Origin of the sequence: Rhodococcus sp. 14C212 (genome assembly GCF_011058195.1) — a bacterium.
In the GTDB taxonomy this organism is placed as follows: Bacteria; Actinomycetota; Actinomycetes; order Mycobacteriales; family Mycobacteriaceae; genus Rhodococcus; species Rhodococcus aetherivorans.
Map to the genome: position 1 here is coordinate 1 of NZ_JAALEH010000035.1, position 55220 is coordinate 55220.

Here is a 55220-nt window from a genome sequence, read left to right on the forward strand (position 1 = left end):
CGCGGGTGGGGAACCTGGCCATCCGCCACGTCGACGGGCTCGAAGCGGCCGCCCGCGAACTCGGTGCCACGATCGGCGTCATCGCCACCCCGGACGACGCCGCCCAGGGTGTGTGCGACCTGCTGGTGCGCTCCGGTGTCCGGTCCGTGCTGAGCTTCGCCTCGGCACCCCTCGAGGTGCCCGACCATGTCGAGGTCCGGCGGGTCGACCTGTCCGTGGAAATGCAGGTCCTCTCGTTCCACAGCGCCCGCAACGACGCGCTCGCCCAGGTGGCGGGCGGCAGTCACGCGGGCCTGACCGACACCCGGCGCGCCGCGTCGGGTGAATCACGACGGGCCGCCTCCGGCGCGTCCCGGCTCACCGCGCCGAGCGCGAACGGGCACACCGCATCAGGAACGCCGAGCCCAGTGGCCTCGGCAGCGACAAGAAACGGATCGGTGATTGCGCCGTGAGTGTTCTCCTCGTCGGGCTCTCGCACAGGACCGCGCCCGTCCCGGTTCTCGAGAAGGTCGCCGTCACCGACACCGACCGACCCAAGCTGACCGACAAGATGATGGCCTCCGACCACATCTCGGAGGCGATGATCGTCTCCACCTGCAACCGGGTGGAGATCTACGCGGTGGTCGACGCGTTCCACGGTGCGCTGGCCGACGTCAGCGAGCTCATGGCCGAGCACTCGGGCCTGACCCTCGTCGATCTGCACAAGCACGCGTACGTGCGCTACAGCGAGGCGGCCGCCGAGCATCTGTTCGCCGTGGCCAGCGGCCTGGACTCCATGGTGGTCGGCGAGCAACAGATCCTCGGCCAGATCCGGACCGCCTACGCGAGCGCCGACGCCCAGCAGGCCGCCGGCCGGGCCCTGCACGAGCTGGCCCAGCAGGCGCTGCGCGTGGGCAAGCGGGTGCACACCGAAACCGGCATCGACGCGGCGGGTGCGTCCGTCGTGTCGGTGGCGCTGGACAAGGCCGCGACATCGCTCGACGGTCTCGCCGGCCGCACCGCCGCCGTGATCGGCGCGGGCGCGATGGGCGGGCTCGCCGTCGCGCACCTCACCCGCGCCGGAATCGGGCGCATCGTGGTGGTCAACCGGACCCGCGAGCGCGCCGAGCGGCTCGCCGAGACCGCACGCGGCAACGGGGTCGAGGCCGACGTCATGCCGTTCGAGCGGCTCGCCGCCGCGTTGTCGCAGGCCGATGTGGCCGTCACCTGCACGGGGGCCGTCGGTACGGTCGTCACCCTCGCCGACGCGCACCGGGCCCTCGCCCAGCCCGAGCGCAGCACCCGCCCGCTGGTGATCTGCGATCTCGGCCTGCCGCGCGACGTGGAGCCCGCCGTCTCGGGTCTGCCCGGCGTCACCGTCTTCGACATGGAGTCGCTGCAACGCGATCCCGCGGCCGGGGCCGCCGCCTCCGACACCGAGGCCGCTCGCTCGATCGTCGCCGCCGAACTCGCCGACTACCTCGCTTCCCAGCGCCTCGCCGAGGTCACCCCCACCGTCACCGCCCTGCGCCAGCGCGCCGCCGAGGTCGTCGAGGGCGAACTGCTGCGGCTCGAGTCCCGGTTGCCGGGGCTCGACGACGGCCAGCGCGGGGAGGTCGCCCGCACGGTGCGCCGCGTCGTGGACAAGCTGCTGCACGCGCCGACGGTGCGCGTCAAGCAACTGGCGTCCACCCCCGGCGGCGACCAGTACGCCGAGGCGCTGCGCGAGCTGTTCGAACTGCGTCCGGGTGCCGCCGAGGCCGTCGCCACCCCGGTGGCGAAGGAACTCGGCGCGCTGCCCGACGTGACCGGCGCGACCGATCTCTCGGCCGCGCTGGATCCGGCCGTCACCACGGAGCTGCAGTCTCCCCGGAAGCAGTTTCCCGGGCCGCTGGGGGCTCCCCGAGAGGAAAGGCAGGCATGAGCGCCGAGGTCGCATCGGACACCCGGATCGAAGCCGGGACCGGCAGCCGCACGCTGCGGATCGGAACGCGCGGCAGCCTGCTGGCGACCACGCAGGCGGGCACCGTCCGGGACGCGCTGATCGCCGCCGGCCATCCCGCCGAGCTGGTCGTCATCACCACCAAGGGCGACGTGACCGCCGGCCCGGTCGAGCGGATCGGCGTCGGCGTCTTCACCGCCGAGCTGCGCGAGGCGCTGCTCGCCGGCGACGTCGACCTGGCCGTGCACTCGTACAAGGACCTGCCGACCGCGCAGGATCCGCGTCTGGTGATCGCGGCCGTGCCGCCGCGTGAGGATCCGCGCGACGCGCTCGTCGCCCGCGACGGCCTGGTGCTCGGCGAACTGCCGCCCGGCTCTCGCGTGGGCACCTCCGCGCCGCGACGGCGTGCCCAGCTCGCGGCCATGGGCCTGGGCCTCGACATCCAGCCGCTGCGCGGGAACATCGACACCCGGCTCGGCAAGGTCGCATCCGGCGAACTGGACGCCATCGTCATCGCCCGGGCAGGGCTGTCACGCATCGGCCGCCTCGACCGGATCACCGAGTCGCTCGAGCCGGTGCAGATGCTGCCGGCGCCCTCCCAGGGGGCCCTCGCGGTCGAATGCCGCGCCGGGGACACCGCACTGATCGAGATCGTCGCCGGCCTCGACGACCGCGCCAGTCGCGTCGCGGTCGTCGCCGAACGGGCCCTGCTCGCCGAGCTCGAGGCCGGCTGTACCGCCCCGGTGGGGGCCGTTGCCGAGGTCGTCGAATCCCTCGACGACGACGGCCGCGTGATCGAGGAGCTGTCCGTGCGCGGCTGCGCCGCCGCCCTGGACGGCTCGGACGTGCTGCGCGCGAGCGCCGTCGGCGACCCCGACCGCGCGGAGGAGCTGGGCCGGGCGGTGGCCCGCGAGTTGCTCGACCGCGGTGCGCGCGAGCTGATGACCAGCCGTGCGGACGACGCGCCGGAACAGGGCACCGCAGATGTTTGACGCCCTCCGTCCGTACCCCAGGTTTCCCCTTACCGCAGATTTGACCGCACTGGAGAATGACCGATGAGCCGAGTCCGTAAGCACAATCCCGGACGGATCCTGTTCGTGGGAGCGGGGCCGGGCGACCCGGCTCTGCTGACCGTGCGAGCCCGCGACGTGCTCGCGGGCGCGACGATCGCCTTCACCGACCCCGACGTCGACAAGGGGGTGGTCGCGCTCGTCGGGACCACCGCCGCCCGGGACCCGGAGACCGGGGAGCCCGTCACCGAGGTGCGTCCCGCGCTGGGCGAGCCCACCGAGGTCGCCAAGACCCTCGTCGCGGAGGCGAAGAACGGCCACGACGTCGTGCGCCTCGTCGCCGGTGACCCGCTGACCACTGACTCGGTGATCGCCGAGGTCAACGCCGTCGCCCGCACGCAGGTGGCGTTCGAGGTCCTGCCGGGCCTGACCCCCGGCTCGGCCGTGCCGAGCTACGCGGGCATGGCCCTGGGCTCGTGTCACACCGAGGTCGACGTGCGCGGCGAGGTGGACTGGGCGGCGCTCGCCGCCGCGCCGGGCCCGCTGGTGCTGCACGCCACGTCCGGTCACCTCGCGGAGACCGCCAGCGCCCTCGTCGAGCACGGGCTGGCGCCGCAGACCCCCGCGGCGATCACCGTCCGTGGCACGACCCGTCAACAGCGCACCGTCGAGGCCACCCTCGCCACGCTCAACGATGCCGGCTCCGAGTTGGTGGGGCCGCTCATCGTCACCGTCGGCAAGATCGTCTCGCAGCGCGGCAAGCTCTCGTGGTGGGAGTCCCGCGCGCTGTACGGCTGGACGGTGCTGGTGCCGCGCACCAAGGAGCAGGCCGGGGAGATGAGCGAGCGGCTCGTCGCGCACGGCGCCATCCCGATCGAGGTGCCGACCATCGCCGTCGAGCCGCCCCGCAGCCCGGCCCAGATGGAGCGGGCCGTCAAGGGTCTCGTGGACGGCCGCTACCAGTGGGTGGTGTTCACCTCCACCAACGCGGTGCGCGCGGTGTGGGAGAAGTTCGAGGCGTTCGGTCTCGACGCACGCGCCTTCTCGGGCGTGAAGATCGCGTGTGTCGGGCAGGCGACGGCGGACAAGGTGCGCTCGTTCGGGATCACCCCCGAGCTGGTGCCCGCCGGGGAGCAGTCCAGCGAGGGCCTGTTGGCCGAGTTCGCCCCGTACGACGACGTTTTCGACCCGGTCAACCGGGTGCTGCTGCCGCGCGCCGACATCGCCACCGAGACCCTCGCGGAGGGGCTGCGCGAGCGGGGCTGGGAGATCGACGACGTGACGGCCTACCGCACGGTGCGGGCAGCGCCGCCGCCGGCCGAGACCCGCGAGATGATCAAGACCGGGGGGTTCGACGCGGTGTGCTTCACCTCGTCCTCGACGGTCCGCAACCTCGTGGGTATCGCCGGTAAGCCGCACGCGCGCACCATCGTCGCGTGCATCGGGCCGAAGACCGCGGAGACCGCGATCGAGTTCGGCCTGCGGGTGGACGTGCAGCCGGAGACCGCCCAGATCGGCCCCCTGGTGGAGGCGCTCGCCGAGCACGCCGCCCGGCTGCGGGCCGAGGGTGCGCTGCCGCCGCCCCGCAAGAAGTCCCGCGCCCGCCGCTGACCCACCGTGCGCGGTTCCGGTGGCTGCCGCTACCGGAACCGCGCACGGCTTGCCTGGAAGGTGAGTCCGCCGATGTATCCCGATGTCCGTCCCCGCAGGCTGCGCACCACCCCGGCCATGCGCCGGCTGGTCGCCGAAACCTCCCTCGAGCCACGGCATCTGGTGCTGCCGATGTTCGTCGCCGACGGGCTCGACGCGCCGCGTGAGATTCCCTCGATGCCCGGCGTGTACCAGCACACCCCCGATTCGCTGCCGGCCGCGGCGACCGCCGCGGTCGAGGCCGGTGTCGGCGGGCTGATGCTCTTCGGCGTGCCGCGGGCCGAGGACAAGGACGCCCGCGGGTCCGGCGGCACCGACCCGGAGGGCGTGCTCAACCGCGCGTTGCGCGACCTGCGCGCCGAACTCGGCGACGCGACGGTCCTGATGGCCGACACGTGCCTCGACGAGTTCACCGACCACGGTCACTGCGGCGTCCTGAGTGCTTCGGGTGAGGTGGACAACGACGCGACGCTCGAGCGGTATGCGGAGATGGCCGTCGCGCAGGCCGAGGCGGGCGCGCACCTGCTCGGTCCGAGCGGGATGATGGACGGCCAGGTGGCGTCGATCCGGGCGGCGCTCGACGCCGCGGGGCATCAGGACGTGGGGCAGATCGCGTATTCCGCGAAGTACGCGTCGGCGTTCTACGGGCCGTTCCGCGACGCGGTGGGTTCCTCGCTCGAGGGTGATCGCCGCACCTACCAGCAGGATCCGGCGAACCGCCGGGAGGCGCTGCGCGAAGTCGATCTCGATCTCGCCGAGGGCGCCGACCTGGTGATGGTCAAGCCGGCGATGTCGTACCTCGACGTGCTGCGCGAGGTCGCGGACCGCTCGGACGTGCCCGTCGCGGCGTATCAGATCTCCGGCGAGTACGCGATGATCACCGCCGCCGCGCAGAACGGCTGGATCGACCGGGACGCGGCAATACTGGAGTCGGTGACGAGCATCCGCCGCGCCGGCGCCGACATCGTGCTCACCTACTGGGCGGCCGAGGTCGCGGGCCGGCTCACGTGAGCACGCCCGAACCGTCGCAGTGGCCCGGGCCGCCGGTCACGCCGCCCGGGGCGGCTGCGGGGGAGCGGCGCCCCACCCCCGTGGACGTGGAGACCGCGTTCCAGCTGTGGTGTGCGGTCGCGGTCCTGGGCCTGGTGTACCTCGGTGCGAGCGTGGCGCTGATGTGGGAGCGCAGGGACGAGTTCGTCGATCAGATGACCGCCGAGCTGGCCCGGCAGACGCCCCCGGTGGAGATGCCCCGGGAGTCGGTGGAGTCGTTGCTGCCGTTGGGTTTCGGGATCACGGCCGTCCTGGGCCTGGCGTTCACCGGGCTGTTCCTGCTCGTGGTCCTCGCGATGCGCCGCGGCCGGAACTGGGCGCGCATGCTGCTCACGATGATCGGCGTCTTCCTGACCTTCACGGCGATCCCCACGGTGTTCGGCGTCGGGGCACTGGGTGGGGGGGCCGGCCTCGTGATCGGTCTCGTGAGCATCCTGCAGGGGGTGTGCTCGGTCGGGGCGATCGTGCTCATGCACCGTCGCGAGCCGAACCTGTACTTCCTTCGGTTGCCCCCGAGCTGACCCGACGGACACGCGGAGTACGGTGTCTGACGACCCACGGCCCGCGCGGTCGTTCCGACGAGCGAAGAGGACTTTCATGCAGGTGGAGCCCCGGCCCTATGGTCGTCGTCGTGAGCTGGTTCTGATCGGCCTCATCGCCGTCCTGGGTGTGGTGACACTGGTGCTGGTCGTCGTTCCGGGCATGCTCAGCGCCTGACCGCGACGTGAGCGAGCCGGCCGAGTCCCGATTCCACGAGCCCGGTGCGCGTTGGCGCACCGTGGCGCTCGGCCCGGTGCTCTGCGTCGTCGTGCTCGTCGTGGAGCTGATGACCGGGCCGGTGGTCCACTGGGTCTCCCTGCCGGTGATCGCTCTCGTCCTCAGCGGTTTCGCGTACGTGACGGTCGTCGCGGCCCGGCGGCACGTGAGCGTGGAGCTGACCGCGACGACGCTGCGCCTCGGCACCGAGGAACTGCCGCTCGAGGAGATCGACGCGGTGCTGCCCGCGGCCGATCCCCGGGCCCGTGATCCCGAGCGCTGGGAGACGGCCCGGACGCTCGGGGAGCTGTCGAACGTGCCGCGAGGTCGCACGGCCGTCGGCCTGCGGTTGCGCGGCGGCGCCCTGGTGCGGGCGTGGGCCAGGGATCACGAGCGGTTGCGATCCGAACTCGAAACGGTGCTGGCCGAGCGCGCCGATCCACCCTTGCTTTAATACCCCCTAGGGGTACGATGCGGTTATGGCCGGATACACCCCGCACCAGGAGGACCTGCTCAAGCGCCTGCGCCGCATCGAGGGACAGGTTGCGGGCATTGCCCGGATGGTCGAGGACGACCGCTACTGCATCGACGTCCTGACCCAGGTTTCCGCCGTCACCAAGGCCCTGCAGACGGTCTCGCTCAAGCTGCTGGACGCGCACCTGGCCGGCTGCGTCGTCGACGCCGCCCGGCAGGGCGGCCCGGAGGCCGACGCGAAGATCCAGGAGGCCTCGGACGCGATCGCCCGCCTCGTTCTCAAACCCTGATCGCCCGAGGAGCCCGATCGGCATGCGGATCGCCCACGGACTGTGCGCTGCCGGGCTGGCGTGCGTCCTGACGGCGTGTGCGCCGGAGGAGCCCGCGCGGACGGTGCTCTCGGGTACGCCGAGCGCGATCCCCGAGTCGGCGGCCGCGCCGCGGGTCACCGTCACCACCGTCGTCGACGGTCTCGACCATCCGTGGGATGTGGTGCAGGCCCCCGACGGGACGCTGCTGACCGGTGAACGGTCGGGCCGGTTCGTCGTCCGGCGGCCCGACGGGCGCGTCGAGGAACTGCGCGCCGACCTGCCGGACCTGTACGCGGTGGGGGAGACCGGACTCATGGGCGTCGCGCTCGCCCTCGACTTCGAGTCCAGCCGCACCGTCTACGCGTGCCAGGGGCACCGCGACCCCGACGACGTCCGCGTCTACGCCTGGACCGTCGATCCCGGCTGGACCACGATGACGCGGCAGCGCACCCTCGTCGACGGCCTGCCGGTCGCCCGCGGCGGGCGCCACGCCGGCTGCCGGATCCTCGCGCACCCCGACGGCACCCTGTACATCGGCACGGGCGACGCCACCCGCCCGGCGGCGCCGCAGGATCCGGCCGGCCTCGGCGGCAAGGTGCTGCACCTGAACCCCGACGGGTCGCCGGCGCCCGGCAACCCGGACCCGCGCAGCGTCGTGTTCACCCTCGGCCACCGCAACGTGCAGGGGCTGGCGCTGCAGCCCGGCACCGGACGGCTCTACTCGGTGGAGCAGGGCAGCAGCCGCGACGACGAGGTCAACCTGCTCGTGCCGGGCGGCAACTACGGCTGGCGCCCCGACCGCGAACCCGGCACGTACGACGAGTCGGTGCCCATGACCGATCCCGATCGCGTGCCCGGCGCGATCCCGGCGGTGTGGAGTTCCGGATCGCCCACCATCGCCACCCCCGGGCTGGCGTTCGCGGCCGGGCCGGCGTGGGGCCCGTGGTCCGGTGCGCTCGTCGTCAGCAGCCAGCAGGACGAGAAGCTGCTGCTGCTGCGCCTGTCCGAGGACGGCCGCAGCGTGACCGAATCGACCGAACTGCTCGAGGGGGAGTACGGCCGTCTGCGGTCGCTCACCCCGTTGCCCGACGGCTCGCTCCTCGTCACCACCGACAACGGCTCCGACGACAAGATTCTGCAGGTTGCTCCCGGCTAGCGCCCCTGGATCGACGCGCCGCGCGGTTCCGGCCCGCGCACCGGCTCCGGTCGGTCCCGGCGGACGCCTCCGCCGCGGAACCCGAACGAATCCGGCGCCGACGCGCGTGTCGTCGCCGTCCGGCGTATCGCCTTCCGTAACATCGCCGGGACCCGGCGAAGAGGAGACGCGCGTGCGAATCCCGAGGAGGTGCGCGGCGGCGATCGCGGCGGGCGTGCTCGCGGCAGGGGCGCCGAGCGCCCACGCGGCCCCACCCGAGGCGGGCGCGCTGCCGGTGCTGACCGTGACGCCGCTGATGGAGGGGCTGAGCAAGCCCTGGGACGTCGTCGCCGCGCCGGACGGGACGATCCTCACCGGAGAACGCAAGGGCCGCTTCGTGGTCCGCGACCCGGACGGTGACGTCCGCGACGTGCGCGCCGACCTGTCCGACCTGTACGCCGAGGGCGAGACCGGTCTGATGGGACTGGCGCTGGCACCGGATTTCGGGACGAGCCGGATCCTCTACAGCTGTCAGGGTCGTCGCGGCCCCGACGGCACCGACATCCGCGTGCAGTCCTGGACGGTCGATGCCGGATGGACGGAATTGACCCGTGGTGCCACCGTGCTCGCCGGCATCCCGGTCGGGCAGGGCGGCCGTCACGGCGGCTGCCGGCTGCTCGCCCACCCCGACGGATCGCTGTACGTCGGAACGGGCGACACCGCCCACCCCCAGGTTCCTCAGGACCGGAACAGCCTGGGCGGCAAGGTGCTCCACATCGATCCCGACGGCACTCCCGCGGCGGGCACCCCCGATCCGGACAGCCCGGTGTTCACTCTCGGCCACCGCAACGTGCAGGGTCTGGCGCTGCGTCCCGGCACCGGCGAGCTCTATGCGGTCGAGCAGGGCACCGGCCGTGACGACGAGGTGAATCTGCTGCTGCCGGGCGGCAACTACGGCTACCGGCCCGACCGCCTTCCGCTCGTCTACGACGAGTCGGTGCCCATGACCGACCCGGCCCGCGTGCCGGGTGCGATCGGGGCCGTGTGGGGTTCCGGCGCCCCCACCCTCGCGACTCCGGGCGGCACGTTCGTCGCCGGTGCCGGCTGGAACGGGTGGGACGGTGCGCTGGTGATCACGAGCCAACAGCAGGAGAAACTGCTGTTCCTCGAACTCACCGCCGACGGCCGCGCGGTGGACGAGACCGCGACCGCGCTCGAGGGCCGGTTCGGCCGGTTGCGGTCGGTGACCGCGCGGCCCGACGGGGCGCTGCTCGTCACGACGGACAACGGAAGCGGCGACCGCGTCCTGCTGGTGGAACCTGCCGCCGACTGAGAGGGCGAGACGATGTGCTCACCGACGGTGCTCGACCGGGTGTATCGCGAGATCCGGGACACCCGGGGGCGATTCGGTCGCCGCTCCTTCCTCGCCGCAGTGGGCGTGACCGCCGCGGGCCTCGCCGCGACGCCCGCCGCGCGCGCCGGCGGGCACACCACTCCCGTGCGGGCCGACGCGGTGATCGACCTGACCCACACGCTGACCCCGCAGTTCCCGGTGTGGCCCGGCAACGAGCAGTTCACGATGCGCCCCGTCGCAACGCTCGACCTCGGGCGTTTCGCCGTCAACGAGCTGTCGCTGTGGGAGCACACCGGCACCCATCTCGATGCCCCGGCCCACATCGTGCGCGGCGGCGCCACCGTCGAGGCGCTGCCGGTGCGCGATTTCGTGGCCCCGCTCGCCGTCGTCGACATCGCCGGCAAGGCCGCGCAGGACGACGACGCCGTGGTCACCGTCGCCGACGTGGCGGCCTGGGAGCAGCAACACGGCCCGATCCCGGCAGGCGCGTTCGTCGCGATGCACTCGGGCTGGGAGGCCCGCCTCGCCGACCCCGCCCGCTTCGTCAACGCCGACGCGCTGCGCATCCCGCACGCGCCGGGCTTCGACCGTGACGCCGTCCGGATGCTCGTGCACGAACGGAACGTCGTGGGGCTCGGCGTCGACACCCTGAGCATCGACCGGGCGAGCAGCAGCGACTTCGGCGCCCACGTGGAGCTGCTCGGCGCGGGCCGCTACGGCATCGAGGCGATGGCGAATCTCGCGGCGGTGCCGCCGCGCGGCGCGACCGTCGTCGTCGGCGCACCCAAGCACGTCGGCGGCACCGGCGGACCGTGCCGGGTGCTGGCACTGGCCTGATCCGCGCACCCGGCCCGGCAGTCAGCCGAGGCGACCGGCGTCCGTGCCCGGACCGTCGAGCATCGCCGACCCGAGCAGGTGCTCCGGCACGCCGAGACCCTCGACGAGCGTCGTCACGTGCGGGCGCAGGGTCCGGCAGCGTTCGTTGATGCCGCGTGACACGGCCTTCGCCCGCTCCACCGACAGCTGCCGGTGCTCCATGTACCAGGCCTTGTCCTCGTCGATGACGCTCAGCGCGTACAGGTCGCACAGGTCCGACAGCAGCTCGCGGGCCGCCTCGTCGGGACACGAGTCGATCCCCGCGACGAACGCCTCGAGCACGACCCGGTCGATGTGGGCGTGCGCGGCGTGCAGCACGTGGTCCTGCACGAAGTTGAACGCGTCGAACATGTTCTCCTCGCGGTTCGACGCGGCCTGCAGCCGCCGCGCCGCCGTCGAGAGCAGGTACTGCTCACGGGACTCGAACATCGCCATCTGCGTGCCCCGGTCGAAGAGGCTGCCGTCCTCCTCGTTGTCCTTCCGGGTGTCGACGAGGGTCTGGAGGATCTGCTGCGCGGCGGTGCGCTTCTTGACGATGTCCGACACCGTGACGGCGGCGAACTTCATCCACTCCACGGGGCTCATCCCGCGGACCTCGTCCGCGTAGGCGGTGAGCAGCTCCTTCGCGACGAGCTGGGTGAGCACGTGGTTGTCGCCCTCGAAGGTGGTGAACACGTCGGTGTCCGCCTTCAACGCCGTCAGCCGGTTCTCGGCCATGTATCCGGCGCCGCCGCAGGCCTCGCGGCACTCCTGGATGGCGCGCGTCGCGTGGGCGGTGTTGGCGACCTTCAGTCCGGCGGCCCGGCCCTCGAGCTCACGCTGCTCCTGGGGGTCGACGTCGTCGACGGGCGTGGTCTGGATCCGGTCCATGGTCGAGACCAGCTCGTTCTGCGCGAAGGTCAGCGCGTACGACCTCGCGATGAGCGGCAGCAGGCGGCGCTGATGCACCAGGTAGTCCATCAGCAGCACCTCGTTCTCGTCGCCCGGCGCGCTGAATTGGCGGCGCTGCAACGCGTACCGCGTCGCGATCGACAGCGCCACGCGGGCCGCGGCACCCGCCGAGCCGCCGACGGTGACCCGGCCCCGCACGAGCGTGCCCACCATGGTGAAGAAGCGGCGGTTCGGGTTCTCGATAGCCGAGACATAGGTGCCGTCGGGCTCGACGTCGGCGTACCGGTTGAGCAGGTTCTCCCGCGGGATCCGCACGTGGTCGAACATGAGCCGCCCGTTGTCCACGCCCGGCAGGCCGCCCTTGTGGCCGCAGTCGGAGGTGGTGACGCCGGGCAGGTCGTCGCCGTTCTCGTCGCGGATCGGCACGACGAAGCAGTGCACGCCCTGGGACTTGCCCCCGGTGATCAGCTGCGCGAACACCGCGGCGACCGTCGCGTGCTGCGCCGCGCCGCCGATGTAGTCCTTGCGTGAGGACGGGGTGGGGGAGTGGATCACGAACTCCTCGGTGCCCGGGTCGTACGACGCCGTCGTCTCGAGCGACTGGACGTCGGAGCCGTGGCCGGTCTCGGTCATCGCGAAACAGCCGAGCAGATCGAGGTCGATGAGCGGGCCGATGTAGCGCTCGTGGTGGCGGGCCGTGCCGAGATTCTCGATCGCGCCGCCGAACAGGCCCCACTGCACCCCGGCCTTGACCATCAGCGACAGGTCCGACATGGCGAGCATCTCGATCGACGCCACTGCGCCGCCGGCGTCGCCGCCCCCACCCACCGCCTTGGAGAAGCCCGCCCGGGCATAGCCGGATTCGGCGAGCATCCGCATCTGCTTCAACGTGACCGCCCGGGCCGCGTCCAGGTCCGGCGTGTAGTGCGGGGCGAACTCGGGCCGGTCCAGATCCGCGCGGGCCCGCTCGCGCGCCTGCCGCCACGCGCCGTCCAGGGTGATGCGGATGTGCTCAGCTGTGGTCGTCATGGACTTGACACTAGGACGATTCGGGCCCCTCGTGTGGGTATGTGAGAACGCCGGTATCGGCTGCAGGATGCGCCCGGTCCGTCGGGACGTCCGCGCCGCCTTCCGGACTGACCCGCGTCCCCACGCGGGCCAGCAGGGGGGTCGGGGCGATCGGTCCCGCGAAGAGGGCCTGGCCCAGCCCGAACGTCGTGGCGCGGTGCAGCATCGCCGGCGGGACGTGCGAGAACAGGTGTGCGAGCTCCTCGATGTCGGTGCTGCCGTTCATGCGCATCAGCAACAGGTTGTCGCACTGGGACACGACATTCGGATGCACCTTCCCGGGGCGCTGCGTGGCGACGAACAGGTGCAGCCCGAACTTGCGGCCCTCGCCGGCGATGACCACCCCCAGATCCGCGGTGCTCGACGACAACGGGTCCGCCGTGACCGACGGCAGGATGTTGTGCGCCTCGTCCACCACCAGGAGCATCGGCAGGCGGCGCCGCCGCAGCATCCACAGCCGGCTCAGCAGACCGAGCGACACCGCGGCCCGCTCGCCGGGGGAGTTCAGGCTGCCGAGATCGATCACGAAGCACCGGCCCGCCGTCATGTCGAGCTCGGCGGCCGAGCGTTCATCCCCTCGTCGCCACAGTTCCCACGACGCGATGCCCAGGTTGTCGATGCGGGTCGCGAGGCGCGCGGTCGCGGGGTCTGCCGCCGCCGCGGACCGCACGTCCGCGACCGAGTAGGGGACGGCGAGGGAGGCGGTGACGCGGCGCAGCGCCGAGTACTCGTCGAGGTCGTGCACCGGGTCCAGGCGCAGCAGCAGCGCCTGCGCGACGAGGGGAAGGTCGCTGAGATCCAGGCACAGCAGGTGGTCGGAGCCGGTGCCGCGGGCCCGCACCACCCGCACTCCGGTCGCGGCCTCGCAATGTGCGCACGCTGCGGACCTGCACGGCGAGGCGGCGCCCGTCGGCGAGTTCGATGACTGCGAACCCGCCGACCTCGACACCGACGTCCAACGGTCCGGTGAGAAGTACCTCACGGCCGTCGGCGGACAACGCAGCGGTGACCACCCGGAAACGGTCCGCGAGGGCGATCCGGACGTCGTCGAACGAGACCGTGGTCACATTCCTACCGGAACCACCGCCGTTGCAGGGTCCACGCCTTTTGGCAAATCCCGCGAAACTGGGACACTGGAGGTCGTGACTGCGACCCCCGATGCATCTCGCGCCCGCGACTCCGTATCCACCGCACTGTTCGACCGGGCGTCGAAGGTGATTCCCGGGGGTGTGAACTCTCCGGTCCGCGCATTCGGATCGGTCGGCGGTACCCCGCGCTTCGTCGCGTCCGCCTCGGGCTACACGCTGATCGACGTGGACGGCAATTCCTATGTCGACCTGGTGTGTTCGTGGGGGCCGATGATCCTCGGCCACGCGCACCCGGCGGTCGTCGACGCGGTGTGCAGCGCCGCCACGACGGGCCTGTCGTTCGGCGCGCCGACGGCCGGTGAGGTGGAACTCGCCGAGGAGATCGTGGCGCGCATCGAGCCCGTCGAGCAGGTCCGGCTCGTCAACTCGGGTACCGAGGCGACGATGAGTGCGGTGCGGCTGGCCCGCGGATTCACCGGCCGAACCAAGATCGTCAAGTTTGCGGGCTGTTATCACGGTCACGTCGACGCCCTGCTCGCCGATGCCGGCTCCGGCGTCGCCACCTTCGGGCTGCCGACGTCGCCGGGTGTGACCGGTGCGCAGGCCGAGGACACCATCGTCGTGCCGTACAACGACCTCGAGGCGGTGCGCGCGGCGTTCGCGGCCGACCCGGGGAACATCGCCGCGGTGATCACCGAGGCCGCGGCCGGCAACATGGGCACCGTCCCGCCGCTGCCGGGCTTCAACGCCGGCCTGCGCGAGCTGACCCGCGAGCACGGCGCGCTGCTGATCATGGACGAGGTGATGACGGGGTTCCGGGCGGGACCGGCCGGCTGGTACGGCATCGACGGTGTCGCCGGCGACCTCATGACGTTCGGCAAGGTGATGAGCGGCGGCCTGCCCGCGGCCGCGTTCGGCGGCCGCGCCGACGTCATGGCCCACCTCGCGCCGGCGGGGCCCGTCTACCAGGCCGGCACCCTGTCGGGTAATCCGGTCGCCGTCGCCGCCGGGCTGGCCAGCCTGCGCGCCGCCGACAGCGACGCCTACGCCGCGCTCGACCGCAACGCCACCACCCTCGGACGGATGATCGGCGAGGCCCTCACGGCCGAGGGCGTCGCGCACCGGGTCCAGTTCGCCGGCACCATGCTCAGCGTCTTCTTCACCGAGGACCCGGTCACCGACTACGCGCAGGCCAAGGCCGCGCAGACGTGGCGGTTCCCGGCGTTCTTCCACGCTCTGCTCGACCACGGCGTCTACGCCCCGCCGAGCGCGTTCGAGACGTGGTTCGTCTCCTCCGTGCTCGACGACGACGCGTTCTCCCGCATCGCCGACGCACTGCCGCACGCGGCGAAGGCCGCGGCGGCCGCCACCGTCTGAGCGGGCCCGCCCACGCCACCACACCCGACGCACACCCGAGGAATCCCCACGTGACCGAACCTGCCCCGTCCGAGACCCGCACCATCGTGCACGTGCTCCGGCACGGCGAGGTGCACAACCCCAGCGGCATCCTCTACGGCCGTCTGCCCGGCTTCCGGCTGTCCGTGACCGGAGAGGCGCAGGCGCGGTCGGTGGCCTCGGTCCTCGCCGACCACGACATCGCGCACATCGTCGCCTCCCCCCTCGAGCGGGCCCAGCAGACCGCCCAGCCGATCGCGGACAAGCACGGCCTGCCGGTCGCGACGGACGACAACCTCGTCGAGGCGGGCAACCAGTTCGAGGGCCTGCGGGTCGCCGTCGGCGACGGGGCGCTGAGCCGGCCGCGGCACTGGTGGAAACTGCGCGACCCCTTCACCCCGTCGTGGGGAGAGCCCTATCTGCAGATCGCGCACCGCATGCTCGCCGCGGTCAACGCCGCCCGCGTCGCCGCGGTGGGCCGGGAGGCGGTGTGCGTCAGCCACCAACTGCCCGTGTGGACGCTGCGCCGCTTCCTCGAGGGCGAGCGGCTGTGGCACAACCCGCAGCACCGCCAGTGCAGTCTCGCGTCGCTGACCTCGCTGGTGTATCAGGGCGACACCCTCGTCGACATCGTCTACTCCGAACCGGCCGGGGCCTCGGACCCGACCGTCCACGGCGCATGAGGCGCCGGGCCACGCGACGGGCGGCGCTGGCGGCGGCGGCGCTGGCCTGCGGCCTCACCCTCACGTCGTGCGCCACCGGTGACGACGCCGTCGCCACCGGCGGCACCTTCGACTTCGTCTCGCCCGGTGGGCAGACCCGGATCTTCTACGACCCGCCCCCGGACCGCGGCACCCTCGGTGCCCTGTCCGGCGAGGACCTGATGAACGAGGGGCAGACCCTGTCGCTCGACGACTACGCCGGCCAGGTGGTCGTGCTCAACGTGTGGGGCCAGTGGTGCGCCCCGTGCCGCAGCGAGGCCGACGACCTCGAGCAGGTCTACGAGGCCACCAAGGATCAGGGCGTGCAGTTCCTCGGCATCAACGTCCGCGACAACCAGCGCGACAAGGCCCAGGATTTCGTCGTCGACAACCGGGTGGGCTACCCGTCGATCTACGACCCGTCGATGCGCTCGCTGCTCGCCCTGGGGGCGAACTACCCGACCTCGGTCGTCCCCACCACGGTCGTCCTCGACCGTGACCACCGCGTCGCCGCCGTGTTCCTCACCGAACTGCTCGCGAGCGATCTGCAGCCGGTCGTCGAGCGCGTCGCCGCGGAAACTCCGTCCGAGCAGTGACATGGGTGGTGCAGTGACATGGGTGGTGCAGTGACATGGGTGGTGCAGTGACATCGGTGGTGCAGTGGTGACCAGTAATCCGCTCCTGAGCGAGGCCGTCCTCGCCGCGGGCATCGGGGACACCTTCCAGTCGGTCGCCTCGTCCGGCCCGCTGCTGCTGGCCCTCGGGGCGTGCCTGCTGGCCGGGCTCGTGTCCTTCGCGTCGCCCTGCGTGGTGCCGCTCGTGCCCGGTTACCTGTCCTATCTGGCCGGTGTCGTGGGTGCCGAGGCCCCCGCGGTGACCGCCACCGAGGCGCGCGGGCGCACCACCACCGTCCGCGACGACGGACGCCTGCGCGTCGCCGGCGCCGCCGCGCTGTTCGTCGCCGGATTCACGGTCGTGTTCGTCCTCGCCACCGCCTCGGTGTTCGGCGCGATCTCCGTGCTCTCCGTCAACCGCGAGGTGCTGATGCGGATCGGCGGGGTGGTCACCATCGTGATGGGCCTGGTGTTCGTCGGGCTGATCCCGGCGTTGCAGCGCGACACCCGTCCCGAACCCCGTCGCATCTCCGGACTGGCAGGTGCGCCGCTGCTCGGCGGCGTCTTCGCCCTCGGGTGGACGCCGTGCCTCGGTCCCACGCTTGCCGGGGTGATCTCCCTGGCCGCGGGGACCGAGGGCGCCACCGCCGCGCGGGGCGTCGCGTTGATCGTGGCCTACTGCCTCGGCCTCGGGTTGCCCTTCGTCGTTCTCGCGCTGGGCTCGGCCCGGGCCCTGCGCGGGGTGGGCTGGCTGCGCGCCCACGCCCGCACCGTCCAACTCGTCGGCGGCTTCATGCTCGTGGCCGTCGGAATCGCCCTCGTCACCGGCGCCTGGGACGTGTTCGTCTCCTGGATCCGGGACGCCTTTATTTCCGAGGTCACGCTCCCGATTTAACGCCTCTCCTGCCTGAAGGCGGGAGATTCCGGGCTCAGACCGCAACCGCACCACCGAGGAGGTGATCCGCTTGTCTGACGTTGTCGACACCGGTGTGGCCACGCTCCGCCACAGCCAGAACCTCTCCGTTCCGGTCCCGGCATCCGCTGTAGCCGCAGGCCGGGCACCGGAAGATGCGTTGCTCGAGTCCGAGGGGCTGCTTGGCTCTCACGAAACACCTCGAACACGTCATGCTCGTGTACGCGGGCCGCACAAGCGCCACCTTCCGGCCGGCCCGCCTGCCCCGCTCGACGAGTTCGCGCTTGGTCGCGGCGATCTCCGCATCCGCCCGCTTGCCCGCCATCGTGGACCTGGCCAGGAACCGCGGCCGGAAATCCTCCACCGCGATGAGCCCATGATGCTCGACCACCCGCCGCACCCACACCCGCGCCTCGTGCTTGGTCCGCGCCGCGGCCTTCCGCTGGATCCTCGCCGCCTTCTTATTGGCCTGCCGATACCCCTTCGACGGTGTGGTGCCTTTCCCGCGACGGCGCCGGGCCATCGTGCGTTGCGCCTTCGCCAGCTCCGCCGCGCAGCGGGTGCGGTGCTGCCGGTGCGGCAGATCGAACCGTTCGTCGGTGGTGGTCGCGGTCCGGCTCACCCCCCGGTCGACACCGATCGCCGAACCCTCCGGCGCGTCCGGCAAAGGGACGTTGTCGCGGGTGACGACGAACGAGGCGTACCAGTGCCCCAGCGCATCGCGGGTGATGCGCACACTCGACGGCTCGGACGGCAACTCCCTCGACCACACCACCGCGATGCTGACCCCCTTGGCCGGCACCAACCGGCCCTCGCGCAGGGTGAAGCCGCGGCGGGTGTACTCGAGCGAAGGCAACGCCTTCTTGCGGGCCTTGCACCGCGGCCGGCCCCGACCCTTGATGCGGAACGAGTCGTCCAGGGCCCGGGCGTAGGTCCGCAACGTCTGCTGCTGGGCCACCTGGGATTCGGCCCGCAACCACGACGAATCCTTGCGGGCTCGGGTGAGCAGTGCGCTCAGCTTCCCGAAGGTGGGTTTCGCCCCGGCGTTCTGTTGGTGGACCGCCTCGTTCCACAGGAACCGGCACCGATGCCACTCGTCGAGCAGGGCGCATTCGGCGAGGCGGCCCGGCCGCAGCCGGTAGTTGTAGCGCACCACCTCCACCCCCATGCCCGGCACCGTAGCCGCACCCACCGACACGTTTCCTCGACACCACCCCGATACCGGGAAGGAGGACGGCGTTTTCTCTCCCTCGGGAACGAGGGAGTACCCGCGCCGGACACCATATGACGGCCACCGACACCCCCACCGCGCCACCGTCGCCGACCCCGCCGCCGCGGCAGGGCCCGGCCGGTCGCGCCGCGGCGTTCGTCCGCAACACCTGGCGCGGCCTGACGTCGATGCGCACCGCGCTGGTGCTGCTGTTCCTGCTCGCGCTGGCCGCGATCCCCGGCGCGCTGCTGCCGCAGCGCAGCCTCAACGCCGGCAAGGTCGACGAGTACATCGCCGCTCGCCCGACCCTCGGGCCGCTCCTGGACCGGCTCGAGCTGTTCGACGTGTTCGGCAGCTTCTGGTTCACCGCGATCTACGTGCTGCTGTTCGTCTCGCTGATCGGCTGCATCCTGCCGCGCTGCTCGGAGTACTACCGGGCGCTGCGTACCCGACCCGTGCCGGCGCCGCGCAACCTGTCGCGGCTGCCGCACCACCTCGAGACCGCGGTCGACGCCTCGCCCGAGGAGGTGCTCGCCCGGGTGCGCGGTCAGTTGCGGGGCTGGCGCATCGCCGAGCGCGGCGTGGCGACGACCGCGGGCCGCGGCGCGCGCGACGGCGAGCTCACGCTCTCCGCGGAGAAGGGATATCTGCGCGAGGCCGGCAACCTGCTGTTCCACCTCGCGCTGGTGGGTCTGCTCGCGGCGGTCGCGGTGGGCAAGCTGTTCGGCTACGAGGGCCAGCGCATCCTGGTCGCCAACGGTGAGGAGTTCTGCACGAGCTCGCCGGCGGCGTTCGACTCGTTCCGCGCGGGCAACACCCTCGACGGCACCGGCCTGACTCCGATGTGCATCCGCGTGAAGGACTTCTCCGCGGACTACCTCGACAACGGACAGGCCGAGATGTTCACCTCGAACATCGACTACCAGGCGGGGGCCGACCTGGCGACGAACACCTGGCGCGACGCGCAGCTGCGGGTGAACCACCCGCTGCGGGTCGGTAGCGACCGCGTCTACCTGCAGGGCCACGGCTTCGCACCGTCCTTCACGGTGACGTGGCCGGACGGCGAGACCCGCACCGAGACGCTGCAGTGGCGGCCCGACGACGCGACCACCTTCCTCAGCAGCGGCGCGATGCGGTTCGACCCGCCGGGCGGGATGTACCCGGATCCGGACGAGCGGCGGCGCAACCAGATCGCGATAGAGGGCCTGTTCGCGCCCACCGCGGTGTTCCACGGCAACCTGTTGTCCTCCGGTTACCCGGCGCTGACCGATCCCGCCGTCGCGATCGACATCTACAAGGGCGACACGGGCCTCGACACCGGCACCCCGCAGTCGCTGTTCTCCCTCAACGGTGAGCTGATCAACCAGGGCCGGCTGGTCAAGCAGGACCGGGTGAACCTGTTCGCGGGGGAGAGCGTGACGCTCCCCGACGGGACACAGATCCGCTTCGACGGCGCGACCGATTTCGTGAACCTGCAGGTCTCGCACGACCCGGCGCAGACCTGGGTGCTGGTTTCGGCGATCACGATGATGGTGGGGCTACTGGTGTCGTTGCTGATCAAGCGCCGCCGGATCTGGGTGCGGGCCTACCCGGCCGGTACAGTGGCCGACGGGGAACGACGTACCGTAGTAGAACTCGGTGGTCTCGCCCGGACCGACCAGGCCGGATGGGGTGACGAGTTCGAGCGTCTGACCGGCCGACTGCTCGGCGACTACACGACCGCACGTGCGAAGGCAGCACAGGAGAAGAAGGCATGACCCTCAACGAGACCCTCGCGCAGTACAGCGACTGGGCATTCGAATCGGCGTTCGCGGTGCTGGTGCTCGCGCTGGTGCTGCTGATCGCCGAGTACGCCTCGCACCGGGCCGATCTCGTCGCCGAGCGCGAGCGCGCGCTCGTCGCCGTCGGCGCGGCCGGCGAGCCGCCCTCGGCGCCGGACGGTCCGGGCCGGGTGGAGGAGCCGCGGGGCCGGACGCTGTCCGAGCGTCTCGGCAACATGGGGCGCGCGCTCGTCGTCGTGGTGGCCGCCCTGCAGGTCACGTCGATCGTGCTGCGCGGCCTGTCCACCGAACGCTTCCCGCTCGGCAACATGTACGAGTTCGTGTCGATGGCCTGCGCCGCGGCGGTGCTGTTCGGCCTGGTGGTGCTGCGCCGGCCGGCCTACCGGATCATGTGGGTCTACCTGCTCGTGCCGGTGTTGATCCTGATGTTCCTCGCGGCGACCGTGCTGTACGCCGACGCCGCGCCCGTCGTGCCTGCCCTGCAGTCGTTCTGGCTGCCCATCCATGTGACCATCATCAGCGTCGGCAGCGGCATCTTCCTGGTCTCCGGGGTCGCCAGCCTGCTGTTCCTGCTGCGCATCCGGTTCCCGAAGGGCGAGGAGGGCCGCGGCGTGTTCGGCCGGATCGCCGAGCGCCTGCCCGACGCGCAGACCCTGGACCGTCTCGCCTACCGCACCACCATCATCGGGTTCCCGCTGTTCGGTGCCGGGATCATCCTCGGCGCGATCTGGGCCGAGGCCGCCTGGGGCCGGTTCTGGGGCTGGGATCCCAAGGAGACCGTCTCGTTCATCACCTGGGTGATGTACGCGGCGTACCTGCACGCTCGCGCGACGTCGGGCTGGCGCAACACGCGTGCGGCCTGGATCAACGTCGCCGGCTTCGTCGCCATGCTGTTCAACCTCTTCATCATCAACATGGTCGTCTCCGGTCTGCACTCGTACGCCGGCCTGACCTGATCTGTTATCGTCCGCGTCGGCCGGGCCGTGGGGGACCGGGGACGGGGGACGACGTGGTGCCGGAGGACGGCGAGTGGGCGGGGACGGCGCAGCCGTCGGCGCGGGATCTGGACGCATCGCTTCTCGTGAGCCGGGTGCAGCCGGCGCCCGCGCGGGGGTGGCGCCGGGCCGTGTACCGCGGCACCGGCGGGCGCATCGATCCCGGCGACAGCCGACGGGGCCGGCAGCGTCGCGAACTGGTCGAGCAGGTGCGCGGACCGCTGCACGGCTGCTACCGGATCGCGCTGCTGAGCCTGAAGGGCGGAGTCGGTAAGACCACCACCACGGTCACGCTCGGATCGACGTTCGCGTCGTTGCGGGGCGACCGGGTGGTTGCGGTGGACGCCAACCCCGACCGGGGGACACTCAGCCAGAAGGTCGCCGACCGAACGTCCGGCACGGTGCGCACGCTGCTGCGCGACGAGGCGCACATCCACCGCTACGGCGACGTCCGGGCCCACACCTCACAGAACCGGCATCGGCTCGAGGTGCTGGCCTCGGACAGCGACCCGGCCGTCTCGGAGGCGTTCAGCGCGCGAGACTACGAGCGGGCACTGGCAATCCTCGAACGGTTCCACAACCTCGTGCTCACCGACTGCGGCACGGGACTGATGCACTCGGCGATGCGCGCAATCCTCGAGAACGCGGACACGCTGGTGGTCGTCAGCTCCGGATCGGTGGACGGTGCGCGGAGCGCCTCGGCGACGCTGGACTGGCTCGACGCCCACGGCTACCGGGACCTCGTGGCCCGCTCGGTGGCGGTGGTCAACGCCGTGCGGCCCCGGTCCGGCAAGGTGGACGTGGACCGGCTGGTCGAGCACTTCGCGCGGCGCTGCCGCGCCGTCCATGTGCTGCCGTTCGATCCGCACCTCGAGGAGGGTGCGGAGGTGGACCTGGCCCGGCTGCAGCCACGCACCCGGCGAGCGCTGCTGGAACTCGCGGCGGGGGTCGCCGCCGACTTCCCGCGTCGCGGCCACCGGGGCGAGCGCAGCGACGGGGCAGGTGACCGGGGCGAGCGCAGCGACGGGACAGGTGACCGGGGCGAGCGCAGCGACGGGACAGGTGACCGGGGCGAGCGCAGCGACGGGACAGGTGACCGGGGCGAGCGCAGCGACGGGACAGGTGACCGGGGCGAGCGCAGCGACGGGGCAGGCCACTCGGCCGGAGTTCAGTCTCCGGGGTCCTGATCGGGTCCGGGGGTGCCGTCGGCGGACTTACGCCGGAATTCCCGGTCGACCTTCCACAGGAAGTCCGGGTCGTCGTCGGGTCCGATCACGCGGGTCGGCCGGGAGCGAAGGTCGGGACCGAACGCTTTCCACAGCAGCACCGCAATCGTGAGGGCACCGACTATGGCCAACAGGTAGAGCACCACGCACCTCCTCGCCGCGAGCAGTCTGCCGGCGTTTCCGCAGCCGGCCGGGCCTGCTCCTTCAGTCTATTCGTAGTGGCGAGAGCGCCGATGTGGCCTGGGTCCCCGACGATGCCTCCGGCTCCTCGGATCAGCGGGTGGCTTCGGTGGTGAGGGAGCGCAGCAGCGCGAGTACCTCGGATTCCCGGAAGCGGCGGTGACCGCCGGGGGTGCGCAGCGAGCCGAGCCGGCCGGCGTGGGCCCAGCGGGTGACCGTCTTCGGGTCCACGTGGAACAGTGCCGCGACCTGGCCGGGGGTCAGCAGAGATTCCTTCGCGCCGTTGAATGCGGGTGCGCTCATCGATGGTCCTTCCGGGTGTTTCGTCTCGTTCGGATCGACGTGGCCATGTTGACACCGAACACCCCGGTTGCTCGAACGGTCTACGGTTGGTAAAGCGGAAGTAATAGACAAAACGGACGGTCGACCAGGAGGGTGCCAACACGCGGCGGTTACCCTGGACGGGTGAGTGAAGCATCGCAGAACCGTCCTGACCAGTCCGGCAACGCCGGCACCGGCAAGGGCACCCTGGCCCGGGACGTCGCCCTCTACTCGCTGGCCCGGCTGGCCCTCGTCCTCGTGCTCGCGGTGGTGATCCTCTATGTGCCCCGCCTGTTCGGCGTGGAGATCCCCCTGCTGGTCGCGGCGCTCTTCGCGGTGCTGATCGCGCTGCCGCTCTCGCTCGTCGTGTTCGCGCCGCTGCGCCGCCGGGTGAACGAGAGTATCGCGTCTGTCGATGCGCGCCGGCGCGCCGACCGGGCCGACCTGCAGGCCCGCCTGCGCGGCGAGGATCGTAGGTGAGCGACGGTGTCGTCGATCGCAGCGCCTCGCGGGACTGGGTGGACCGTGCCGTCCAGCTGATCGAGGCCGACGCCCAGCGCAGCGCCGACACGCACCTGCTGCGCTATCCGCTGCCGCCCGCGTGGGGCGTCCAGCTGTATTTGAAGGACGAGTCCACGCACATCACCGGCAGCCTGAAGCACCGGCTCGCACGGTCGCTGTTCCTCTATGCCATCTGCAACGGCTGGGTACGCGAGGACACCCCGATCATCGAGGCGTCGTCCGGTTCGACCGCTGTCAGCGAGGCATACTTCGCGAAGCTGCTCGGTCTCGACTTCGTTGCGGTGATGCCGCGCAACACCAGCCCCGCCAAGGTTGCGCTCATCGAGGCGCAGGGCGGGCGGTGCCACTACATCGACCGGCCTCCGGAGATCTACGCCGAGGCGCGCCGGCTCGCCGTCGAGCTGGGTGGTCACTACATGGATCAGTTCACTCACGCTGAGCGGGCCACCGACTGGCGCGGCAACAACAACATCGCCGAATCGATCTTCACCCAGCTGCAGCTCGAGGAGCATCCGATCCCGGAGTGGATCGTCGTCGGCGCCGGCACCGGCGGCACCAGTGCGACCGTCGGCCGGTATATCCGGTTCCGCCGCCACCGCACCCGGCTGGCCGTCGTCGACCCCGAGAACTCCGCGTTCTACGGCGGGTACGAGACGGGCTCGGTGGACTACACCACCGGCCTGCCGTCGCGGATCGAGGGCATCGGCAGGCCTCGGGTGGAGCCGTCGTTCGTCGGCCAGGTGGTGGACCGGATGATCCGGGTGCCCGACGCCGCGTCGATCGCCGCCATGCGGCACGCGAGCGAGAGCCTGGGCCGCCGCGTCGGGGGCTCGACCGGGACCAACCTGTGGGGTGCGTTCGGCCTGGTCGCCGAGATGATCGCCGACGGCCGGCGCGGCAGCGTCGTCACCCTCCTGTGCGACGGCGGGGAACGCTACGCGGGTACCTACTTCGACGACGGCTGGGTGGCCGGTGAGGGCATGGATCTGGCCGCCCCGACCGCGACGCTCGAGAAGTTCGCGGCCACCGGAAGGTGGGCGGCCTGAGCCTCGCCGGACACTACGAGTCCGTAGCCTACGGTGTCGTAGGTTGAGTATCGTGTGGGCATGGAACGCCCCGTCGTGGCCCTGGACAACTACGAAGCCGTCTACGACTTCTACCTCGAGCACCGGCAGAACCGGCCCGTCGCCCGGGGGGCCTACGCCCTCCTCGCCGCCCGGTACCGCCCCCGGGTGCGCTGCGACGACGGGGTCCGCGATCGCCTCCGCGACCTCATCCGGGGTCGGACGCCGCTGCTGATCGTCGCCAACCACCTCACGCACAGCGATCAGTACGTCCTCGCGGCCACGGCATGGCGTTCCCCGCTGCGCCCGGTGATCGGCAGCACGCGGGTGCTGGCGAAGGACGAGCTGTTCGCCGACGAGTCGCAGCGCCGCAAGGTCGACATGATGGGCGGGATCCCGGTCTTCCGGGCCAAGAACCACGGACTGCGGGCGGTCGCCGACGCCGGGCGCCGGATGATGGACGTCTCGGCCGCGCGGCTGCATCACGGCGACAGCGTCGCGATCTTCCCGGAGGGCACCTGCAACGAGGGTGACCCGACCCGGTTGCAGCCCCTCGGGACCGGCATCGGCCACATCGTCCGCCGCTCGCGCGATCTGGGGGTGCGGCCCGCGCTGGTGTGCGTCGGTATCGGCTACGGACCCGGCAAGGACCCGTCGCGCCCGGCGAGCGTGTTCCTCACCGAGCCGGTCACCGGCCTCGACGGCAAGGTCCGCGACGTCACGCGCCTGGTGCAGGACGAACTGCAGCGTGCGGTGGACGGCGCCGTCGCGCGGTACTGAGCCGGCCGGGCACCGTCCCGACGTGTCAACCTGCCTTGACGTCCCCTTGCTTGTCAACGTAAATTGACGGTATGACCGAGGCCACCACACTCGCCGCCGCCGCCGGAAGCCCCGACCCCGCAGAGGGGCTGCGGGCCGTGCGGGCCCTCCGGCGGTTGCTCGAACGACTCGAGGCGATCCAGGTCGACAACGCCCGCCGGCAGGGCTGGTCGTGGCAGGCGATCGCCGATGCGCTCGAGGTGAGCAGGCAGGCCGTCCACCAGAAGTACAACCGGAAGCGTGGGTGATCCGCCGTGTTCGAACGATTCACTGCCGGCGCACGAGCCGCCGTCGTCACCGCGCAGGCGGAGGCCCGGGAGCTGAACGCTCCCCGCATCGAGCCGGCCCACCTGCTGCTCGGCGTCCTCGTCACCGCGGACGTGACGTTGCGGCACCTGCTCGCCGACGTCGGCCTCACGGCCGGGACCGTGCGCAGCGAACTCGCCCGGGACACCGGGGTGCTCGGCGACGAGGACGCCGCCGCGCTCGGTGCCATCGGCATCGACCTCGATTCCGTCCGGGCCCGGCTCGAGGAGAGCTTCGGCGAGGGCGTCCTCGACCGCGGACCCGGCCGGAACCCGCGGGGGCCCTTCGCCGGCCACCTTCCGTTCGATCCTGCCGCGAAGAAGTCCCTGCAACTCGCCCTGCGGGAAGCCCTCGCGCGCCGCGACCGCGTCATCGGCTGCGAGCACCTCCTGCTCGGGATACTGCGCTCCGACGACTACCGCGCCTGCACGCTCGTCGAGTCCCACGTGTCCCGCAGGGCGCTCCGCGACCGCCTGCGGGACTACCCGGGTCGTGCCGCCTGATCGACCGGATCCCGACCGCATGCCGGGGCCGGAATGTGCGACAGTGGCGGCATGATCAACTTCCTGGTCCGGCTGGTCCTCAACGCCGTCGCCATCTGGCTGGCGGCCCAGTGGGTCTCCGGCATCGACTTCACCGGCTCCGGCACCGGCGCCACCAACGAGATCATCTCCCTGCTGGTGATCGCGCTCGTCTTCACTGTCGTCAACGCCTTCGTCAAGCCGCTCGTGCAGCTGCTGTCGCTGCCGCTGCTCATCCTGACGCTGGGGCTGTTCACCCTCGTCGTGAACGCGCTGATGCTCCTGCTCACCGCGTGGCTGAGCGAGTTCACCGACTACGGCCTGACCGTCGAGGGGTTCTGGACCGCGTTCTGGGGCGCCCTGATCATCTCCCTCGTCAACTGGGCCCTCGGTCTGCTGGTGCCCGACCGGGACTGAGGTCCGGGCGCGGGACGAGTCAGGCCAGGAACAGGGCGGCTGCGGTCGCCACGGCCCACACCAGCATCGCCAGGCCCGAATCCCGCAGGGCGGGGATCAGGCTCAATCCCAGACCGCCGGACCGAACGGGTGCATGGGCGCGCACCGCGAACGGCAACGCCAGCAGACCCGCCAGCGCCCACGGCGTGCGCGCCACCAGTGCCAGCGACGCCGCGAACGGCACGGCCAGCAACATCAGGTGCAGCGTCCGGGTCCGCGGGTCGCCCAGGCGCACCGCGAGCGTGCGTTTGCCCGAGACGGTGTCGGTGGGGATGTCGCGCAGGTTGTTCGCCACCAGCACCGCGCTCGAGAACGAGCCCACCGCCACCGCACACGCCAGCCCGACCTGGTCGGCCCGGCCGGCCTGCACGAACTGCGTGCCCAGCACCGCGACGAGCCCGAAGAACACGAACACGGCGATTTCGCCGAACCCGCTGTAACCGTAGGGGTTGCGGCCGCCCGTGTAGTACCAGGCGCCGGCGATGCACACCGCACCCACCAGGAGCAGCCACCACGCGCTCGTGATCGCCAGGACGATCCCGGCCACCGCGCCCACCCCGAAACACGCGAACGCGGCCCGCTTGACCGCCGCCGGCGCCGCCGCCCCGGATCCCACCAGCCGCACCGGCCCGACACGGTCGTCGTCGGTCCCGCGGATGCCGTCGGAGTAGTCGTTGGCGAGGTTGACGCCGACGATCAGTGCCAGGGCGACCACCAACGCCAGGAGAGCCTTCCACCACACCGCGCCGTCGAGCGCGGCCGCCGCCCCCGTGCCGGCGACGACGGGCGCGATCGCGTTGGGAAGGGTGCGCGGACGGGCGCCTTCGAGCCATTGACCAGCGGTTGCCATGCGTCGATCCTGCCATCGAGCGAATGTGCCATCCCGTCGGGCTGAGGAGATGAGCGATACATTCGCTCGGCCGAAACCGGTCGACCTACGAGAACCGGGCGACCAGGGCCCGCCGGTCCACCTTGCCGGGGCCGCGTAACGGCAGGGCGGGGACGACGTAGAGCGCCCGCGGTGCCGCCGTGACGTCCAGTGACACGCTGGTCCAGGCTCGCAGGTCGTCGAGGGTGGGGGAGGCGCCGCCCTCCGGGACGACGACGGCCGCCACTCGTTGACCGAGACGGGGGTCGGGCAGCCCGATCACGGCGCATTCGCGTACCGCGGGGTGCTCGAGCAGGACGGCCTCGACGACCTGCGGCACGACGGTGAGGCCGCCCGTGGAGATGGCCTCGTCCAGGCGCCCCAGGATGCGGAGGACGCCGTCGGCGAGCGCGCCCGCGTCGTCGGTGCGGAACCAGCCGGGTTCGGCGAACGCCGGATGATCGGGCAGACCGCGATAGCCGCGCGCGAGTGTGGTCCCGCCGAGCCACACCCGCGACTGCGCGTCGACCCGGACCGTGGTCCCGGCCAGTGGGACCCCGTCGTACACGCACCCGCCGCACGTCTCGCTCATCCCGTAGGTGCGGACGACGGTGATCCCGGCGTCCTGCGCACGGCGCAGGAGCGGGGCGGGCGTGGCGGCACCGCCCAGCAGGACCGCGTCCAGTTCGGCGAGGGCCGCGACGGCGTCCGGGTGGTCCAGGGCCTTGATCAGCTGGGTCGGCACCAGCGACGTGTAGCGCCGCCCACCGGGCATGGCGGCGACCGCCGCCGGCAGCCGATCCGGATCGAAGCCCCCGGCGACGTCGATCACCACGGGCCCGGCTCCTGCGAGCAGGCCCCGCAGCAGCACCTGCATTCCGGCGATGTGGTGGGCCGGCAGCGCCAGCAGCCACGAGCCGGGTCCGCCGAGGCGCTCGTGGGTGGCGTCACCGCTGGCCCGCAGCGCTTCGGCGGTCAGCTGGGCGCCCTTCGGGGTGCCCGTGGTGCCCGAGGTGGCGACGACCAGACCGATGCCGTCGTCGACGGGTTCGTCCGGGCGCAGCGCGTCGGTCAGTCTCTGGATTTCCCGGTCGTCGGCGGCCGGCACCGGGAGCAGGGCCGGTCCGTCGCCGTCGAGCATGCGCCGCAGGGCGGGCAGCACCTCCCGCACGGCGTCGCCGGGCGGGACGGGCAGCACCTCGAGATTCATGTGGCGGGGCCGGTGAGCGGCCACCCTCCGGTCTCGAGGTGCCGGCGCACCCGGTCGATATCTTGTTCGAGCGGCATCTCGTTGGTGATCTTCGTGATCAGCACGGCGATGTCCGTCTTCGAGATGGGCAGGTCCCCGTCGTCGACGAGGGTGTGCGCCACCTGGTCGACCTCGTCCTCCGACAACCGCCGGCTGAGCAGCGCGAACAGCGGCACGTAGTCCTGTTCCGGCACGCCCTCCGGGTAGCCGGCACGCAGCCACTCGATGATCGAGGTGAGGAACGGCGGAAGCGTCACGGGGGCACCTCCTCAGTTCGTCCCGTCGTCGCCGGTCACCACGGTCCCGTCCTCGGCGACCACCGGCCAGCCTCCCGCGGCGAGGTGCCCGGCGACCCGTTCGAGGTCCTCCTCCGACGGTTCCTCGTGCAGCACGCCGGCGATGATCTGCTCGAGCGTGTCGTAGTCGACATGACGCTCGGGATGCTCGTGCGCCGTGGCGATCGACATCTCGCACACTTCAGCGATCTCCTCGTCCGTCAGGCGCCGCCGCAGCACGGCGAGCAGCGCGAAGTGATCCTTGGCCGGGATGCCTTCCGGATAGCCGGCGCGCAGCCAGTCGAGGACCGAACGGAGCGAGTACTTGGGCAAGGCGGTTCTTTCGTGGGACGGGCGGCGGGACGGTGGTGGCTCAGAAGACGTCGATGCCGAAGGTGCTCGACAGGAAGTCCGAAGCCAGCAACAGTATCCCCGCGACGATCGCGATCAGCACGACGGCGAAGCAGACGACGGCGCCGGCGATGCCGAGCGGGTTCGGCCGGGCCTGCTCACCGGCGCGTCCCGCGACGAGCGATCGCATGCCCAGCGCGAAGACGGCCGGCAGGCCCGCCCCGAAGAAGAGGCCGACGAGGACGACCTGCCACAGCGAGCTCAGGGTGTTCGTCAACAGGTTCACGGGCGTCCCTCCGTGGGAGTGGTCGGTGCGGCCGGCACGTCCTCGGGCGCCGGGGCCGGGGCCGGGGGCTGGGCCGGAGCCAGCTTGCCGTCCCATTCGGCGGTGACGTTGGAGGCGTCGATCGGCTGCCGACGCGACCGCAGGTACATCAGCATCGACAACGCGCACAGCACCGCGAACACCACGATCACGCCCGGCAGGCCGCCGATCAGATGGGCCAGACCCCAGCACAACGCGCCGACGAGCGCCGCGGACGGCAGCGTGATCAGCCAGGCGACGGCCATGCGGCCGGCGACGCCCCAGCGCACGTTCGCGGAGCGGGTGCCCAGGCCGGACCCCAGGATCGAACCGGTCGCCACGTGGGTGGTCGACAGGGGCAGACCGAAGTGGCTCGAGGTGAGGATGATCGCGGCGGACGACGACTCCGCCGCCATGCCCTGCGGCGGTGCGATCTCCACCAGCCCCTTGCCGAGGGTGCGGATGATGCGCCAGCCACCGAGGTAGGTGCCCAGGGCAATCGCGACGGCGCAGGAGAACTTCACCCAGAACGGCATCTCCGCGTCGGCGGTGAGGCTGCCGTGCGCCACGAGCGCCAGGAAGATCACGCCCATCGTCTTCTGCGCGTCGTTGGTGCCGTGCGCCAGCGACACCAGGGAGGCGGAACCGATCTGCCCGATGCGGAAGCCGTGACCGCGGGTCTCGTCGGGCACCGCGCGGGTGATGCGGTGCACCGACCAGGTGCCGACTGTGGCGACGAGTGCCGCGACCACCGGCGCCAGCAGCGCCGGGATGATCACCTTGCCGATCACTCCGTCCCACACCACGCCGCCGATCCCGAGCGAGGCGAGGGCGGCGCCGATGAGGCCGCCGAAGAGCGCGTGCGACGAGCTCGACGGCAGTCCGAACAGCCACGTCGCGAGATTCCAGAGGATGCCGCCGACGAGACCGGCGAACACGATGAGCAGCAGTGCCTCGCCCCCGGTGCTGTCCAGGTTCACGACGCCCTTGGCGACCGTCGCGGCGACCTCGACGGACAGGAACGCGCCGACGAGGTTGAGTGAGGCGGAGAGGCCGACCGCAACCTTCGGTTTCAGGGCGCCGGTGGCGATCGATGTCGCCATCGCGTTCCCGGTGTCGTGGAAGCCGTTGGTGAAGTCGAATGCGAGGGCAGTGACTACCACAACCAGGAGGACGACGAGCTCTGCGGTCACATCTGCCGATTGTGAGGTAGCCGGTGGGTAAAAGTACAGCGACGAGGAGGTGAACGCGGCCACCCCGGCTCTTCCGGCGGTGGCAGCACGCGTGCGCCGGTTCCCCGCTGTGTGGAGTTTCACTCGGCGATCGGCGTGTGACCGGATTCACGACAGGTCTCACTGAACGGGAATCTCCCGCCCCGCCCTTCCCGGCCCTGGCTAGCTTTCGCCGCAGTACACCGCCCCGGAGCTTCCGCCGGACGGAGCCCCGCGACGAAGGAGACACCGGACCTTGAACAAGCACACACTCGCCAGGACCGTGCTGGCGCTGACGGCGTCCGCGGCGCTGCTCTCGGCCTGTGCCGGCGAACGCGGCGCCGACCCGTCGGGCGGGGCCGGCGCGGCCGGGACCGGGGCCGCCGCGGCCGACACCGTCGCGGTGGACAAGTTCGGCACCCTGGACTCGCCGTGCGGGGAGGGGGACGCCGCGGGCGCCACCGACCAGGGCGTGACCGACACCGAGATCCGCATCGGCTACGGCGACGACCGCGGCTACGCCAAGAGCCCGGGCCTGAACAAGGAGATGTCGGACGCCGTCTCCGCGATGATCGACTGGTGCAACGCCCAGGGCGGCATCAACGGGCGCACGATCGTCGGCACCGACTACGACGCAGCGATGACCCAGGCCAACTCCGTCATGCAGGACGCGTGCCGCTCCGAGTTCATGATGGTCGGTCACGGCTTCGCGATGGACCAGACCGCCGAGCAGACCCGCGTGGCCTGCAACCTCGCGGCGGTGCCCGGCTTCACGGTGTCGCCGGAGGCGGCCAACGGCCCCATGACCTATCAGGGTGTGCCGTTCCCGGTGGACTACGCCAACGGCTCGGCATGGTTCCAGATGGCGCAGCTGCGACCGGACCTGAAGGACAAGTTCGACCTCGTCGGCAGCACGATGCCGACCATCATCACGTCGCTGACCAAGGTGCGCTCGATCGCCGAGGCCGCCGGGTTCGAGCTGAAGAACTGCGGCGTGACCATCAACTACGACGGCGAGGCCAGCTACGTCCCGTTCGCCGAGAAGTTCAAGGAGTGCGGCGTCGAGGGCCTGTGGACCTCCCGGTCGCCGGTGCCCAACGAGCTGAACTTCTTCAAGGCGCTCGACCAGGTGGGCATCGATCCCGTCCTGATGGGTGAGGCGACCTGGTACGGCCAGACCGTCGAGGAGGCGAACGCCGGCGGTCTGCTCGACAACCTGCACGCGGGCATGACCTTCCAGATGCTCGAGAACGCGGACAAGGTGCCGGCGGTGCAGCAGTACCTCGACCTCGTCGGGGAGCAGGGCGGCAAGACCGCGCTGCTCGGCATGCAGGCCACCTCGTCGTTCCTGCTGTGGGCGACCGCGGCGAAGGAGTGCGGCTCCGACCTGACCCGGCAGTGCATGATCGACGAACTGTCGCAGATCCACGAGTGGGACGGCGGCGGACTGCACGCCGTGACCGACCCGGGTGCCAACATGCCGGCCAGCTGCGGTCTGACGGTCACCCTGAAGGGTGAGACGTACACGCAGGCGTTCCCGCAGACGGCCGCCGAGTTCGAGTGCAACGACGCGTACCTCGTCAAGACCGCTCCGGAGACGTGGGGTACCGAACTCGGACCGGACCGGATCGCCACCAAGTTCATGAACCCGAACGTGATCAAGCCGCAGGACTGACCGGCCTGCACCGACCGGCGGGGCGGTGCCCGCGCGGCACTGCCCCGCCTCCCCACGACCGGTTCTCTACCGACAGGGCTTCACCATGGACACATTCGTGACGTTCACGATCCTGGGCCTCGTGCTCGGGTCCGTGTACGCGATCGCGGCCTCCGGGCTCGTTCTGACCTACAACACCTCCGGAATCTTCAACTTCGCGCACGGCGCCCAGGCCATGCTCGGTGCGTTCCTCTACTGGCAGCTCACGGCCGGCTGGGGGCTGCCCGTCCCGCTGGCGCTGCTCGTGGTGCTGTTCCTCGCGGGGCCGCTCATGGGCCTGGCGCTGTACGTCGTGATCATGCGGGGCCTGCGGGACACCGCCGAGGTCACCAAGATCGTCGTGACCGTCTCGGTCATGCTGGGGATGCTGTTCCTGTCCCAGTGGTTCTGGCATCCCGAGAAGCCACGCTCGCTCGGCATGTTCTTCGGCGACGACGCCGGGATCAGCGTGCTCGGCGCTTTCGTCCGCGTCCACGAGATCCTGTGCGTGGTCGCGGCGATCGGGATCGCGGTCGGGCTGCGCATGCTCTTCCAGCGCACCCGGATGGGCGCCACCATGCGCGGCGTCGTCGACGACCCCGACCTGCTGCGGCTCAACGGCCACAACCCCGAACGGATCGCCGCGTTCTCGTGGGCGCTCGGCTCCACCCTCGCCGTCCTCGCCGGGGTGCTGATCACCCCGATCAGTGGCGGCAGCCTCGAGGCGAACATGCTCACCCTGCTCGTCATCGACGCGTTCGCGGCCGCGATGTTCGGCCGGCTCAGCTCGATCCCGCGCACCTTCGTCGGCGCCCTCGTGCTCGGCCTCGCCGGCGCCTACCTGATCGGCTACGCACCCTCGTCCTGGGCCTGGACGTCGAACCTGCGGGTCTCGCTGCCGATGGTGGCGCTGTTCGTGGTGCTGATCGTCCTGCCGCAGGACCGGCTGCGCGGCGCGGCGATGCGCACCCGCGAGCGCTACCACGTACCGAGCGTGCGCAAGGCCGTCGTGTGGGCGGTTGCGCTCGTCGCCGTCGTCTACCTCGTCCGCCTGCTCATGGTGGAATCCGCGATCACCACGTTCACGCTGGGGATGACCTTCGCGATCGTCGCGCTGTCGCTGACCCTGCTCACCGGGTACGCGGGTGAGATGAACCTCGCACCCCTGTCGTTCGGGGCCATCGCCACGATCGTCGTGTTCCACTTCGGGATCACGGGCACCGGTCTCGACCAGCGTCTGACCGTGTGGGGGGTGCTGCTGGCCGTGGCCGTCACCGCACTCGTCGGCGGGCTCGTCGCGCTTCCGGCCCTGCGGCTGCGCGGTCTCTACCTCGCGCTCGCCACCATGGCATTCGGCGTCTTCGTGTCCAACATGGTGCTGCGGGACACCACCGAGCACGAACTGTTCGGTGTGAAGTTCTCGATCTTCACCGGGGGCTCGCTCGTGATCCCGCCGCTGCGGATCGGGCCGCTGGACCTGCAGGACGAGACCACGTTCCTCATGACGGCGACGGTCCTGTTCGCGCTGCTCGGTGTCGGTGTCGTCGCCCTGCGCAACGGCGGCTACGGACGTCGCCTGGCGGCGATGAAGGACAGCCCGGCCGCGTCGGCCATGCTCGGGCAGAACCTGGTGACCCTCAAGCTGAGCGTCTTCATGCTCTCGGCCGCCATCGCCGGTCTCGGCGGCGTCCTCATGTCCAGTGCCACCGGGGCGGTCGCGGGCGAGAACTTCAGCATCATCGTGGGACTCACCCTGCTCATGCTCACCGTGGTGGCCGGCATCGGCTACGTCAGCGGGGCCCTGTTCGGCGGCCTCATGGCCGGCGTCGGGTTCGCGGTCATCATGGTTTCGTTCAACAACCTCGCCAAGACGCAGCCCGAGCTCGAGGGCCTGTACCTGCTGCTCGGCAACATCGCCGCGGTCAGCCCCGCGCTCATCGGCATCGGCGTGGGCCACAACCCGTCGGGCAGCGTGCACCAGGTGGTGGAGGGCTACCGCCGTCTGCTGTCCGCCCGGCCGGTCCTCTACGGCGGCGGCGCCGTGATCGCGGTGCTCTACGTCCTGACCCTGACGGGCGTCCTGGGCAACTGGTGGTTCGCGGCGCTGACCATCACGATCGTGTTCCTGCTCCCGGTGATCGGCGAATGGCTGATGCCCGGTGCGGTCCTGGACCCCGAGGAGCAGGCCCGCCGGCGAACCACCCCGCCGGAACTCGTCGGTCTCGACGAGCCGTACACCGCGGAGGGGTGCTACCGCCTCGACCGCGAACTGGGACTGCCCGCGGCACGGCCCACCCGTCCGGCGGCCGAACCCCCCGCGACCGTCGTGAAGGAGCTGAGCGCGCATGTCTGACATCCTGCTCGAGACCCGGGGCGTCACCGTCCGGTTCGGCGGTCACACCGCCGTCGACGACGTGAGCATCGCCGTCACCGCGGGCACTGTGACCGGGCTGATCGGGCCCAACGGTGCCGGCAAGACCACCCTGTTCAACACCGTCACCGGGCTGCAGAAACCCACCTCCGGGCAGGTGATCCTCGACGGTGTCGACGTCACCCGGGCGGCACCCTACAAACGTGCCCGGCGCGGACTGGCCCGCACCTTCCAGCGGCTCGAGCTGTTCCTGTCGCTGTCGGTGCGCGACAACCTCCGGGTCGCGGGCGACATGCACCGCACCGCGACCCGCGCCCGCCATGACATCGACGCCGAGACCGACCGGCTGCTCGAGCTGACCGGGCTCACGGACGTCGCCGACCGGGACGTCTCCGACATCCCCACCGGCCGCGCCCGCGTCGTCGAGGTCGCGCGGGCGCTGATGACCCGGCCGCGCGTGCTGCTGCTCGACGAACCCGCGTCCGGGCAGACGGAGCGGGAGACCGACGATTTCGCGGACCTGCTGTGCCGGCTCGCGGGCGACGGTCTAGGGATCTGCCTCGTCGAGCACGACCTGCCGCTCGTGATGCGGGTGTGCTCGCGCATCCACGTCCTCGACTACGGCGCCCTCATCGCCTCGGGCAGCCCCGAACAGATCCGCAACGACCCAGCGGTGATCGCCGCGTACATCGGAACCGAGGAGGTCGCATGAACGCACCGGTCACCGATCTCGTCGACGTCCCCGGCGACGAACCGACCCCGCTGCTCGAGCTGGTCGACGTGCGGGCGAGCTACGGACCCATCGAGGTGCTCCACGGGGTGAACCTGGCGCTGCAGCCGGGCTCGGTGGTCGCCCTGCTCGGACCCAACGGCGGCGGCAAGACCACGACGCTACGGGTGTGCTCGGGCGTGCTGCCCGTCGAGCACGGTGAGCTGCGCATCGCCGGCCGCGTCGTCAACGGTGTCGACGCCGCGGCGCTCGCCCGGCTCGGCGTCTGCACCATCCCGGAGGGGCGGGGCATCTTCCCCAACCTCACCGTCCGGGAGAACCTGTGGGTCGCCACCGGAACCGGCGTGTCGCTGAAGGATCTCGAGGCCGTCGCCTACGAGCGATTCCCGATCCTCGGGAAGCGACGGGGCCAGCTCGCGGGCTCGATGTCGGGCGGCGAGCAGCAGATGCTCGCCCTGTCCCGGGCCCTCGGCACCGACCCCACGGTGCTGCTGCTCGACGAACTGTCCATGGGGCTCGCCCCCCGGATCGTCACCGAGATGTACGACATCGTCGGCCGGCTCGTCGAGGACGGGCTGTCGATCCTCGTCGCCGAGCAGTTCGCGCGGGCGGTGCTGCCGATCGCGACGTCGGCCGCGCTGATGCTGCAGGGCCGCGTCGTGCGGGTCGGGGACCCCGCCGACATCGAGAACGAACTTTCGACCAGCTACCTAGGAGGATGACCATGACCGCACTCACCGAGGAGCGGCGCGCCAAGTTCCGGCAGGACGCGGCCGACCTGAAGCTCGACACCGGCGGCGCGAAGGCCGACGGTCCCGCGCGCATCGGCGGGCTCGTACTGATGATCGGCGGTGCCGTCGCGGCGTTCGTCGTCTACTTCGCCTCGCTCACCCAGGCGGACCTGCGCAACATCGCGTCGTATCAGATCCTCGCCACGGCGTTGCTGATCGTCGCGATCCTCGGCGCCGCGCTGTATCTCGCGGGCGCGATCGCGCGAGTGCTGCGACTGTGGCTGCTGCGCCAGCTCTACGACTCGCAGGCCCACACCGAGCAGATCGCGGCCGCGCTGACGGGCCGCTGACGCGGCCGGTGCGTCCTTCGGGCTGTCACCGCAGCCCGAAGGACGCACCGGTCAGCGGGTGTCGCGGCGCAGCGGATGGTCCGGCGGGATCTGCACCAGCACGATCGGGATGCCGTCGGGATCGGCGATCCACAGCTCGTGCAGGCCCCACGGCTCCTGCCGGGCGCCCCGCACGATCGGGACGCCCCTCGTCACCAGCTCGGCCTCCACGTTGTAGACGTCGCGCACCTGCAGCCACAGCGCACCCTCGAAGTGCTGGGGCCTCCCGGTGCTGCCGTGCGCGGCCACCTCGATCAGCGACTGCCCGGCGAAGAACACCGTCCCGCCGGGATATTCGCGGTAGATCGCCAGGCCCAGGACGTCACCGTAGAACCGCAGGGCGGCGTCGTAGTCGGCCGGCCGGAGGATCGTCCGGCTGCCGAGGATCTCCATCTCAGCCCTCCTCGGCCGGGCGCGCCTCGTGCCCCCGTCGCCCGTGGGTGCGGCGCTGTTCCTTCATCTCGGCCTCGAACAGATGCCGACGGCCGCGGACCAGTTCGTCGCGCACCTGTCGCTCGAGCTCGCGGAACTCCGTCCAGTAGCCGTCGTCGAAGTCCTCCACGATCTGGAACGTCCACCGCCCCTCGAGGACGTTGCGGCCGACCATCTCCGTCTGCACCCGGTCGGCGAGTTCGCGGTGACCGGCCTCGGCGAGCTTGTCCACGGCGTCGCCGAGCAGCAGGTCGGCGCGGCCCATCAGCTGGTGGAAGGCGTACAGATTCCCGCGGGCCTGCTCCACCGTTTCGAGCGCTTCGGAGAGTTTGCCGGCCGCCGCCACCGTCTCGTCGGACACGCCGTCGGGCCGGATGTGGTCGGGAAGTGGTTGCTCGCGATCCGTCATGATCAGGAGTGTGCCCGATTCGGGCCGTTTCAATCGGGAGGTTGTGGCGCCGAGGGGGAGGTTGTCGCGGAGGCTACTCGCGCGATGCCGCGACAACCTCCCCCTCGCCGCGAAAAGGCCCTAGTAGTACCAGGGGTAGGGGGACCAGTCCGGGTCCCGCTTCTGCAGGAACGCGTCCCGGCCCTCGACCGCCTCGTCGGTCATGTACGCGAGCCGCGTCGCCTCGCCCGCGAACAGCTGCTGGCCGACGAGCCCGTCGTCGGCGAGGTTGAAGGCGTACTTGAGCATCCGCTGGGCCTGCGGCGACTTGCCGTTGATCTTCGCGGCCCACTCCAGCGCGACGTTCTCGAGCTCGGCGTGGTCGACGACGCGGTTGACCGCACCCATGTGATGCATTTCCTCGGCGGTGTAGGCGTCGCCGAGGAAGAAGATCTCGCGGGCGAACTTCTGGCCCACCATCTTCGCCAGGTACGCGCTGCCGTAGCCGCCGTCGAAGCTGCCCACGTCGGCGTCGGTCTGCTTGAACCGGGCGTGCTCGCGGGAGGCGAGGGTCAGGTCGCACGTGACGTGCAGGCTGTGCCCGCCGCCGGCGGCCCAGCCGTTGACGAGGGCGATCACGACCTTCGGCATGAACCGGATCAGCCGCTGCACCTCGAGGATGTGCAGCCGGCCCGCGCGGGCCTTGTCCACCGTGTCGGCGGTTTCGCCGCTCGCGTACTGGTAGCCGCTGCGCCCGCGGATCCGCTGGTCGCCGCCGGAACAGAAGGCCCAGCCGCCGTCCTTCGGGCTGGGGCCGTTGCCGGTGAGGAGCACCGCGCCGACGTCGGACGTCATGCGGGCGTGGTCCAGCGCGCGGTACAACTCGTCGACGGTGTGCGGACGGAACGCGTTGCGCACCTCCGGCCGGTCGAACGCCACGCGGACGGTGCCCTGCGTGACGTGCCGGTGGTAGGTGATGTCGGTGAGGTTCTCGAACCCGGGTACGGGTCGCCACAGCTCAGGATTGAAAGTCACCCGTCGACCATAGAACTCCGGTCGCGGGCCTCTGCGCCGACGCGACGGTCGTCAGGCGATACCGTGCAGCTATGAGCGAGCAGACGGACCGTACGGTCGACGCCGACTACGAACATCACGGCGGGTTTCCGGTGTACACGCCGGTGAAGGCGGGACCGAACTACGGTCGCTTCGTCGAGGCGCTGCGGAGGCTGCAGGATCTCGCCGTGTCCACCCACATCCCCGACGACGTCGTCGACCGGGCCATCGAGCAGGCCGAGGCCCTCGGGGACCTGCTCGAGCCGCACGTCGTGCCCGAGGGCAGGTCGCCGGCCGGATTCAACGTCGACCTGCCCGGTCGCGGCAGCCTGCTGATGCCGCCGTGGACGATCGAGAAGTTCGACGCCGAGTCGGTTCGCTCGCGCGGCATGTTCCGGATCTACCACCGCGGCGGCAACAGCGCGGCGCACGGTGGCACCCTGCCACTGCTGTTCGACGACCTGTTCGGCATGGTGGTCCACGCGGCCGGCCATCCCATCGCCCGCACCGGCTACCTGCATGTGAACTACCGCAAGATCACCCCGCTCGAGACCGAGCTCGTCGTGGAGGGGCGGGTCGACCGGGTCGAGGGGCGCAAGCTCTTCTGCTCGGCCGAGCTGCGCGATCTCGACGGCACGCTGCTCGCCGACTGCGAGGCCCTGATGATCCAGCTGCTGCCCGGCCAGCCGTGACCGCCGCGGCCCTGCCGGCCGTCGACGAGATCCTCGACGCGGCCGTCGTGGTGTCGCTGCCCATGCGGGTGCGGTTCCGTGGCATCACCGAACGTGAACTCGTGCTCGTGCGAGGTCCCGCCGGATGGGGAGAATTCGGGCCGTTCCCCGAGTACGTCGACGACGAGGCGGCGCACTGGCTGCGTTCGGCCCTCGAATCCGCCTGGTTCGGGCATCCGGCGCCGCGCCGGGACACCGTGCCCGTCAACGCCACCGTTCCGGCCGTCGGCCCCGGCGACGTGCCGGCCGTCCTCGCCCGGTTCCCGGGGGCCCGCACCGCCAAGGTCAAGGTTGCCGAACCCGGTCAGGACCTGGCGCAGGACGTCGCGCGGGTGCGGGCGGTGCGCGAGCTCGTCCCCCACGTGCGGATCGACGCGAACGGCGGGTGGAGCGCCGACGAGGCGGTCGCCGCGCTGAGGGCCCTCGTCGCCGACGGCCCGCTCGAGTACGCCGAGCAGCCCTGCGCGACGGTGCCCGAACTGGTCGAGGTGCGTCGCCGGATGCCCGACGTGCCGGTGGCGGCGGACGAGAGCATCCGGCGCGCCGAGGATCCCCTGCGGGTGGTGCGGGCCGGCGGCGCCGACGTGGCGGTGGTCAAGGTGGCCCCGCTCGGCGGGGTGCGACGGCTGCTGGCGCTGGCCGACGAGCTGGCCGGCCACGGCGTGCCGGTGGTGGTGTCGAGCGCGCTCGACTCGGCCGTGGGCATGGGTGCCGGACTGGCCGCGGCGGCCGCGCTGCCCGAGCTGCCGTATGCGTGCGGACTGGGCACGGGCGGGTTCTTCACCGTCGACGTGGCGGCGCCGCGCACGATGGCCGACGGGGCGCTCCCGGTGGGGGAGGTGACGCCGGATCCGGCCCTCCTCGCGGCCGTGCGGGCCGACCCGGAACGGGCGCGCTGGTGGTTCGACCGGGTGCGGCGCTGCCGCGCCGCGCTCGACTAGGTGCGGCTCGGGTAGTCGTATATCGTTCCGGGCGTTCGTACTCACGAGTCACATTACGGAGGCAGTGGAAGTGGTTGCAGCTCTGGATGATGCCCTGCTCGGCGCCGACAAGGTCCCGGCGGTCGTCGCCGACGTCGAGGCGCTGATCGACGCCGAGGTGTCGGACAAGAAGGGCGCGTCGGGTCTCGCGCTCAAGGCCGGCTACGCGGCGGTGACGAAGCTCGGCCCGTCGATCGTGCCCAGCGCCGTCGAGGGGCTGCTGCCGGAGTTCGTCACCAAGATCCAGCCGTTCTGGCAGGACTACGCGGGCAACGGTGCGTTCGCCGACTACCTCACCGCCCGCGGTGAGACGGTGGCGGACGCGCTGCTCGGCGTGACGGACGCGCGCATCGAGGCCTCGTCGCGCACGGCGATCAAGAAGGTCTACGAGAAGCTGCGTCCGTCGGCGCAGAAGCACGTCGTCGAGGCCCTGCCGCGCGTGGGCGCGCTGGTGCAGAAACACGCCGGCTGAGGCACCTGAGGCACCCGGTGTCTTTCCGGACCGGTCGCGGTCCGGAAAGACACCACCCTCAATAGCTGGCGGCGCCGAACTTCCAGTAGCCGGTGAACGTCACGGCGGACTTGGCGAGGCCCCGCTCCCGCACCAGGTGCCGGCGCATCGACGTCACGAGTCCCGATTCGCCCGCCAGGAACGCGTATCCCGGCCCGTCGGGCAGCGCGGCGGCCCGCACGGCCTCGAGCACGTGCGGCCCGGGCGGCGCGTGCCGCCCGGGCCGCACCACCGTGTGCAGCCGGACGCCCGGACCGGGGACGATCTCCTGGGCGGCGACGTCGCCGGCATCGTCCACCTCCACGAACACCTCGGTGGGCCCCGCGTGGTGCCGCCCGGCGGACGACGCGAGGATCCCCGCGATCGCGGGCAGCGCGCTCTCGTCGGCTACGAGGACCTGCCAGCGCGCCTCGGCGGGGCGGTGGTACATGATGCCCTCGTCCAGCAGCGCCAGTTCGACACCCGGCCGTGCGGTGCGCGCCCACCGCGATGCCGGTCCCGTGTCGCCGTGGGTGGCGAAGTCGATGTCCAGTTCGGCCGTGTCGCCGTACTGGCCCGTTCCCGCCTCCCGGTAGCGACGGATCGTGTAGTTGCGCAGGATCGGCTGGACGGCCTCGGGCATGGCCCGCATCGCGGGCCACCACTGCGGGCTCGCCGTGGCCGGCAGGGTCAGCGACCGTTGGCCCGGGGCCGGGAAGAACATCCGGAACCACTGGTCGAACCCCATCGGTGCGATCCGCCCGACGTTCGCGCCGCCCACGGTGACCCGCACGAAGCTCGGCCCGATTCGTTCGGTGGCGAGCACCCGTCCGGTGACGATCTCGCGACTCGCCGGGGCGATGCGGGTGGTCTTGGTGCGCACGGCCATACGAACCTCCGTTGGAATTAGCGGAGGCTAACCTATCACTCGGGGCGGTCGAGGTGGCGCACCTCGGGGGTGAGACCCCATTCGTTGCGACCCAGCCGGCTCGCCGGCGCCAGGGCCGCGAAGTCCGGCATCCCGTCCTCGGCCAGCACGTCGGTCCGGACCGACACGGCCACCACGTCGCCCATCACCACGAAGCAGTCCCCGACCTCGATCACCCGGTGCAGGGTGCACTCGATCGCCGCCGGCGCTTCCGCGACCCGAGGCGGATGCACCCGCTCGCTGCGCTCGGGCCGCAGGTCCACAGCCGCGAATTCGTCCACGTCGTGCGCGAAGCCCGCCGACGTCGCGTTGACCCGTTCCATCAGCGGCACGGTCGCGACGTTGATCACGAACTCGCCGGTCTCCTCGATGTTGCGGAGGCTGTCCTTGCGCCCGACCGAGGTGAACTGCACCACCGGCGGCGCGACCGCGGCGACGGTGAAGAAGCTGTACGGCGCGACGTTGGGAACTCCGTCCGCCGACACGGTGGACACCCATGCGATCGGCCGCGGCACGATCGTGGCGGTCATCAGTCGGTAGAAGCGGCCGGTGCCCAGCTCGGTGGGATCGAAGACGGTGCGCATCGCCCCATTCTTGCTGTGACCCTCGTCCCGCGCCGCCGGGGGATCGGGGGCGTGCCGCCCGGGGCATCGGGGGCGTGCCGCCCGCCCGCACTACTCTGGGTGCCGTGAACCCGTCCACCGCCCAGGCCACCGCCGTCGTCGACGAACTCGCCCGAGGCGGCGTCCGCGACGTCGTGCTGTGCCCCGGTTCGCGCAACGCGCCGCTCGCCTTCGCGCTGCAGGCCGCCGACAATGCGGGCCGGCTGCGGCTGCACATGCGCATCGACGAACGCACCGCCGGCTTCCTCGCGATCGGGCTGTCCGTCGCCTCCGGCCGGCCGGTGCCCGTCGTGATGACCTCCGGCACCGCCGTCGCCAATCTTGCGCCGGCCGTGCTCGAAGCCAACTACGCTCGGGTGCCGCTCGTGGTGCTCAGCGCCAACCGCCCCTACGAGCTCCTCGGCACCGGCGCCAACCAGACCGTCGAACAGCTCGGCATGTTCGGCACCCAGGTCCGCGCCACCATCAGCCTCGGCCTGGCCGAAGGGATCGAGCAGAACAGCGAGTGGCGCTCCGCGGTCAGCCGCGTCCTCGCCGCGGCCCGCGGCACCCGCTCCGGCAACGCCGGGCCCGTCCACTTCGACATCCCGCTGCGCGAGCCGCTCGTCCCGGACGTCCACCCCCAGGGCCCGGTCCCCGAAGGCCGCCCCGACGGCAGCGCCTGGACCACCACCGTGCACGCCACCCTCGACGTGCCGATGGAACTCGACATCACCGCCGACACGGTGGTGATCTCCGGCCACGGCTCCGCCTACCGGCCCGAGCTGTCGGAACTGCCCACCGTGGCCGAACCCACCGCGCCGCTCCACGGTGTCCCCCTGCACCCGATGGCGCTGCCCCAGCTGAAGCCGCGGCAGGCGATCATCACCGGCCGGCCCACCCTGCACCGGCCGGTGTCCAAGCTGCTCGCCGACCCGTCGGTGGCCGTGTACGCGCTCACCACCGGACCCCGCTGGCCCGACGTGTCCGGCAATGTCCTCGCCACCGGCACGCGCGCCGTCGTCACCGGCCGCCCCGACCCGGCCTGGCTGGACCGCTGCCGGAACCTGTCCGCTCACACCGACAAGGCGGTGCGCGCCCAGCTCGACGTCCACCCGAAGCCGACCGGACTGCACGTCGCGGCGGCGGTCACCGACGCGCTGCGCGACGGGGACCAGCTGCTGCTCGGCGCCTCCAACCCGGTGCGCGACGCGGCGCTGGTGAGCTACCCCCGCGACGGGGTGAAGGTGCTCTCCAACCGCGGCGTCGCCGGCATCGACGGCACCGTGTCGACCGCCGTCGGCGCCGCCCTGGCCTACCAACAGGGCCGCACCGTCGCCCTGATGGGCGACCTGACATTCCTGCACGACGCGTCCGGCCTGCTGATCGGCACCGCCGAACCACGCCCGGAGAATCTGACCGTGGTCGTCGCCAACGACGACGGCGGCGGCATCTTCGAGCTGCTCGAGCAGGGCGACCCGCAGTACGCCGGCGTGTTCGAGCGCGTGTTCGGCACGCCGCACGGCATGGATCTCGCCGCGCTGTGCGCCGCGTACCGGGTGCCGCACGAGCGGGTGGACCTGTCCGCGCTCACCGCCGCGCTGGCCGACCGGACCGCGCCCGCCGGCGGCATCCGGGTGCTCGAAGTGATCACCGACCGCTCCGGCCTGCGGGAACTGCACGCAGCCGTGCGTGCCCAGCTGTGACGGACGCATGAGCGGGATCGACAAGGCACGTCGTGCGGTGTTCGCCGTGGCCGTCGGCATCTCGGTGCTCACCGCGATCCTGGTGCTCGGCGCGTGGCGCAACGATCACCTCATCGGCTCCGATATGGGCACCGCCACCGCCGAGGTGCTCTCCGCCGGCTCGCTGCGCTCGGCGATCAGCTTCGTCACCCCCGACGGTGTCACCCACAACCCCGAACTCGGCGTGCTGTACCCCACGGGTCTGACCGCGGGCCAGCGGATCGCCGTCGAATACTCCCGCAGCGACCCGGATCTCGTGCGGGTCACCGGCCGTGACGTGCGCGTCGCGCTCGTACCCGCTGCCTCGGTGATCGTGGTGACCTGGCTGATCGCGACCCCCGTGCTGAACCGGCTCCGCCGGCGCAGCGCCGCCGCGGCCTAGAGGATTCGCCGGAACTTCGCCCGGCGGACACCTCGGCCACCCCCCACCGACCGGCCGCGCCGCGATGCTGGGCCGGTGCGAGTAGCCATCGTCGCGGAATCCTTCCTCCCGAACGTCAACGGCGTCACCAACTCGGTGTTGCGCGTGCTCGAGCACCTCGACCGCCACGGCCACGAGGCCCTGGTCGTCGCTCCCGACACCGTCGCCGGACAGCCCCCGGCCCCCGCCCACCACGACGGGATCCCCGTGCACCGCGTCCCGGCGGTGCACGTCCCGAGGGTCAGCTCCCTGCCCGTGGGCCTGCCGCAGCCGGCGCTCACCGGCATCCTGCGCGGCTTCGCCCCCGATGTCGTGCATCTGGCGTCGCCGTTCCTGCTCGGCGCCGGCGGCCTCGGCGCCGCTCGCCGGCTCGACCTGCCCACCGTCGCGGTCTACCAGACCGACGTCGCCGGATTCGCGTCCAGCTACGGGCTCGGGCTCGCGGCCCGCGCCGCCTGGCAGTGGACGCGCAGGATCCACCGCGCGTGCGACCGCACCCTCGCACCCTCGACGGCGGCCGCCGCGGACCTCGCCGCACACGGCGTCCCGCGGGTGCACCGCTGGGCGCGGGGCGTCGACACCGCGCGTTTCACCCCGGCCCGGCGCAGCGCCGCCCTGCGCCGGGCATGGTCGCCCGACGGCCGGCTCGTGGTGGGCTTCGTGGGGCGGCTCGCCCCGGAGAAGCACGTCGAACGACTCGCAGGCCTGGCAGCCGACCCCCGCTACCGGCTCGTCGTCGTCGGCGACGGCCCCGAGCGCACCCGTCTCGAACCGCTCCTGCCCGGGGCAGTGTTCACCGGCCATCTCGGCGGCGACGCGCTGGCCGACGCCTACGCGAGCCTCGACGTGTTCGTCCACCCGGGCGAGCACGAGACGTTCTGCCAGGCCGTGCAGGAGGCGCTCGCCAGCGGCGTCCCGGTGATCGCGCCCGACGCGGGCGGCCCGCGCGATCTCGTCGCCCACTGCCGCAACGGGTACCGGCTGCCGGTCGAGGGCTTCGCCGAGCTGCTGCCGGGCGCGGTGGGCGCGCTCGCCGACCCGATGCTGCGGGACCGGTTCGGCGCGGCCGCGCGACGCAGTGTCCTCGGTCGCACCTGGCCCGCGGTGTGCCACGAACTGCTCGGGCACTACGAACAGGTCTGCGCGGTCCGGCCGGGCACGCTGCGGCGCAGCGCGTAGCGGTAACGTCGGCACAGCGCGTAGCGGTAACGTCGGCACAGCGCGTAGCGGTAACGTTTCGGCCGTGGCAACTACTCACGGGTCGCGGGCCTCGCTCGCGAAGGATCCGCGCGAGGTCGCGTCGATGTTCGACGGCGTCGCCCAGCGATATGACATCACCAACACCGTGCTGTCCTTCGGGCAGGACCGCAGCTGGCGGCGCGCCACCCGGGCGGCACTGGACCTGCAACCGGGGGAGCGGGTCCTCGATCTCGCCGCCGGCACCGGGGTGTCGACGGTGGAGCTCGGCCGGTCCGGCGCCTGGGTGGTGGCCACCGACTTCTCCAAGGGCATGTTGCAGGCCGGCGCGTTCCGGCAGGTGCCGATGGTCGCGGGGGACGCGATGCGCCTGCCCTTCGCCGACGCGGTGTTCGACGCCGCCACCATCTCGTTCGGCCTGCGCAACGTCTCCGACTTCGACGCCGGACTGCGGGAGATCGCGCGGGTGACCAAGCCTGGAGGCCGCCTCGTGGTGTGCGAGTTCGGCACACCCGTCTCGGCCCCGCTGCGCGTGCTCTACCTCGAATACCTGATGCGGGCACTGCCCCGGGTCGCGCGGACCGTCAGCAGCAACCCCGACGCCTACGTCTACCTCGCCGAGTCGATCCGCGCGTGGCCCACGCAGCCCGAGCTCGCCGAGCGGATCCAGGCCGCCGGCTGGCGGTCGGTGCAATGGCGCAACCTCACCGGCGGGATCGTGGCCCTGCACCGGGCGATGCGCTGACCGGACCGGTCGGCCGGCGGGGTCAGGCGAAGAGCGGCCGACGGTCCCACCGCAGCGACGCGCCGCCGCCGGCCCGCCACGCGCGCGCGACGAGATCCTCGTCGCGCTCGGTGACGAGGTTGCCCATGACCCGGACGGCCACCGTCATCAGCGCCGTCGAGCTCATCCCGACGGGCCCGGTGGCCGGCAGGAACCGTGGCAGCGTCAGCAGGCCGGCCAGCCGCCGGGCCGCGGAGAACGCCCGGCCGTAGCGTTCGCGCAGCAGAGCCGGCCACAGGTGCGTGAGGTCGTCCGCGCCGAGAGCGCCGGCGACGAGCCGCCCGCCCTCGAGGCCGTAATCGATGCCCTCACCGTTGAGCGGGTTCACGCACGCCGCGGCATCGCCGATCAGGGCCCAGTTCCGGCCCGCCACCCCGGACACCGCTCCTCCCATCGGCAGCAGCGCCGACGCCACGCGGGTGGTCTCGCCGAGGCCCCACTCGCGGCGGCGCCGCGACGCGTACAGCTCGATCAGCGGCCGCAGCGATCCGGCGGCCGGTCGCTTCGCGGTGGCGAGGGTGCCCACGCCGATGTTGACCTCACCGGTACCCAGGGGGAACACCCAGCCGTAGCCCGGATGCAGCGCGCCGGCGTCGTCGCGTAGCTCCAGGTGCGACGTGATCCACGGGTCGTCGCTGCGGGGGGAGGTGGCGTAGGCGCGGGCCGCGACCCCGTATGCCGTGTCGCGGTGCCACTGCCGGCCGAGCAGCTTGCCCAGCGGGGACCGGACCCCGTCCGCCACGACGAGCCGTTCGCACGCGACGGTGCGCCGACCGCCCGCGATCGCGAAGGTCACACCGGTCACCCGCGCCCCGTCGCGCTCGACGGCGACGGCCTTGGCGCCCTCGGCCATACCGGCGCCCGACTCGACGGCGGTTCGGCGGATCCGGTCGTCGAGTTCGGTGCGCGGCACGGCGCTGCCCTGCGCCGGGAAGGAGCCCGACGGCCACGGCAGCTCGAGGCTGCGGCCGAAACCCTCGAGCCGCAGGCCGCGGTTGAGGGTGCGCGTGCGCACCCAGTCACCCAGGCCGAGCCGGTCGAGTTCGGCCACCGCCCGCGGCGTCAGTCCGTCGCCGCACGTCTTGTCCCGGGGGAAGGTCGCGGCGTCGACGAGCAGCACGTCGCGCCCGGCGCGGGCCGCCCAGGCGGCGGCTGCCGACCCTGCGGGACCTGCGCCGACGACGAGCACGTCGGTACGGTCGGGGATCTCGGGAAGGTTGTGCCGCGGTTCGGACGCAGCGTGTTGTGCCACCACGGCTCCATCTTTCCAGGCACGGCTTCGGTGCCTCGGGGAGGTAGCCGACCGGCGGAGCGGCTAGGTTCACTACCGTGGAGCCGATTCGACAGCGGACAGCAACAGCCGGGTCGACAGAACAGGATGGGTATCTCATCGTGAGCACTGAAGGGGCGGCGCAGTCCGCCGGTCCGTCCGGCGCGACGTCGGACACGGTGGTGGCCGGGGTGGACCTCGGCGATCCGGTCCTGGCGGCCGCCGTCCGGGACGGTCTCGCCCGGGTCGAGGAGCTGCTGATCTCCGAGCTGTCCGACGGCGAGGACTTCCTGACCGAGGTCGCGCTGCATCTCGCCAAGGCCGGCGGCAAGCGGTTCCGTCCGCTGTTCACCCTCCTCACCGCCCAGCTCGGTCCGGAGCCGAACGATGCGGCGGTCGTCACGGCGGCGACCGCGGTCGAACTGGTGCACCTGGCCACGCTGTACCACGACGACGTGATGGACGAGGCCACCATGCGCCGGGGGGCGCCCAGCGCCAACGCGCGGTGGAGCAACAGCGTCGCCATCCTCGCCGGGGACTTCCTGTTCGCCCACGCGTCGCGGCTGGTGTCGACCCTCGGTCCCGATGCCGTGCGGACGATCGCCGAGACGTTCGCCGAACTCGTGACCGGGCAGATGCGCGAGACCATCGGCACCGGGAAGGACCGGGACCCGGTCGAGCACTACCTGAAGGTGGTGTGGGAGAAGACCGGCTCGCTGATCGCGACGAGCGGGCGGTTCGGCGGGACGTTCTCCGGCGCGGATCCGGACCAGATCGCGCAACTGGAACGGCTCGGCGACGCCGTCGGCACCGCGTTCCAGATCGCCGACGACATCATCGACATCTCGTCGGCCTCGGTGGAGTCCGGCAAGACGCCGGGGACGGACCTGCGCGAGGGGGTCCACACCCTGCCGGTGCTCTACGCCTTCCGCGAGTCCGGACCCGAGGCCGACCGGCTGCGGGAACTGCTGGCCGGGCCGGTGGAGGACGAGGCCGTCGTCGCCGAGGCCCTGATGCTGCTGGCACGGTCGCCGGGGATGGCCGCCGCGAAACGGACGCTGGGCGAGTACGCGGACAAGGCCCGCGCGGAGCTGGCGTCGCTGCCGCCGGGACCGGCGAACGAGGCCCTGCGCCGGCTCGTCGACTACACGATCGCGCGCGTGGGGTAGACCCGGAGGTCGGGACGGCCGTCGCGGTGGGCGACGGTGGGGAACCCGCTCCCCGCCCTGTTTCGTTGAACATACGAGCAAGATCGACGAATCGGGAAGAGGCGTGACGTGCACGGGTATGCGAACCGGCTGAAGACGGCGGGGCTCCTCATCGGGATGTCCGCCCTCATCGTGTTCATCGGCGCCCTGTTCCGGAACCCGACGATCCTGATCGGCTCGATCGTGCTCGCCGTCGGGATGAACGCCTACGCGTACTTCAACAGCGACAAGCTGGCGCTGCGTGCGATGCATGCCCAACCGATCACCGAGGTGCAGGCGCCGGCGGTCTACCGGATCGTGCGCGAGCTCGCGACCACGGCCCATCAGCCGATGCCCCGGCTGTACATCAGTCCGACCAACGCGCCCAACGCGTTCGCGACGGGCCGCGATCCCCGCCACGCGGCGGTGTGCTGCACCACCGGGATCCTGGAGATCCTGAACGAGCGCGAGCTGCGCGCCGTGCTCGGGCACGAGCTGTCGCACGTCTACAACCGGGACATCCTGATCTCGTCGGTGGCCGGGGCGATGGCGGCGGTGATCTCGGGGCTGGCGAATCTCGCCTTGTTCGCGAACATGTTCGGTAACCGCGACCAGGGCACCAATCCGCTGGCTCTGCTGTTGGTGTCGCTGCTCGGGCCCATCGCGGCGTCGGTCGTCCGGCTGGCTGTGTCGCGCTCGCGCGAGTATCAGGCGGACCAGTCCGGCGCCGAACTCACCGGTGACCCGCTGGCGCTGGCGTCGGCGCTGCGCAAGCTCGAGCGGGGTACCCAGGCGGCGCCGCTGCCGCCCGAACCCCGGATCGCCGCGCAGTCGCACATGATGATCGCCAACCCGTTCCGGGCGGGGGAGCGGGTGAGCCGGTTGTTCTCGACCCACCCGCCCATGGCCGAGCGCATCGACCGGCTCGAGCGCATGGCCCGCGGCGGGTAGCGCCCCTTACCGGTAGTTGACGAACTGCAGCGCGATGTCGAGGTCGGCGTTCTTGAGCAGTGCGATCACGGCCTGCAGATCGTCGCGCTTCTTGCTGCTCACGCGCAGCTCCTCGCCCTGGATCTGCGCCTTGACACCCTTCGGGCCCTCGTCGCGGATCAGTTTGGAGATCTTCTTGGCGTTCTCGGTGCTGATGCCCTGCACCAGGGACCCGCTGATCTTGTAGACCTTGCCGGACTGGGTGGGCTCGCCGGCATCGAAGGATTTGAGGGAGAGGTTGCGGCGGATCAGCTTCTCCTTGAACACCTCGAGGGCGGCATTGACGCGCTCCTCGGTGTCGGCGGTCAGGGTGACGGACTCCTCGCCGCTCCACTCGATGCTCGCCCCGGTGTTGCGGAAGTCGAAGCGGGTGCCGAGTTCCTTGGCGGCCTGGTTCAGCGCGTTGTCCACCTCCTGCCGGTCGACCTTGCTCACCACATCGAACGACGAATCAGCCACGAGCACTCCACTTCGGATCGGTTCTGTACGGGTTGCCGCCCCGACGCTATCGGGTGGCGCAGTGCCGCTGTCCACCCGGTTTGCACAACAGGGGGGTGTGCGTTGTATTGTTTCAAACGCGCCAGGGACACGGTCCCGATCGCGCCCGGCAGGTTGCCCGAGCGGCCAATGGGAGCGGACTGTAAATCCGTCGGCTTATGCCTACGTAGGTTCGAATCCTACACCTGCCACGCAGAACGGCCCCGATCCGAACGGATCGGGGCCGTTCTGCATTTCAGCCGTTCGGGCACCGGGACGCCGTCCGTGCCGGGTCCCGCCGGCGCTCCGGACAGGCCCGTCCCGGGCCGGGGCCGGGGAGCACCTCGCCGGGTGCTCGCGGAAGCGGCCGGAAATGCCGATTTACGGCCCCTGAACTGCTGATTTTGTTCCTGCAGAGGAGTGTGTGTAATCTTTTGGAGGCCGCAGCGAGCAGAGATGCTCACGGTGGTCGCGCCCCCTTAGCTCAGTCGGCAGAGCGTTTCCATGGTAAGGAAAAGGTCGACGGTTCGATTCCGTCAGGGGGCTCGCTGGATTGTGGTGCCGCCGTTGTTCGCGACACTCGACACCGAGGCGGTGTAGCTCAGTTGGTAGAGCAAACGACTCATAATCGTTGCGTCGCCGGTTCAAGTCCGGTCACCGCTACCAAAGTTGAATGAACCACCCTGATCTTCGTTGATCAGATTGACGCGAAAGAAGGCATCCCGTGGCCTCCTCAACCGACGTTCGGCCGAAGATCACCCTGGCCTGCGAGGTGTGCAAGCACCGCAACTACATCACGAAGAAGAACCGTCGCAACGACCCCGACCGGTTGGAGCTGAAGAAGTTCTGCCCCAACTGCGGCACTCATCGCGCCCACCGCGAGTCGAAGTAGTCGTACAGGGTCGACGTCGACGCGTGAGCTCTCCGCAAACTCGCCCACGCCGGCCGGCGTCCGGGCGAATTTGCGGGAGTTTTGCGTATGACGGGCACATCCGTGAGTGAAGAATCGGTCGTGGACGGCACCGAACAGGCCGGGATCCAGTTCGATGCAGCGGCACATGCGGCCTCGATGGTCGGCCATCACTATCGCGTCGAGGACTTCTACGAGGTCGGGCGCGAGAAGGTCCGCGAGTACGCGCGCGCCGTGCTGGACAACAATCCGGCGCACCACGACGAGGAAGCGGCCAAGGGTCTCGGCTACGACGGCCTCGTCGCTCCGCTGACCTTCGTCTCCATCGTCGGCATGATCGCCCAGCGCAAGCTGTTCGACGAGGTCGTGACCGGATACGACCTCAGCCAGATCATGCAGACGGATCAGCGGCTGGTGTTCCACCGGCCCATCCAGGTGGGCGATCGGTTGTTCTGCGACGTGTACCTCGACGACTTCCGTCAGGCCGCCGGCAGCGACATCATCACCACCAAGAACATCATCACGGATCAGCACGACAACGTCGTGATGACCACGTGGACCACCCTGGTGGGCCGCACCGGTGGCGAGGTGGACGAGAACATCGCCCACGCAGTCAAGGATGTGATGATGCATGTCGCTCCGTAGGTTCGAGGACGTCTCGGTCGGGGAGGAGCTGCCCGCGCGGGTGGTCACGCTCACCCGCGGCAACCTCGTGAACTACGCGGGTGTGTCGGGTGATCCCAACCCGATCCACTGGAGCGACGAGGTCGCCAGGCTCGCCGGCTTGCGCGATGTGGTCGGCCACGGCATGCTCTCCATGGGCATCGCGGCCGGCTTCGTCACCGACTGGCTCGGTGACCCAGGAGCGGTGACCGAGTACAACGTTCGGTTCACCAGTCCGGTCTACGTCGAGGCCCACCGGGCCGCCGAGGTGGAGTTCTCCGGCAAGGTCAAGTCGGTGGACGCGGACAGCAAGACGGCAGTGGTCGCGATCGTGGCAAAGTCCGAAGGGCGTAAGATCTTCGGGCGGGCTACGGCAACGGTCCGTCTGGCCTGACCGGCCGGGCGGATTGGGTTTGTCCCGGGGCTATGAAGTACACTAAGACTTCTGGGATCGCATAGCGCAGCGCGCTGCTCTCGAGGACCTCGACGGTCCGCGGGGTGGCGCGCATGTCATGTGGTCGCAGATGGGTCGATCGAGACGCCGGTTCCCGGCGGAGGCATCGACCAAAGGGGCGTAGCTCAATTGGCAGAGCAGCGGTCTCCAAAACCGCAGGTTGCAGGTTCAAGTCCTGTCGCCCCTGCCCCCGGACGGCCAGCGACCGAGAGGAACGATGTGAGCGAGGAGCGCGGTAAGCGCGACGGCGGTAGCGCAGGGACCTCCAACCCTGTCGACGCCGGATCGGCGACCGACGCGACCCCCGGCGCTCCCTCCGCGTCCGCTGCTCCCACCGGCAAGAGGTCCCAGCGGCGTTCGGCCGCTCCGGCGTCGACCGCGGTGGCTGCCACCCGGCGGCCCGACTCGAAGGCGGCAGCCAAGTCCGCCCCCCGTTCCGGTGCCCAGGGCACGGAGAACATCTTCAAGCGCCTGCGGCGCTTCTTCCGTGAGGTCCTCGCCGAGCTCCGCAAGGTGATCTGGCCGAATCGCAAGCAGCTGGTCACGTACACGACCGTCGTCGTGGTCTTCGTGACGGTCATGACCGCGCTCATCTTTGGATTGGATCTGGCGTTCGTGAAGGGCGTCAGCTGGTTGTTCGGTTAGCGCGTCAGCGTACCGGCGAATGTGATCGACGAGAGGAAAGTGCCCGGTGAGCACCCCCGAGAACGACTCCTACGAGCCCTCGGCCGAAGAGCGCGTTTCGGACGAGGTCTTTGTTGACGACTCCGTGACCGCGGACGCGGCCGACGAGTCGGCAGAGGCGGGCATCGAAACCGACGAGACGGCCGGCGACGAGCCCGAGGCGGCACAGGCCGAGGAGGCACCGGCCGACGAGCCCGAGGAGGCACCGGCCGACGAGGTGGCCGAGGAGGTCGACCCGGCGGAGGCCCTCGAGAAGCAGCTGCGGCTCGAGCCCGGCGACTGGTACGTCGTGCACTCCTACGCCGGCTACGAGAACAAGGTCAAGGCCAACCTCGAGACCCGCGTGCAGAACCTGGACCTGAGCGAGTACATCTTCCAGGTCGAGGTGCCCACCGAAGAGGTCACCGAGATCAAGAACGGCCAGCGCAAGCAGGTCAACCGCAAGGTCCTGCCGGGCTACATCCTGGTGCGCATGGAGCTGAACGACGAGTCGTGGGGCGCTGTGCGCAACACCCCCGGCGTCACCGGGTTCGTGGGGGCCACCTCGCGCCCGTCGCCGCTGACGATCAAAGAGGTCGTGAAGTTCCTGCTGCCGCAGCAGGCGAAGAAGAAGCCCGCCGCAGCCGCCGCCACGACCGCCGAGGGCGTCGCGACCGCCGTCAAGCCCGCCATCGAGGTGGACTTCGAGGTCGGCGAGTCCGTCACCGTGATGGACGGACCGTTCGCGACGTTGCCCGCTTCGATCAGCGAGGTCAACGCCGAGCAGCAGAAGCTCAAGGTCCTGGTGTCGATCTTCGGTCGTGAGACCCCGGTGGAGCTGTCCTTCAACCAGGTGTCGAAGATCTGACGGTCCGACCCACTCAAGCTTGCGATCGCAGTACGCAAGAACCACACCGAGCAAGAAACTAGGAATAGAGATGCCCCCGAAGAAGAAGAAGATTGCCGGGCTCATCAAGCTCCAGATCCAGGCAGGTCAGGCCAATCCGGCTCCGCCGGTCGGCCCCGCGCTGGGTCAGCACGGCGTCAACATCATGGAGTTCTGCAAGGCGTACAACGCCGCGACCGAGTCGCAGCGCGGCAACGTCGTGCCGGTCGAGATCACGGTCTACGAGGACCGCTCGTTCGACTTCAAGCTGAAGACCCCGCCGGCCGCCAAGCTGCTGCTGAAGGCCGCGGGCGTGCAGAAGGGCTCCGGCGAGCCGCACAAGACCAAGGTCGCCAAGGTCACCATGGATCAGGTGCGCGAGATCGCCAAGACCAAGCAGGAAGACCTGAACGCCAACGACGTCGAGGCCGCCGCGAAGATCATCGCCGGCACCGCGCGTTCGATGGGCATCACGGTCGAGGGCTGAGCACCGCGACGCCCGCGTTGTGACACCGCAGGGCTGACGAAGCCCCGGAGCAGGAACCCGTGGGAGGGCCGGCCAGGCTCGACAACCACGACCGAACCGTTCACCTTCCGGTGACAAGTTAGGACAGAACAATGGCAAAGCGCAGCAAGGCGTACCTCGCCGCCGCTGAGAAGATCGACGCCTCGGCGCTCTACAGCCCCCTCGCGGCCGCTCGGCTCGCGAAGGAGACCTCCTCGAAGAACTACGACGCCACCGTCGAGGTCGCCATGCGCCTCGGTGTGGACCCCCGCAAGGCGGACCAGATGGTCCGCGGCACGGTCAACCTGCCGCACGGCACCGGTAAGACCGCCCGCGTCATCGTGTTCGCGGTCGGCGAGAAGGCCGCCGAGGCCGAGGCCGCGGGTGCGGACGCCGTCGGCGCGGAGGACCTGATCGAGCGGATCCAGGGCGGGTGGCTGGACTTCGACGCCGCGATCGCGACCCCGGACCAGATGGCCAAGGTCGGCCGTATCGCGCGTGTCCTCGGTCCGCGCGGCCTGATGCCGAACCCGAAGACGGGTACGGTCACCCCGGCTGTCGCCAAGGCTGTCGCCGACATCAAGGGCGGCAAGATCAACTTCCGCGTCGACAAGAACTCGAACCTGCACTTCGTGATCGGCAAGGCGTCGTTCGACGACGCGAAGCTGGTGGAGAACTACGGTG

At 71.1% G+C, this 55220-nt stretch carries 62 protein-coding genes, 4 tRNA genes and 1 pseudogene (1 of these 67 running past the window's edge); 49 read left to right on the forward strand and 18 right to left on the reverse strand.

Annotated features, from left to right (window positions below):
• From G6038_RS16390 to G6038_RS16440, 11 genes and pseudogenes are all read left to right on the forward strand, one after another.
• Window positions 1-452, forward strand: a pseudogene (locus tag G6038_RS16390) (redox-sensing transcriptional repressor Rex); the annotation flags it as partial.
• Window positions 449-1903 carry a glutamyl-tRNA reductase gene (locus G6038_RS16395; protein ID WP_165038894.1) on the forward strand — a complete coding sequence of 485 codons (1455 nt, stop codon included), beginning with the start codon at window positions 449-451 and terminating at the stop codon, window positions 1901-1903. The pseudogene G6038_RS16390 and the gene G6038_RS16395, both read left to right, overlap by 4 nt.
• Entirely contained in the window at window positions 1900-2913 is a 1014-nt protein-coding gene (gene hemC, locus G6038_RS16400; RefSeq protein ID WP_165038895.1) for a hydroxymethylbilane synthase, read from the forward strand. The genes G6038_RS16395 and hemC overlap by 4 nt, the downstream gene beginning before the upstream one ends.
• A 63-nt stretch (window positions 2914-2976) precedes the next feature.
• Window positions 2977-4542: a bifunctional uroporphyrinogen-III C-methyltransferase/uroporphyrinogen-III synthase gene (locus tag G6038_RS16405; protein WP_165038896.1), complete on the forward strand. Its 1566-nt coding sequence runs from the start codon at window positions 2977-2979 to the stop codon at window positions 4540-4542.
• Between the two features lie 72 nt (window positions 4543-4614).
• Window positions 4615-5592: a porphobilinogen synthase gene (gene hemB, locus G6038_RS16410; protein WP_165038897.1), complete on the forward strand. Its 978-nt coding sequence runs from the start codon at window positions 4615-4617 to the stop codon at window positions 5590-5592.
• A gap of 80 nt (window positions 5593-5672) precedes the next feature.
• Window positions 5673-6152, forward strand: coding sequence for a hypothetical protein (locus G6038_RS16415; protein WP_165038941.1), 480 nt, complete (start codon window positions 5673-5675; stop codon window positions 6150-6152).
• Between the two features lie 203 nt (window positions 6153-6355).
• The gene (locus G6038_RS16420; RefSeq protein WP_165038898.1) at window positions 6356-6841 is read left to right on the forward strand and encodes a hypothetical protein; all 486 of its coding nucleotides are present in this window, start codon (window positions 6356-6358) and stop codon (window positions 6839-6841) included.
• Window positions 6842-6866: 25 nt separating this feature from the next.
• Window positions 6867-7151: a metal-sensitive transcriptional regulator gene (locus G6038_RS16425; protein WP_165038899.1), complete on the forward strand. Its 285-nt coding sequence runs from the start codon at window positions 6867-6869 to the stop codon at window positions 7149-7151.
• Between the two features lie 22 nt (window positions 7152-7173).
• The gene (locus tag G6038_RS16430; RefSeq protein WP_165038900.1) at window positions 7174-8328 is read left to right on the forward strand and encodes a PQQ-dependent sugar dehydrogenase; all 1155 of its coding nucleotides are present in this window, start codon (window positions 7174-7176) and stop codon (window positions 8326-8328) included.
• A 172-nt stretch (window positions 8329-8500) separates the two neighbouring features.
• Window positions 8501-9640 (forward strand): PQQ-dependent sugar dehydrogenase, encoded by a 1140-nt coding sequence (locus G6038_RS16435; RefSeq protein ID WP_165038901.1) that lies wholly within the window; start codon window positions 8501-8503, stop codon window positions 9638-9640.
• A gap of 12 nt (window positions 9641-9652) precedes the next feature.
• Complete coding sequence (locus G6038_RS16440) at window positions 9653-10498, forward strand: cyclase family protein (RefSeq protein ID WP_165038902.1); 846 nt, start codon at window positions 9653-9655, stop codon at window positions 10496-10498.
• 21 nt (window positions 10499-10519) lie between these two features.
• Here the strand turns inward: G6038_RS16440 and G6038_RS16445 are convergent, their stop codons facing one another.
• Both G6038_RS16445 and G6038_RS16450 read right to left on the reverse strand, forming a co-directional pair.
• On the reverse strand, window positions 10520-12457 hold the full coding sequence (locus G6038_RS16445) for an acyl-CoA dehydrogenase (protein ID WP_165038903.1): 1938 nt from the start codon (window positions 12455-12457) through the stop codon (window positions 10520-10522).
• Between the two features lie 10 nt (window positions 12458-12467).
• Window positions 12468-13340 (reverse strand): ATP-binding protein, encoded by an 873-nt coding sequence (locus G6038_RS16450; protein ID WP_240918536.1) that lies wholly within the window; start codon window positions 13338-13340, stop codon window positions 12468-12470.
• Window positions 13341-13638: 298 nt separating this feature from the next.
• Here G6038_RS16450 and hemL point away from each other — a divergent pair, with 298 nt between their 5' ends.
• The 4 genes from hemL to G6038_RS16470 are packed head-to-tail and all read left to right on the forward strand — an operon-like array spanning window position 13639 to window position 17189.
• Window positions 13639-14961 carry a glutamate-1-semialdehyde 2,1-aminomutase gene (gene hemL / locus G6038_RS16455; protein WP_165038904.1) on the forward strand — a complete coding sequence of 441 codons (1323 nt, stop codon included), beginning with the start codon at window positions 13639-13641 and terminating at the stop codon, window positions 14959-14961.
• A gap of 50 nt (window positions 14962-15011) precedes the next feature.
• Window positions 15012-15662, forward strand: a complete 651-nt coding sequence (locus G6038_RS16460) for a histidine phosphatase family protein (protein ID WP_165038905.1) — start codon at window positions 15012-15014, stop codon at window positions 15660-15662.
• Window positions 15659-16276 (forward strand): TlpA disulfide reductase family protein, encoded by a 618-nt coding sequence (locus tag G6038_RS16465; protein WP_165038906.1) that lies wholly within the window; start codon window positions 15659-15661, stop codon window positions 16274-16276. The genes G6038_RS16460 and G6038_RS16465 overlap by 4 nt, the downstream gene beginning before the upstream one ends.
• A 52-nt stretch (window positions 16277-16328) precedes the next feature.
• Window positions 16329-17189 carry a cytochrome c biogenesis CcdA family protein gene (locus tag G6038_RS16470; protein ID WP_165038942.1) on the forward strand — a complete coding sequence of 287 codons (861 nt, stop codon included), beginning with the start codon at window positions 16329-16331 and terminating at the stop codon, window positions 17187-17189.
• 34 nt (window positions 17190-17223) lie between these two features.
• Here the strand turns inward: G6038_RS16470 and G6038_RS16475 are convergent, their stop codons facing one another.
• Window positions 17224-18375, reverse strand: coding sequence for an RNA-guided endonuclease TnpB family protein (locus G6038_RS16475; protein WP_165038943.1), 1152 nt, complete (start codon window positions 18373-18375; stop codon window positions 17224-17226).
• 116 nt (window positions 18376-18491) lie between these two features.
• Here G6038_RS16475 and G6038_RS16480 point away from each other — a divergent pair, with 116 nt between their 5' ends.
• Genes G6038_RS16480 through G6038_RS16490 form a run of 3 tightly spaced genes read left to right on the forward strand, consistent with a single transcriptional unit; the run spans window position 18492 to window position 22380 of the window.
• Window positions 18492-20174 (forward strand): cytochrome c biogenesis protein ResB, encoded by a 1683-nt coding sequence (locus G6038_RS16480; RefSeq protein ID WP_165038907.1) that lies wholly within the window; start codon window positions 18492-18494, stop codon window positions 20172-20174.
• Window positions 20171-21154 (forward strand): c-type cytochrome biogenesis protein CcsB, encoded by a 984-nt coding sequence (ccsB, locus tag G6038_RS16485; protein WP_165038908.1) that lies wholly within the window; start codon window positions 20171-20173, stop codon window positions 21152-21154. The genes G6038_RS16480 and ccsB overlap by 4 nt, the downstream gene beginning before the upstream one ends.
• Before the next feature lie 53 nt (window positions 21155-21207).
• Window positions 21208-22380 carry an AAA family ATPase gene (locus tag G6038_RS16490; protein ID WP_346772837.1) on the forward strand — a complete coding sequence of 391 codons (1173 nt, stop codon included), beginning with the start codon at window positions 21208-21210 and terminating at the stop codon, window positions 22378-22380.
• On the opposite strand, the gene G6038_RS16495 is transcribed toward G6038_RS16490, so the two are convergent.
• Both G6038_RS16495 and G6038_RS16500 read right to left on the reverse strand, forming a co-directional pair.
• Window positions 22362-22562 carry a hypothetical protein gene (locus tag G6038_RS16495; RefSeq protein WP_346772838.1) on the reverse strand — a complete coding sequence of 67 codons (201 nt, stop codon included), beginning with the start codon at window positions 22560-22562 and terminating at the stop codon, window positions 22362-22364. The genes G6038_RS16490 and G6038_RS16495 overlap by 19 nt on opposite strands.
• 130 nt (window positions 22563-22692) lie before the next feature.
• Window positions 22693-22902: a BldC family transcriptional regulator gene (locus G6038_RS16500; RefSeq protein WP_006935908.1), complete on the reverse strand. Its 210-nt coding sequence runs from the start codon at window positions 22900-22902 to the stop codon at window positions 22693-22695.
• Window positions 22903-23064: 162 nt separating this feature from the next.
• Between G6038_RS16500 and G6038_RS16505 the strand changes: the two genes are divergently transcribed.
• The 6 genes from G6038_RS16505 to G6038_RS16530 all read left to right on the forward strand — a co-directional run bounded on the left by G6038_RS16505 (window position 23065) and on the right by G6038_RS16530 (window position 26569).
• Window positions 23065-23400 (forward strand): DUF4229 domain-containing protein, encoded by a 336-nt coding sequence (locus G6038_RS16505; RefSeq protein WP_165038910.1) that lies wholly within the window; start codon window positions 23065-23067, stop codon window positions 23398-23400.
• Window positions 23397-24488 carry a PLP-dependent cysteine synthase family protein gene (locus G6038_RS16510; protein WP_165038911.1) on the forward strand — a complete coding sequence of 364 codons (1092 nt, stop codon included), beginning with the start codon at window positions 23397-23399 and terminating at the stop codon, window positions 24486-24488. Before G6038_RS16505 ends, G6038_RS16510 begins: the two co-directional genes overlap by 4 nt.
• A gap of 60 nt (window positions 24489-24548) precedes the next feature.
• On the forward strand, window positions 24549-25286 hold the full coding sequence (locus tag G6038_RS16515) for a 1-acyl-sn-glycerol-3-phosphate acyltransferase (RefSeq protein ID WP_165038912.1): 738 nt from the start codon (window positions 24549-24551) through the stop codon (window positions 25284-25286).
• Between the two features lie 71 nt (window positions 25287-25357).
• Window positions 25358-25573, forward strand: a complete 216-nt coding sequence (locus G6038_RS16520) for a hypothetical protein (RefSeq protein ID WP_003937583.1) — start codon at window positions 25358-25360, stop codon at window positions 25571-25573.
• Window positions 25574-25579: 6 nt separating this feature from the next.
• Window positions 25580-26134, forward strand: coding sequence for a Clp protease N-terminal domain-containing protein (locus tag G6038_RS32110; RefSeq protein WP_165038913.1), 555 nt, complete (start codon window positions 25580-25582; stop codon window positions 26132-26134).
• A 51-nt stretch (window positions 26135-26185) separates the two neighbouring features.
• Complete coding sequence (locus G6038_RS16530; RefSeq protein WP_165038914.1) at window positions 26186-26569, forward strand: phage holin family protein; 384 nt, start codon at window positions 26186-26188, stop codon at window positions 26567-26569.
• A 19-nt stretch (window positions 26570-26588) separates the two neighbouring features.
• On the opposite strand, the gene G6038_RS16535 is transcribed toward G6038_RS16530, so the two are convergent.
• The 6 genes from G6038_RS16535 to G6038_RS16555 all read right to left on the reverse strand — a co-directional run bounded on the left by G6038_RS16535 (window position 26589) and on the right by G6038_RS16555 (window position 30848).
• Window positions 26589-27458 (reverse strand): 1,4-dihydroxy-2-naphthoate polyprenyltransferase, encoded by an 870-nt coding sequence (locus G6038_RS16535; RefSeq protein ID WP_165038915.1) that lies wholly within the window; start codon window positions 27456-27458, stop codon window positions 26589-26591.
• 85 nt (window positions 27459-27543) lie between these two features.
• Window positions 27544-28686 (reverse strand): o-succinylbenzoate--CoA ligase, encoded by a 1143-nt coding sequence (gene menE / locus G6038_RS16540; RefSeq protein WP_165038916.1) that lies wholly within the window; start codon window positions 28684-28686, stop codon window positions 27544-27546.
• Window positions 28683-28982, reverse strand: a complete 300-nt coding sequence (locus G6038_RS31395) for a DUF3349 domain-containing protein (protein WP_006935891.1) — start codon at window positions 28980-28982, stop codon at window positions 28683-28685. Before G6038_RS31395 ends, menE begins: the two co-directional genes overlap by 4 nt.
• 12 nt (window positions 28983-28994) lie before the next feature.
• Window positions 28995-29333, reverse strand: coding sequence for a DUF3349 domain-containing protein (locus G6038_RS31400; RefSeq protein WP_240918537.1), 339 nt, complete (start codon window positions 29331-29333; stop codon window positions 28995-28997).
• Between the two features lie 40 nt (window positions 29334-29373).
• A complete protein-coding gene (locus G6038_RS16550; RefSeq protein ID WP_006935886.1) occupies window positions 29374-29637 on the reverse strand; it encodes a hypothetical protein in 264 nt (87 codons plus the stop codon).
• Window positions 29634-30848: an inorganic phosphate transporter gene (locus tag G6038_RS16555; RefSeq protein ID WP_165038917.1), complete on the reverse strand. Its 1215-nt coding sequence runs from the start codon at window positions 30846-30848 to the stop codon at window positions 29634-29636. The genes G6038_RS16550 and G6038_RS16555 overlap by 4 nt, the downstream gene beginning before the upstream one ends.
• 274 nt (window positions 30849-31122) lie before the next feature.
• Here G6038_RS16555 and G6038_RS16560 point away from each other — a divergent pair, with 274 nt between their 5' ends.
• The 5 genes from G6038_RS16560 (at window position 31123) to G6038_RS16580 (ending at window position 36741) form a co-directional block, all read left to right on the forward strand.
• Window positions 31123-32541, forward strand: a complete 1419-nt coding sequence (locus G6038_RS16560; RefSeq protein ID WP_165038918.1) for an ABC transporter substrate-binding protein — start codon at window positions 31123-31125, stop codon at window positions 32539-32541.
• 85 nt (window positions 32542-32626) lie between these two features.
• Window positions 32627-34912, forward strand: a complete 2286-nt coding sequence (locus G6038_RS16565) for an ABC transporter permease (protein ID WP_165038919.1) — start codon at window positions 32627-32629, stop codon at window positions 34910-34912.
• Window positions 34905-35642: an ABC transporter ATP-binding protein gene (locus G6038_RS16570; RefSeq protein ID WP_165038920.1), complete on the forward strand. Its 738-nt coding sequence runs from the start codon at window positions 34905-34907 to the stop codon at window positions 35640-35642. The genes G6038_RS16565 and G6038_RS16570 overlap by 8 nt, the downstream gene beginning before the upstream one ends.
• Window positions 35639-36382 carry an ABC transporter ATP-binding protein gene (locus tag G6038_RS16575; RefSeq protein ID WP_165038921.1) on the forward strand — a complete coding sequence of 248 codons (744 nt, stop codon included), beginning with the start codon at window positions 35639-35641 and terminating at the stop codon, window positions 36380-36382. Before G6038_RS16570 ends, G6038_RS16575 begins: the two co-directional genes overlap by 4 nt.
• Window positions 36383-36384: 2 nt before the next feature.
• Window positions 36385-36741, forward strand: a complete 357-nt coding sequence (locus tag G6038_RS16580) for a hypothetical protein (RefSeq protein ID WP_165038922.1) — start codon at window positions 36385-36387, stop codon at window positions 36739-36741.
• Between the two features lie 51 nt (window positions 36742-36792).
• Here G6038_RS16580 and G6038_RS16585 read toward each other — a convergent pair whose 3' ends face one another.
• The 3 genes from G6038_RS16585 to G6038_RS16595 all read right to left on the reverse strand — a co-directional run bounded on the left by G6038_RS16585 (window position 36793) and on the right by G6038_RS16595 (window position 38635).
• Window positions 36793-37173, reverse strand: a complete 381-nt coding sequence (locus tag G6038_RS16585) for a VOC family protein (protein WP_165038923.1) — start codon at window positions 37171-37173, stop codon at window positions 36793-36795.
• A 1-nt stretch (window position 37174) separates the two neighbouring features.
• Window positions 37175-37624: a hypothetical protein gene (locus G6038_RS16590; protein WP_165038945.1), complete on the reverse strand. Its 450-nt coding sequence runs from the start codon at window positions 37622-37624 to the stop codon at window positions 37175-37177.
• A gap of 117 nt (window positions 37625-37741) precedes the next feature.
• Complete coding sequence (locus G6038_RS16595) at window positions 37742-38635, reverse strand: 1,4-dihydroxy-2-naphthoyl-CoA synthase (RefSeq protein WP_165038924.1); 894 nt, start codon at window positions 38633-38635, stop codon at window positions 37742-37744.
• 71 nt (window positions 38636-38706) lie between these two features.
• Between G6038_RS16595 and G6038_RS16600 the strand changes: the two genes are divergently transcribed.
• The 3 genes from G6038_RS16600 to G6038_RS16610 all read left to right on the forward strand — a co-directional run bounded on the left by G6038_RS16600 (window position 38707) and on the right by G6038_RS16610 (window position 40836).
• A complete protein-coding gene (locus G6038_RS16600) occupies window positions 38707-39345 on the forward strand; it encodes a PaaI family thioesterase (protein WP_165038925.1) in 639 nt (212 codons plus the stop codon).
• Window positions 39342-40325 carry an o-succinylbenzoate synthase gene (locus G6038_RS16605; RefSeq protein WP_165038926.1) on the forward strand — a complete coding sequence of 328 codons (984 nt, stop codon included), beginning with the start codon at window positions 39342-39344 and terminating at the stop codon, window positions 40323-40325. The genes G6038_RS16600 and G6038_RS16605 overlap by 4 nt, the downstream gene beginning before the upstream one ends.
• 70 nt (window positions 40326-40395) lie before the next feature.
• Window positions 40396-40836, forward strand: coding sequence for a hypothetical protein (locus G6038_RS16610; RefSeq protein WP_165038927.1), 441 nt, complete (start codon window positions 40396-40398; stop codon window positions 40834-40836).
• Between the two features lie 58 nt (window positions 40837-40894).
• Here the strand turns inward: G6038_RS16610 and G6038_RS16615 are convergent, their stop codons facing one another.
• Window positions 40895-41743 (reverse strand): siderophore-interacting protein, encoded by an 849-nt coding sequence (locus tag G6038_RS16615; protein ID WP_165038928.1) that lies wholly within the window; start codon window positions 41741-41743, stop codon window positions 40895-40897.
• A gap of 35 nt (window positions 41744-41778) precedes the next feature.
• A complete protein-coding gene (locus G6038_RS16620) occupies window positions 41779-42366 on the reverse strand; it encodes a flavin reductase family protein (protein ID WP_165038929.1) in 588 nt (195 codons plus the stop codon).
• A gap of 104 nt (window positions 42367-42470) precedes the next feature.
• Between G6038_RS16620 and menD the strand changes: the two genes are divergently transcribed.
• The 4 genes from menD (at window position 42471) to G6038_RS16640 (ending at window position 46492) form a co-directional block, all read left to right on the forward strand.
• Window positions 42471-44090 (forward strand): 2-succinyl-5-enolpyruvyl-6-hydroxy-3-cyclohexene-1-carboxylic-acid synthase, encoded by a 1620-nt coding sequence (gene menD / locus G6038_RS16625; RefSeq protein ID WP_165038930.1) that lies wholly within the window; start codon window positions 42471-42473, stop codon window positions 44088-44090.
• A gap of 7 nt (window positions 44091-44097) precedes the next feature.
• A complete protein-coding gene (locus G6038_RS16630) occupies window positions 44098-44511 on the forward strand; it encodes a DUF3592 domain-containing protein (RefSeq protein ID WP_165038931.1) in 414 nt (137 codons plus the stop codon).
• Window positions 44512-44586: 75 nt separating this feature from the next.
• On the forward strand, window positions 44587-45729 hold the full coding sequence (locus G6038_RS16635; protein ID WP_165038932.1) for a glycosyltransferase family 1 protein: 1143 nt from the start codon (window positions 44587-44589) through the stop codon (window positions 45727-45729).
• Between the two features lie 64 nt (window positions 45730-45793).
• Complete coding sequence (locus G6038_RS16640; protein ID WP_165038933.1) at window positions 45794-46492, forward strand: demethylmenaquinone methyltransferase; 699 nt, start codon at window positions 45794-45796, stop codon at window positions 46490-46492.
• A gap of 22 nt (window positions 46493-46514) precedes the next feature.
• On the opposite strand, the gene G6038_RS16645 is transcribed toward G6038_RS16640, so the two are convergent.
• Window positions 46515-47786 carry a geranylgeranyl reductase family protein gene (locus G6038_RS16645; protein ID WP_165038934.1) on the reverse strand — a complete coding sequence of 424 codons (1272 nt, stop codon included), beginning with the start codon at window positions 47784-47786 and terminating at the stop codon, window positions 46515-46517.
• A gap of 137 nt (window positions 47787-47923) precedes the next feature.
• Between G6038_RS16645 and G6038_RS16650 the strand changes: the two genes are divergently transcribed.
• Window positions 47924-48970, forward strand: a complete 1047-nt coding sequence (locus tag G6038_RS16650; RefSeq protein ID WP_165038935.1) for a polyprenyl synthetase family protein — start codon at window positions 47924-47926, stop codon at window positions 48968-48970.
• A 108-nt stretch (window positions 48971-49078) separates the two neighbouring features.
• Window positions 49079-49939 carry a zinc metalloprotease HtpX gene (gene htpX / locus G6038_RS16655; RefSeq protein WP_165038936.1) on the forward strand — a complete coding sequence of 287 codons (861 nt, stop codon included), beginning with the start codon at window positions 49079-49081 and terminating at the stop codon, window positions 49937-49939.
• Window positions 49940-49945: 6 nt separating this feature from the next.
• Here htpX and G6038_RS16660 read toward each other — a convergent pair whose 3' ends face one another.
• Window positions 49946-50437 (reverse strand): YajQ family cyclic di-GMP-binding protein, encoded by a 492-nt coding sequence (locus G6038_RS16660; protein WP_006940864.1) that lies wholly within the window; start codon window positions 50435-50437, stop codon window positions 49946-49948.
• Window positions 50438-50584: 147 nt separating this feature from the next.
• Here G6038_RS16660 and G6038_RS16665 point away from each other — a divergent pair.
• The 11 genes from G6038_RS16665 to rplA all read left to right on the forward strand — a co-directional run.
• Window positions 50585-50667 (forward strand) — tRNA-Tyr (locus G6038_RS16665).
• A 261-nt stretch (window positions 50668-50928) separates the two neighbouring features.
• Window positions 50929-51001 (forward strand) — tRNA-Thr (locus G6038_RS16670).
• 44 nt (window positions 51002-51045) lie between these two features.
• Window positions 51046-51121 (forward strand) — tRNA-Met (locus G6038_RS16675).
• Window positions 51122-51179: 58 nt separating this feature from the next.
• Complete coding sequence (gene rpmG, locus G6038_RS16680) at window positions 51180-51347, forward strand: 50S ribosomal protein L33 (RefSeq protein ID WP_003937613.1); 168 nt, start codon at window positions 51180-51182, stop codon at window positions 51345-51347.
• A gap of 87 nt (window positions 51348-51434) precedes the next feature.
• Window positions 51435-52010 carry a (3R)-hydroxyacyl-ACP dehydratase subunit HadA gene (gene hadA, locus G6038_RS16685; RefSeq protein ID WP_165038937.1) on the forward strand — a complete coding sequence of 192 codons (576 nt, stop codon included), beginning with the start codon at window positions 51435-51437 and terminating at the stop codon, window positions 52008-52010.
• Window positions 51997-52422, forward strand: coding sequence for a (3R)-hydroxyacyl-ACP dehydratase subunit HadB (gene hadB, locus G6038_RS16690; protein WP_165038938.1), 426 nt, complete (start codon window positions 51997-51999; stop codon window positions 52420-52422). The genes hadA and hadB overlap by 14 nt, the downstream gene beginning before the upstream one ends.
• 174 nt (window positions 52423-52596) lie before the next feature.
• Window positions 52597-52669: transfer RNA gene (locus tag G6038_RS16695), tRNA-Trp, on the forward strand.
• Window positions 52670-52701: 32 nt separating this feature from the next.
• Window positions 52702-53127 carry a preprotein translocase subunit SecE gene (gene secE / locus G6038_RS32115; RefSeq protein ID WP_165038939.1) on the forward strand — a complete coding sequence of 142 codons (426 nt, stop codon included), beginning with the start codon at window positions 52702-52704 and terminating at the stop codon, window positions 53125-53127.
• Window positions 53128-53173: 46 nt separating this feature from the next.
• A complete protein-coding gene (gene nusG / locus G6038_RS16705; protein ID WP_165038940.1) occupies window positions 53174-54013 on the forward strand; it encodes a transcription termination/antitermination protein NusG in 840 nt (279 codons plus the stop codon).
• Between the two features lie 70 nt (window positions 54014-54083).
• The gene (gene rplK, locus G6038_RS16710; protein WP_003937618.1) at window positions 54084-54518 is read left to right on the forward strand and encodes a 50S ribosomal protein L11; all 435 of its coding nucleotides are present in this window, start codon (window positions 54084-54086) and stop codon (window positions 54516-54518) included.
• 131 nt (window positions 54519-54649) lie between these two features.
• Window positions 54650-55220, forward strand: partial view of a 50S ribosomal protein L1 gene (gene rplA, locus G6038_RS16715; protein ID WP_100056093.1) — the 5' portion only. The gene runs 143 nt beyond the window's last position; only the first 571 of its 714 coding nucleotides appear in the window; it begins with the start codon at window positions 54650-54652; its stop codon lies off the right edge, out of view.

Coding starts and splice junctions, on each gene's coding strand:
- hemC (WP_165038895.1), top strand. CDS start 1,900: ATGAGCGCCGAGGTCGCATCGGACACCCGGATCGAAGCCGGGACCGGC.
- G6038_RS16405 (WP_165038896.1), top strand. CDS start 2,977: ATGAGCCGAGTCCGTAAGCACAATCCCGGACGGATCCTGTTCGTGGGA.
- hemB (WP_165038897.1), top strand. CDS start 4,615: ATGTATCCCGATGTCCGTCCCCGCAGGCTGCGCACCACCCCGGCCATG.
- G6038_RS16425 (WP_165038899.1), top strand. CDS start 6,867: ATGGCCGGATACACCCCGCACCAGGAGGACCTGCTCAAGCGCCTGCGC.
- G6038_RS16430 (WP_165038900.1), top strand. CDS start 7,174: ATGCGGATCGCCCACGGACTGTGCGCTGCCGGGCTGGCGTGCGTCCTG.
- G6038_RS16440 (WP_165038902.1), top strand. CDS start 9,653: ATGTGCTCACCGACGGTGCTCGACCGGGTGTATCGCGAGATCCGGGAC.
- G6038_RS16445 (WP_165038903.1), bottom strand. CDS start 12,457: ATGACGACCACAGCTGAGCACATCCGCATCACCCTGGACGGCGCGTGG.
- G6038_RS16465 (WP_165038906.1), top strand. CDS start 15,659: ATGAGGCGCCGGGCCACGCGACGGGCGGCGCTGGCGGCGGCGGCGCTG.
- G6038_RS16475 (WP_165038943.1), bottom strand. CDS start 18,375: ATGGGGGTGGAGGTGGTGCGCTACAACTACCGGCTGCGGCCGGGCCGC.
- G6038_RS16480 (WP_165038907.1), top strand. CDS start 18,492: ATGACGGCCACCGACACCCCCACCGCGCCACCGTCGCCGACCCCGCCG.
- ccsB (WP_165038908.1), top strand. CDS start 20,171: ATGACCCTCAACGAGACCCTCGCGCAGTACAGCGACTGGGCATTCGAA.
- G6038_RS16500 (WP_006935908.1), bottom strand. CDS start 22,902: ATGAGCGCACCCGCATTCAACGGCGCGAAGGAATCTCTGCTGACCCCC.
- G6038_RS16515 (WP_165038912.1), top strand. CDS start 24,549: ATGGAACGCCCCGTCGTGGCCCTGGACAACTACGAAGCCGTCTACGAC.
- G6038_RS16520 (WP_003937583.1), top strand. CDS start 25,358: ATGACCGAGGCCACCACACTCGCCGCCGCCGCCGGAAGCCCCGACCCC.
- G6038_RS16530 (WP_165038914.1), top strand. CDS start 26,186: ATGATCAACTTCCTGGTCCGGCTGGTCCTCAACGCCGTCGCCATCTGG.
- G6038_RS16535 (WP_165038915.1), bottom strand. CDS start 27,458: ATGGCAACCGCTGGTCAATGGCTCGAAGGCGCCCGTCCGCGCACCCTT.
- menE (WP_165038916.1), bottom strand. CDS start 28,686: ATGAATCTCGAGGTGCTGCCCGTCCCGCCCGGCGACGCCGTGCGGGAG.
- G6038_RS16565 (WP_165038919.1), top strand. CDS start 32,627: ATGGACACATTCGTGACGTTCACGATCCTGGGCCTCGTGCTCGGGTCC.
- G6038_RS16570 (WP_165038920.1), top strand. CDS start 34,905: ATGTCTGACATCCTGCTCGAGACCCGGGGCGTCACCGTCCGGTTCGGC.
- G6038_RS16575 (WP_165038921.1), top strand. CDS start 35,639: ATGAACGCACCGGTCACCGATCTCGTCGACGTCCCCGGCGACGAACCG.
- G6038_RS16580 (WP_165038922.1), top strand. CDS start 36,385: ATGACCGCACTCACCGAGGAGCGGCGCGCCAAGTTCCGGCAGGACGCG.
- G6038_RS16585 (WP_165038923.1), bottom strand. CDS start 37,173: ATGGAGATCCTCGGCAGCCGGACGATCCTCCGGCCGGCCGACTACGAC.
- G6038_RS16600 (WP_165038925.1), top strand. CDS start 38,707: ATGAGCGAGCAGACGGACCGTACGGTCGACGCCGACTACGAACATCAC.
- G6038_RS16615 (WP_165038928.1), bottom strand. CDS start 41,743: ATGGCCGTGCGCACCAAGACCACCCGCATCGCCCCGGCGAGTCGCGAG.
- G6038_RS16620 (WP_165038929.1), bottom strand. CDS start 42,366: ATGCGCACCGTCTTCGATCCCACCGAGCTGGGCACCGGCCGCTTCTAC.
- G6038_RS16630 (WP_165038931.1), top strand. CDS start 44,098: ATGAGCGGGATCGACAAGGCACGTCGTGCGGTGTTCGCCGTGGCCGTC.
- hadA (WP_165038937.1), top strand. CDS start 51,435: ATGACGGGCACATCCGTGAGTGAAGAATCGGTCGTGGACGGCACCGAA.
- hadB (WP_165038938.1), top strand. CDS start 51,997: ATGTCGCTCCGTAGGTTCGAGGACGTCTCGGTCGGGGAGGAGCTGCCC.
- rplK (WP_003937618.1), top strand. CDS start 54,084: ATGCCCCCGAAGAAGAAGAAGATTGCCGGGCTCATCAAGCTCCAGATC.